The sequence below is a fragment of the Lacinutrix salivirga genome, assembly GCF_053604675.1.
Map to the genome: position 1 here is coordinate 1 of NZ_JBSHNP010000077.1, position 57,671 is coordinate 57,671.

A 57,671-nucleotide genomic window follows, 5' to 3' on the forward strand; every position below is an offset into this window, starting at 1 on the left:
TTAGATTATTGTAAAAAACAAAAAGGGTTAGAGATTTACGCCTATTGCATAATGTCAAGTCATATACATATATTATGTAAAGCAAAAGAAGGTTATTTATTGTCTAATATCATGCGTGATTTTAAAAAGCACACCTCAAAACAAATAATAAAAACCTTATTAATCTATCCAGAAAGTAGAAGAGAATGGATATTAGAATATTTTAAGAAAGCTTGTAAACATTTAAAACGAGAACAAAACTATAAAGTTTGGCAAGATGGTTATCATACAGAAGCATGTAGCTCCAATACATTTATAAAACAAAAGTTAGATTATATTCATAACAATCCTGTAAAAGACAAAATTGTAGCAAATCCAGAAGATTATGTGTTTAGTTCAGCAAGAAATTATGCTAGTTTAGATTATGAATTAGAGGTGCTGATTTTAAATATGTTTTAGTTTGTGCTCACGGATTTATAATCCGTGAGCATAAGTAAGAAATAAAAGAGCATCAAAATGGTGCTCTTTTTCATTTCTCTTACCTAAAACAAATTACAAAATTTAACATATTTAATTTGTAAAATGTTTGCAACACAATTGTAATATGTTTATATTTGTATTCGCTTTTCTAACAACGTTTACCGTTAGTTAATTATTAATTCGTGTTAAGTAGAAACTCTAAAAACCTAGGTTAATCCTATTCTGGTTAAGAAAACAAATACACTAAAGTAACCTTTGGTTAAGAGTTTGGTCTGCTTAAAATTAACACTCAAACATATTTATGAATATTATAAATAAAGCGCTATCAGAGTATGGCGTTAAGGAGATTATAGGCTCTAAAGATAACCATCGTATTTTAAAATACTTTAACGACATTGGTTTTGATGGCTCAAAACTAAAAGATGAAACCGCTTGGTGTAGTGCCTTTGTTAATTGGGTAGCCAAAACAACAGGTTATGAGTATTCTGGGAAACTAAATGCTAGAAGCTGGCTAAAAATTGGCCATTCTACAAAAACACCTCAAGTTGGAGATATTGTAGTACTGTGGCGAGAAAAACAAAACAGCTGGAAAGGCCATGTAGGTTTTTTTATTAAACAATCTAAAAACTTTGTTTATGTATTGGGAGGAAACCAACGCAACATGGTTTGTATTAAAGCCTATCCTAAAAGTCGTGTGTTAGACTATAAAAAACTCAATAAAATAAGTTAAACATAAAAACAAGAACACATGGATAAAGTAATCAAACTTTTATTTTGGTTACTCACACTCCTGTCTCCTGTAAATGGAGTTATGATTACCATAATTTTTTTAATAATAGTAGATTTTATTACAGGATCCTATGCATCCTTTAAAAAGAAAAATCCAATTAGAGCCTCTAAAATAGGACATACTATTTCTAAATTCTTTATTTATAATTTGGTAATATTAGCCGCATTTTTTTTAGAAAAACACATTGTAAACGAAGTGCCTTTTTTAAAAGTAATCGCTGGTTTTATAGCCATTGCTGAAATAAAATCCATTTTAGAAAACTATAACGAAATCTATGGTATTAATCCTTTTAAAGCCTTGGTTAATTTAATTAAGCAAACGCCTTTAAAAGACACCTTAGATAGCCTTACAGAAGACAAAAACACTTCCGAAGAAGTAAAGGAGAAGAGTTAACCTTTTTTTAAAAAACTAAAGCTTTCTGTTTAAAAACAGGAAGCAGGTTTTTAAATAACAACAAATTCATTTCTAACGATGATTAGGCATAATAGATACTATCTAAAAGTCATTAAAAACAAACAATTAAACTATAACAACAATGATTCAATTTTCAATAAAAACCGAAAAACTACTCCTCTTAACACTAATAGGACTCGTAGTATTTAATCTCTTTACAAAACGATGTAGTGGGTTAAAACCAACTAATCCTGAAGCAAAAATAACCACAACAAAAGATACAGTTTGGCAAGCAAAAAAAGACACATTTAAAGTGCAAACCGTACACTATAAAACAGTGTATGTAAACAGCGACGATATTTCAAAAATAATAGAAAGTAAAGACGAAGTTAATATGCCTTCAGAATATAACGAAGCCAAAGTGTACCAAGACACTTTAAGTAATAACGATATAGATATTTATAGCTACAATTTACTTCAAGGTAATTTGCTAGACAGCCAATTATCTTACAAATTAAAAGTGCCACGAGAAATTACAGTAACCAAAACCATTGAGCATCCTAAAACCTTTAGAAGCGGTTTATACCTATTCTCAGAAGTTGGCGGAAACACACAAACTTTAAACAACATTAGCTTAGGCCTACAATACAACCGTAAAGGCAATTGGTTTGCTAGCTATAGGTTTAATATTAACGATTTTAAACAACCAACACACAACATTGGTGTTGGTGTACGATTGTTTAAATAACACTAAAAATTATAATAATGAACGATATAAATATACTAATAGACTATTTAAACCCAAAAAAACATAGTGTTAGATTAATAGGAGAAAACGACTATCATTTAATAAAATAGATGCTACATTTTTAAATGAAAATCAAAACGAAAATTCCGATAACATAATTAAAATTATACGAAACGAATTACCAAAACCCAACACGTTTAACGATAGCTTTGTAAAACTAACAACTAACTATCCACTTTATACACATAAAGTTGAAGACCAAGTTAATTATTACTTTCAAAAAAATAATAATGGACTTATACAATACGTGTCGTTACAAGATTTGTTGTTGGATAATACAGACAGTACACATTTTCAAACATTAAATGATCAAAATTTTATACTCATTACACATGATAATCAATATTATTATCACAAAAACCAAGAGAGTATTTATTTTGCTGTATCAGGATTAGGGAGTTTCGATATTGTTAGTAAAGAGTTTTTGGATTACAACCCAAACCATTTAGGAGGTTTAAAAAGTGGTCATTACGAGGTTAATTATAAAGATGCTAAAGGCTATACAGACGATTTTTTTGATCACATGTTTACCTCCTATTTCGACCAAATAAAACGAAATATAAAACTAACTTTAAGTCCTCAAAAAGGAAAAGTACACTGGTATCCAGAAGCACAACTGCAAGGCAATAAAGTAGTCTTGTTTTATTATCATTCCATTAGAGGCAACCATAATTTTAGACCTTTAGACCACGAATATGCAATAAAAATAGAGTTTGAAAATGTTGAAGGGTTTTTAGGTTTTCTAGTAGTTACTTATTTTTTAAAAGGTATTTCCCCCTTGCAAGTTGTAGGAGAAATAGACACCAGAAAAGATAAATTTTTCGAAAGATATGTTATAATAATTAACCTTCTTTTAAAAAAATTTAAGACAGACATAGACCAAGCGCTAACCTATTTGCATTATATCCCAGCCGATTTTTTTATAAAAGAGCAAAACTTGTTTTTAAAAATGAAAGATCCAGACAATATTTTAGGCGCACAGTTTATTTGGGATATTATTGGTATTGCTCTAGAAGATCAATTAACAAATTTTGGAACAAATAAAGAAGACATTGTACTGCGCCTACTTAAAATATTAAAATACATACAGCAAGATGAAAACGCTACAATAGTCGAAAAAAACGATTTTTTATTAAACCAACTACTAACCAAAAAAACAACAGATGGAATTAGCTATTTACAAGCACTATATAGCAAGATGAATACCAATAATTTTGTAGATTATAACACGTATATATATAAATTATGGAAACAAAGTAGCTTTATAAATCCAGAAAACCCAATATATAGCGAAACATCTCCTTTGCCAAATAATGATGAAACAGAAAATAATAAAAACAAACCAAGATTAATATTCCCATATAAAACCAATAAACTGTTAGGCTTTTATAGTAGTAATATAAATACTGAAGATTTTAACAAAAAAGGAAACATTGTAATCACACCAGACGAGAAATGGGTAGATAATTTGGTTAAAGGTTTGGCAAATGTAGGATTGGGAGAAATTATTGAAAAATTTACAGAAGAAGACTGGAAAGCAGAGTACCATCCACTACAACCCATCTATCTAGCAGACCCAACAAACGATAAGGCAATGGAGTTACAACGCCTGTCACCAATGTTATTATTAAAAGCGAATGAAGATAAAAGCTTTTGGAGTAATGTTATTACAACAGCAGAGTATGGTTTGGATGCATTAAGTATAATGACAGGTATTCCAAACATCGCAAAGTTTAGGCATTTAGCACGCGCAGTACAAGTAGCCAAAAGCATTAAAAAAGGTAAAAAAGTAATTTGGTATTACAAAGCTAGTAAAGTCATAAAAGGGACAGCTGCAGCAGTAGAGATTACAAGTGGTACAGTTAATGCATTGTTAAAAATAACAGGTATAAAAGATAGTAAGTTTGGTGCTGCACTTAGCGAGTATTTATTTTGGCTAGAATTGTTATCTTTATCTGGAGAGTTAACCATGGCTATTAGAAAAGGGCTTAAAAAGTCTTCTAAAGAGATATTACAACACGAAGATAAATTAGATGATTTATTTCTTACTAGAGAAGAGCTTTTAGAGTTTCAAGAATATAGAAGATTAATAAAAACACTCCAAGAAATAAGTGAAACTTATATTGAAAAACAAAGTAAATTACTCTTTAGAGTGCAAGGAGGTAATACAAAACCTAATTTTAGCAAATTTAGATTTTTTTTAAATGAAGCAAACTAATTAAGTGTTGTAGGTAGCGATATTCTTCACGTAACATTTAATGATATTGAAAGAACAATTGAGTTTTTTATTAAACGAGGTAACAAAGCCGAGGTTTTTGTTGCAGAAGTCAACCCTAAGTTTGTTGAAAAAATAAGGAAAGAAGCTGTGCCTCAAATTAGAGTAAAAGAATTTCCAAATAAACCACAAATAGATGACCCATCAAAAACAAAAGGTTCTTTTGGTTTGCCAAAAGAATACTTTAATGAGTTATTACAAAATATAGCAAATCCACAAATAATTAAAAACAAATAAAATGAGTTATAACGATTATTCACAAGGCAAAGAAGTTAAAAGAATTAATGACTACAATAAGGATGAATACCCAACAGGACCAAAAATTATTATGATGGCTCACAATGTTGAAAACCCAGAACAAGTGTTAGCTAAAACAAAAGAAGTAATGCTGGCGGTTTCTCAATTTGCATATACAGATGATTGGCCATCTGACGAAGAATGGAAAACTATTTTACCAGAATGGTTTGTATCAAGTATGACCAACAAAACAAGTAAAGACAGAGATAAAGACCCAAATCAATGGCATTATGAATCTTGGGTGCATAACATAAAAATGCGGTCTTGGGTTTGGTGGAGTAGTAAAATTGGCGAAGATTACGTAAAAGTTACTTTGGAAGCTTTAGATATGCCTTACCTGCATGATAGCTTCAAATACATTTTCTATTCTCAAGGCATACCCATGAAAAATATTACGGATGATGATGATATTTATAATAAAACCTCTTGATTAATAAAAAAGCTACTTTCTCCGATCGCGCGGATTTGTAATCAGTGCCCAAAAGAGTAAGAGTAAGAGTAAGAGCAAGAGCAAGAGTAAGATAGGATAAGAAAAAAAGAGCATCTAATTTAGATGCTCTTTTTACATTTACAAAAAAGCTTAAATTGTAGAAAAAACAAGATATGTCTACAAAATATAAAGCAACAATGAGCGACACAGGTTATTTTGTAACCATAACAACAGTTGGTTGGGTAGATATCTTTACAAGACTAAAGCAACGTTACGTAATTATAAATGCTTTAGAATATTGTCAAAAACAAAAAGGATTAGAGATTTATGCGTATTGTATAATGTCAAGCCACATCCATATGCTATGTAAAGCAAAAGAGGGTTATTTGTTATCAAACATTATGCGTGATTTTAAAAAACATACCTCAAAACAAATAATAGAAACCATAAAAAATCATCCAGAAAGTAGAAGAGAATGGCTTTTAGATTATTTTCATAAAGCTTGTCAACATTTAAAAAGAGAACAGCAATATAAAGTTTGGCAAGATGGTTATCATGCAGAAATTTGCTTAACAAATAAGTTTATCCAGCAAAAGTTACATTACATTCATAATAACCCAGTAAAAGATAAAATAGTTGCAAACCCAGAAGATTATGTGTTTAGCTCAGCTAGAAATTATGCAGATTTAGATAATGAGTTAGAGGTTTTGGTTTTAAATGTGTTTTAGAAAGAAGCACGGATTACAAATCCGCGCGATCGGGTAACATTTTAACATTATAGAAGTTTTTAACTAAAAAAGATAAGAAATGAATTTTACAGATAAAGTACAACAGCAGTTTGAAAAATCAGGCTGGAAATCAGAAAGAAACGTATTAGATGAATACAATACAGATTTTATAAATAAAGCACCAGAATTTTTAGTAGAATTTTTAAAAGAGTATGGAGGTTTAGAAGTAGCAGACGCAAAAGATTATAAATCAGATGTTATAAATAAGCTACAATTAAATTACAGACATACTCTCTTAATTTCTGAAGATAAAGATGAATTAGATTATTTATTACCATTAATAAATAAAGAAGTATACTTGTTTGCCTACTTTGACCCAGATGGTTATTATATAGGTGTTGATGAAGAAGGTAAAGTATATATGATAGGCGATTATGTGTTTCACATTGCTAATTCTTTAGAAGAAGGAATTGAAATTTTAATTAAAGACGATTGGAGTAAAGGTTATATTCAGTTAAATGAAAATGATGGAACTTGGAATCCTTCAGAACATTATTCTGGATGGAATACATAATAAGTTTTCTAATAAATAAAAAGCTACTTTAGGGTAGCTTTTTTCATTTAAAGTAATTACTATCTTTATCAGGAGAGTTTACTCTTGCTAGCGCTCGTCTGTGACGAGTGACGATAAAGATTAGCAACCAACAAAAAGCCTCATCTTTTTAAGATGAGGCTTTTTGTTCTACACTAATAAAGCTAAAATTATTACAGCTTATTATTGTCTCTATTTACATCTGCCATCATTGCTTTAGGATCTATAGTAATAGACTTTATAGCACTTTTTGGTTTACTAATGCTAAAACTATAGGTTGGATAAGCCCAAGCCCAATCGTTTAAAGTTTTAGTTCCAACTGCAACAGGTTTTTCGCCACGCATCATTTGTAAAGGAATATAAAACTGCTCTGTCGTACCATCTGTATATTCTACTTCTAAATCTAAAGGCATTGGCATTAAACCAATACGCTCTAAATTAACAGTTGTAATGTTATTGTTTTCTTCTGTAGAAGTTATAGCGTAATCAATAGTATTCGTGGTTTGTGTCCAATCTGTTAAATACCAATCCAATTGTAAACCAGAAACTTTTTCGGCAACACGCATAAAATCGTTTGGTGTTGGATGTTTAAATGCCCAATCTTTATAATACTGTTTCAAGGTTTTATCTAAATTGTCCTTACCGATAACGTAACCTAACTGCGATAAAAACACAGAGCCTTTATTATAAGCAGCAATGCCATAGGCTAAATTAGTTTCAAAACGGTCTGCATGAGTAGTTTGTGGCTTTTCTTTACCAGATTTCACTAAATAATAATAGCCATTATAAGCAGCTGCAGCAGGATTAGCCTTACCAGAGTTATTTATTGCATTCATAGCATGATCACTAATGTAACTTGTAAAACCTTCGTCCATCCACTCGTGCTTAGCTTCATTTGTAGCTAATAAAAACTGAAACCAAGTATGTGCCAACTCATGTGCAGTAACACCAACTAAACTCCCAAACTTTCTTTTTCCAGTAATTAGAGTACACATAGCATACTCCATTCCTCCATCTCCTCCTTGTATTACAGAGTATTGCTCATAAGGATATTTCCCTAAGTTTTCTGAAAAATATTGCATTAAAGCCACTGTTTTAGGCTGTAAATCTTTCCAGTATTGTAAATTCTCTGCAGGCAAATCTTTTTTATAGTAAAAATGAAGCATTGGTCCATTAGGAACTTGTATAGTATCATGAATATAATCAGGATCTGCAGCCCAAGTAAAATCGTGAACATTTGGTGCTAAATAATGCAACGTTTTTTTATTCCCTTTTACTTTTGGATTGCCTTGTAAATACCCAGTTCCTCCAACAACATAATCTTTATCTATAGTTAATTTTAAGTCAAAATCGCCCCAAACGCCATGAAATTCTCTTCCAATGTAAGGGTCTGCATGCCAACCTTCAAAATCGTACTCTGCTAATTTTGGGTACCATTGCGTCATAGATAACGCTACACCTTCAGCACTATTTCTACCAGAACGACGAATTTGATTAGGCACTTGTGCATTAAAAACCATATCTAAAGTTACACTTTGTCCTGGTTTTATTGGACTTGCCAAATCAACCTCTAAAACTGTACCAACAGTGTCGTAACTTACTGCTGTTCCGTCTTGTTTTAACGAGGTGACTTTAATATATCCAATTTCGTTTGGTTTTAATTTGCTTATTCTGTCTCCAACACGTCTGTCTGGATCTTCAATAGTACGCGAACGCACATCCATTTCGCTTCCTGGCTGAAAAGCATTAAAGTATAAGTGATAAAACACTTTATCTAAAACATCTGGAGAGTTATTTGTGTAAACTAAGGTCTGTTTACCTTGATATTGAAAGGTATTAACATCCATGTCTATTTCCATTTTATAATCTACATGCTGTTGCCAGTAAGTCTCTTTTTTAGACGTTGTGTTTTGCGATTGTGACACAACATTTTTGGACGAGTTACATGCCATTAAAAATGCAAACGACAGGCTTAAAAGAAAGATTTTTTTCATAATTATAAATACTAAAAAAAGCCTCAATAATTAGCATTGAGGCCTTAAAAATTAAAACTATTTAGACAATTGCTTTGCCATAACTAAAGCGTTGTAAGCGTTTACAATTTTGCCAGATTTACTAATATCACCTAACGTTCTCACATCGTTAGCATTACCACCAACAACAACTTTTGCAGGAACAGGTAAACCAGAATCTAAAATGATTTGTTTTACTTGCGCAGCAGTTAGTTTTGGAAATTGAGAGCGAATTAAAGCAGCAACTCCAGCAACTCCAGGAGCAGCCATAGAAGTTCCACTATTTGGCTCATATTCGTTTTCTGGTACAGTAGAATAAATGTCTGATCCTGGAGCAAATACATCGACATTCTTTTTTCCATAATTAGAAAAACTAGAAATCATATTTGTTCCGTATTTGTTTGTTAACGAGCCTACTCTTATGTAAGTATTCGATACTTCTGGTCCTCCATTATTATCGTCTGGAAAATTAGGATTTGTATCTACATCTTTACTATCGTTACCAGCTGCGTGTACAAAAATCACATCGTTATCGCTAGCATATTTTATAGCATCTCTTACCCATTCTGCATGTGGAGAAAAGCTTTTTCCAAAACTTCCATTAATTACTTTTGCGCCATTATCTACTGCATAACGTATTGCTTTTGCTACATCTTTATCGTACTCATCTCCATTTGGTACAGTACGTATGCTCATTATTTTTACATTGTTTGCTACTCCATTTGCGCCTAATCCGTTATTGCGCTCTGCAGCTATTATACCTGCAACGTGAGTGCCATGGCTTTCCGATTTTTTTACAGGCATTACATTACCGTTTCCGTAACCTGGTTTGTCGTTAAAATCGTCTGGATTATCTCCTGTTTTACGTCCTTTAAGATCTTTATTAAGATTGTAATTTAAACGCTCTGCATACGCAGTAGCATATTTTTTTACGTCTTCTAAAGTTAAATCTCTTGAGTATAAAAATTTCTGAATACTAATTGCTTGAGATAAGGCTTCATCTTCAGTTTTAATAGCAGCAACATCTTTAGCTGTATAGTCTTTTTTATTCAAATGTTTTCTTATTGCTTCTTGTGCAGGTTCTATTTGTTGTAATAAACCGTCTATATTTTGTTTAGTCGCTACGGTTTCAGCATACATCTTATCGTATTCTGCTTTTACTTCAGCATAACGAGGTGCATTAGTGTTTCCGCTAGCGAGTATGCGAACAAATTCTAATTGCTCGTCGTAACCATCTCCAAGAAAATTCCAGCCATGGATATCATCTACATACCCATTTTTATCATCGTCTTTTCCATTGTTTGGTATTTCTTTGGTATTAGTCCAAAGCACTCCATCTAAGTCTTCGTGTTCAATATCAATTCCAGAATCTATAACAGCAACGATAACAGTTTGTCCTCTTTTTCCTTTTATAATTTCAGCATAAGCCTTATCTACACTCATTCCAGGAATGGTGTCTTTTACTAAATCTAAATGGCCCCAATTTTTTTCTTCAGCATCAGTTAAACTTGCTTCTTTAATTGGTGTATTATCAATGTTTTCAATAGGTGTAGTTAAAATTGGCGCTCCACTACCACCACAACTTGATAAAATAATAGCAGCAAAAGCTGATAAAATAATAGGTTTATTAATAAATTTCATAGTTAAATTGTGTTACTGTTATGTGTTTGAGTTAAAAATATCGTTGCACGTATATGTGTCTTTTAAACGCACACCTTTTTCTGTGTGTTGCACAGTAATAATTTCGTTATGTGCATCGTGTTCCAAAAATAAGTAATAATTATTATCTGCGGCTAAATTCAAGAATTTTTCTTTTTCGTTTAGAGTCAATAAAGGCCTAGTATCATAACCCATTACAAAAGGTAAAGGCAAGTGTCCAACAGTAGGCAATAAATCTGCCATAAAGCAAATAGTTTTTCCTTTGTAATTAATCATTGGGATCATTTGTTTTTCGGTGTGACCATTAGCAAAAAACACATCAAATCCTAAAGCAGAATTTTTTAGAATATCTTGTTCTGGGAGTTTTGTGAACTTTAATTGTCCAGAGCTTTCCATTGGTAAAATATTTTCTTTTAAAAAAGAAGCCACTTCTCGTCTATTAGGTTGTGTTGCCCAATCCCAATGGTTTTGATTACTCCATAAATTAGCGTTTTTAAAAGCGGGCTCCAATAGTGTTCTATCTTTGTTATATTGTATGGTGCCACCACAATGATCAAAGTGAAGATGCGTCATAAACACATCTGTAATGTCATCTCTATTAAATCCATGGCTTGCTAGTGATTTATCAATACTATCGTCTCCCCAAAGGTGATAATAACCATAAAATTTATCGCTTTGTTTATTGCCCATTCCTGTATCGATTAAAGTTAATCGATTTCCATCTTCAATTAACAAACAACGCGCAGCAATATCAATCATGTTATTACTGTCTGCAGGATTAGTTCTTGTCCATAAAGATTTGGGAACAACGCCAAACATTGCGCCTCCATCTAGTTTAAAATTTCCTGCTTGTATTGGATATAAATTCATGATTGCAAATTAAGAAATATGCTAGTATTTGTAGAATATATTAGCTTTTTATTAAGAAACACTATTTTTTAAACGCTTCTCTATGTTTTATAGCGCTTTAATTTTTTTTATAATTGAAAAACGTTTGTCGTATAAGATAAACATAGTGTATTTTAAGAGAACAGATTTTAAACTTTAAAATTTTAATCTAAATTTGAATTAAGTTATAATTGAAGAATTTGTAATTTCACAAAAAAAGTATAGATGTTAGAATTAGCAGGAATAATTATTTTAGGAATATTAGCGCAATGGGTAGCTTGGAAATTTAAAATTCCAGCCATTTTGCCTTTAATACTTATTGGCTTATTAGTTGGACCAATTGCAGCAGAGTTTTTAAGCGAAGATGGAACCAAGTGGATAGAACCTATTTGGAATGGAGAAAAAGGCCTGTTTCCTGGAGATAGTTTGTATTATTTTGTATCTCTGGCCATAAGTATTATTTTATTTGAAGGCGGTTTAACATTAAAACGCTCCGAAATAAAAAATGTAGGACCTGTAATTACTAAATTAATTACTGTTGGTTCTGCAATTACCTTTTTTGGAGCTGGTATTGTCGCACATTTTGTTTTTGAGTTAAGTTGGGATTTATCCTTTTTATTTGCTGGACTTATAATTGTTACAGGACCAACAGTAATTACGCCAATCTTACGTAATATTCCGCTTAAAAAAGACGTTTCTACTGTGTTAAAATGGGAAGGTATTTTAATCGACCCTATTGGTGCATTGGTAGCCGTTTTAGTATTTGAGTTTATTAGTGTTGGTGGAGATAGTGGGTTTACAAAAACGGCATTAATGGAGTTTGGTAAAATTGTACTTTTTGGTACTACTTTTGGATTTACTTTTGCTCATGCCTTAGCTTTTGCGATTAACAAAAATTTTATTCCTCACTATTTATTAAATGTAGTATCACTTTCTACTGTATTATTAGTGTTTGTTGAATCCGAATTATTTGCGCACGAGTCTGGTTTATTAGCAGTTGTAGTTATGGGAATGGTTTTAGGGAACAGTAAGCTAGATAACCTAAAAGAATTACTTTACTTTAAAGAATCCCTTAGCGTATTATTAATTTCAATATTGTTTATTTTATTAGCAGCAAATATAGATATCGAAGATTTATTATTGCTTTACACTTGGAAAACCGCTGTACTATTTGCAATCGTTGTATTTTTAATAAGGCCTTTGGCTGTTTTTGTGAGTACGCAAGGCTCTAAGCTTAATTTAAACGAAAAACTATTTATTAGTTGGGTTGGACCTCGAGGTATTGTTGCTGCTGGTATCGCGTCTCTTTTTGGAAGTAAATTAATGAAACAAGGCGTTGAAGGTGCAGAATATATTACACCTTTAGTCTTTATGATTGTTTTAGGAACCGTTTTATTAAACGCTACTACAGCACGATTATTTGCAAAATTAGTTGGTGTATTTTTAACAAAATCTAATGGTATTTTAATTGTTGGAGCCTCTAAATTACCACGTTTATTAGGTCATTATTTAGTAAATAATGGACGACATGTAGTGTTAATAGATAGTAACCAAAACAATATTGATAAGGCGGAAGAATTAGGCTTAGATGCATTTATCGCTAATATTTATTCCGACTCTCTTTCGGACAATATAGAATTAAATGATGTAGGTTATATAATGGCAATGACAGGAAACTCTGAAATTAATGCCTACGTTATCGAAAAATACAGTAAAGAATTTGGTGAAAATGGATCGTATAGATTAGTAACTTCAGACGAGATTAAAAACGCAGAATCAAGTCCAGAAGAAGGTTTGTTCTCTTCAACAGATGATTATATTAACTTAGAAAAAGTAACAAGGAATTATCCTGCCATACACGAAATAGAATTAGAGGATAAAGCGCATTACGAGAGCCTTATTGATATTGCAAGTAATGAGAAATACACCATTCCGTTATTTATAAAAGACGACGAAGGCGAGTTACACATTATTTCGTCTCAAAAATCTAAAGAAGAAGATATTGTAAAAGGCTACAAATTAGTGTATTTAGGAAAAGCTTTTGATGTGGAAATTGTGGAGACAAATTAGAGAAACTTAGTATTTTTTAAATGAAATTTTTTATAAGATCTTTAAACTATAAAAAGTTCATAGTTTTTAGTTTTGCTTTTAGTTTAGCTGTAGCAATTTTAACTTCACTTTTAACCCTTTTTTCTACAGAAAATTTTCAAACGGAAAGTACCTTATTCCATCAAAACATTTTTATTATATTTTGCATGGTTGTTTTTATTGGACCAATCATAGAGACTTTTATTTTTCAATTTCTTGTTATAGAAATAAGTATTAAACTAACAAAAAGTATATTATTAGTTGTTTTATTTTCTGGTTTAGTCTTTGCTGCATCTCATTTTTCAAATGAAAAAATATTAGTTGATAAAATAATAATACTTGTATCAACCTTTTGTTCTGGTATTGTTTGGGCACTAATTTATATTGAAGCAAAAAAAAGAAAAAACCTAAGTCCTTTTTTATTAATTTTAGGGATACATATTTTTGAGAATTTAATAGGTTTTATAATCAACTTTAACAACTTTAAAGGATGAAAAAATTATTGAATCTTGTTTTTATTTTATTAGGAGTAACCTATTTAATAGACGGAATTAAATTATTAAAGAATTAAAGCACTATTAAAACTTATCACATTTTTGATTTAGAAGTTAATATGATTTAAATTGCTGCCTTAAAGTTAATTATTGGTTTATTATTAATTGGAACAAGTATTAATAAAAACCTGTTAAAGCGAATATACAATGAAAACCTACACTAAAGTATTTCTCACAATTATTGCGATTTCAGTTCTTTATAATTTAGCACTATGCATAGCTTTTGCATCAGGTTATATTACTAACGTATGTAATTAGCGATTTTTATATTAAAAATCTAAAAGGTCATTTAATTTAAAATACCTAAATTAATCTTAGTCATATTTAGAAAGAAATTTCATAAAATCCCTTTTTCCAAAGCAACAGATTAATCATTCAACTTCAATACAGCCATAAACGCTTGTTGAGGAATTTCCACATTACCAACCTGTCGCATACGCTTCTTCCCTTTTTTCTGCTTTTCAAGTAATTTACGTTTACGCGATATATCTCCACCATAACATTTTGCAGTTACATCTTTACGCAATGCTTTTACAGTTTCTCTGGCAATAATTTTTGCTCCAATTGCTGCTTGTATAGGAATATCAAATTGCTGACGCGGAATTAACTCCTTTAACTTTTCACACATTTTTTTACCTATATGGTGTGCGTTATCTGCATGAATTAATGCAGAAAGCGCATCTACTGGTTGTGCATTTAATAATACGTCTAATCGTACTAATTTAGACACCTTCATCCCAATTGGATGATAATCGAAAGAAGCATATCCTTTAGAAACCGTTTTTAATCTATCGTAAAAATCGAATACAATTTCTGCTAAAGGCATTTCAAAAATTAACTCTACTCGAACTGGTGTTAAATAGGTTTGATTAATAATCATACCACGCTTTTCAATGCAAAGCGACATTACATTTCCAACAAAATCAGATTTTGTAATTATTGTAGCTTTAATAAAAGGCTCCTCAACACGATTTACTGTAGAAGGGTCTGGCAAATCACTTGGATTATTAACTATTAAAGGAACGTCTGGTTCTTTATTTGTAAAGGCATTGTACGATACATTGGGAACTGTGGTTATTACAGTCATATCAAACTCACGCTCTAATCGCTCTTGTATAATTTCCATGTGTAACATTCCAAGAAATCCACAACGGAAACCAAAACCTAAAGCGGCAGAACTCTCTGGAGCAAACACTAAAGAGGCATCGTTTAATTGCAATTTCTCCATAGAGTTTCTAAGCTCCTCATAATCTTCTGTATCTACAGGGTAAATACCAGCAAAAACCATTGGTTTTACATCCTCAAACCCTTCAACAATATTGGTAGTTGGCTTTGCAAAGTCAGTAATTGTATCACCAACTTTTACTTCTTTAGCCGTTTTAATACCAGTAATTAAATACCCAACATCACCAGCTTTTACGCTTTTTTTAGCAACCTGATTTAATTTTAGCGTACCAACTTCATCTGCAAAATAATCTTTACCTGTTGCTACAAATTTTATATGTTGTCCTTTTTTAATTTCGCCATTAAACACTCTAAAATAGGTTTCAATACCTCTAAATGTATTGTAAACCGAATCAAAAATTAATGCTTGTAATGGAGCTTCAGGATCTCCCTCAGGAGCAGGAATACGCTCAATAATTGCTTTTAAAATATTTTCTACACCAAAACCAGTTTTTCCACTTGCGTGTATAACTTCTTCTGGATCACAACCCAAAAGATCCACGATATCATCTGTTACTTCTTCTGGATTTGCGCTTGGTAAATCCACTTTATTAAGTACAGGTATAATTTCCAAATCATTCTCTAAAGCCAAATACAGATTAGAAATGGTTTGTGCTTGTATGCTTTGTGCAGCATCTACAATTAACAAAGCGCCTTCGCAGGCAGCAATGGAACGCGACACCTCATAAGAGAAATCGACGTGACCAGGTGTATCAATTAAATTTAAAACATACTCTTGTCCTTCAAAAGTATAGTCCATTTGTATGGCATGCGACTTTATGGTTATACCACGTTCGCGTTCTAAATCCATACTGTCTAAAAGTTGTGCTTGCTGTTCTCGAGCAGTTACAGAGCCTGTAACGTCTAACAAACGGTCTGCAAGTGTACTTTTTCCGTGGTCAATGTGTGCAATAATGCAAAAATTTCTAATGTGCTTCATAGTCAATAATCTTCTCTAAAAAGAAGTTACAAATATAGTGGATTTATTATGCATTAACACACTTTTATTTTTAACCAAAATGACACAAAATTTACGGGAAATCCGCAACAAAAAAGAAAAAACAAATAGTATATTGCATATTAAATTAATAGCGTTTTTTTGAAGGTTTTTACATACATAATTTTATTCACACTTTGCTCTTTACTTAGTGTTAATGCGCAAGAACACTCTATTTCCGGTACTTTAATAGATCAAAATAACGAGCCAGTAATTTATGCTAATGTGTTGCTATTAAAAGCTTCAGAAGAAGGATTTACACAACACAAAGGCGTGTCGTCTAACGAAAGTGGTTTTTTTGAATTTGAAACTATTAAAGCAGGCAAATATAGAATTTCAGCAAGTTTTTTAGGTTATAAAACGATAATTAAGGATTTTAATTTAAGTAAAAACGAAACATTTCAATTAGTTTTAGAAACAGATAATGAAGCTTTAGAGGAAGTTACAATAACTGTAAATAGACCAACCTTAAAAAAAGAAGTCGATCGGTTAGTGTTTAATGTCGCAAATACCTCTTTAAGTGAAGGTTCTATGTTAGAAGTGTTAAGAAGCACTCCTGGTGTTTTGGTTTTAGGCGAAGAAATTTCGATTAAAAACACAACTCCAACAGTTTTTATTAACGATAGAAAAGTACATTTATCTGCAAGCGAACTCACACAGCTTTTAGAAAACTCTCCAGCAAACGCCATTAAAAAAATTGAAGTAATTACAAATCCACCAGCAAAATATGATGCCGAAAGTGGAGCAGTGTTACATATTGTAATGAGTAAAAACCTAATTACAGGTTACAGAGGTACTGTATTTACAAACTACACTCAAGGTGTTTTTCCAAGATATACAGCAGGAATAAACCAGTTTTACAAAAGAAAAAAGGTTAATATTAATCTTAATTATAACTACTCACATAGTAAAATTAATAGAGAGAATGATGAGGTAATAAATTACACAAATAATGGTATTATAGATCAAATTTGGAATACAAATTTAAACCGAAACACAACGTCTAAAACGCATAATGCCAATCTAAATTTCGATTATTTTATAGACGAAAATAACACGCTAAGCATAACATCTAATGCCTTAGTGTTGCCTTATTTTAACTATTTAACCAAAGGAAACACAGTAGTTAACGATGTGGAATCTACTAACGATGACTATAGTTTTAATTCCAATAATTTGTCTAACGATAACAAGTATAATTTAGGTATTGATGTAGATTTTAAACACAATTTAAAAAACGGCTCTCGTTTGTTATTAAATACTCACGTTACAAAATATGACTATGACAGAAACCAACATGTAAATAGCGATTATTTAACTGCCAATTCTACGTTTGATTTTGATACAGCCTTTAAAACAAGAAACGACCAAAGAACCGAAATCTTTACGTCTCAATTAGATTACGAATTACCAATTAATGACAGCTCTAATTTTTTAGCTGGTATAAAGTCATCTAAAGTAAATACCGAAAGTAAAATTGTACAATACGATATTAATACTACCACTGGAGAATTATCTCTAAATACTGCTAATACTAATGCTTTTGATTACGACGAAGCTGTTTTTGCAGCTTACGTTAGCTATGATAAAAGTTGGGACAAATGGAGTTTTTCTGGAGGTTTAAGAGCAGAACAAACCAAAACAGAAGGGTTTTCTCCAACAACAAACAGCACAAACAAACAAGAGTATTTAGAGTGGTTTCCAACGTTAAATTTAAGTTATCAGGCTTTTGAAAACGCTAATTTGTACACCAATTTTAAACGCAGTATTAGCAGACCAAATTACCAGAGTTTAAATCCGTTTAACTATTTTTTAAACGATAATATTATTGTTACAGGAAACCCAAACCTCCAACCTGCAATTACAAATCACATTGTATTAGGTACAGAAATTAACAGTATATATACTATTGAAGCCTACTACAAAAAAACCAAAGGAGATATTCACGAATTACCATTACAGGATAATGTGAATAATGTTCAAATATACTCTCCAACAAATATTGATATTATTAAAGAATTAGGATTTGACTTTATAACTTATTTTGATGTTGTTGATAATTGGTCTGTTTACTTTGTGACTTCGTTTTATAACATTCAAAACGAAGCTAGTTTTAATATTGATAACGGAATAAGCTCTAATATTGAATTTTTAAAAACTAATCAATGGTCTAATTACTCGGTTTTAAGTAATGATTTTTCGTTTTTAAAGGATAGAAGTTTATCTGCAAATTTCACATTAACATACGTTGGAAAAAACCAGCAAGGCTTTATGGAAGTCGGTTCTCGTTTAGTTTCCGACCTTTCGTTTAGCAAAAAAGTGCTAAAAAATAAAGGTACACTATCCTTAGCTTTTGCCGATTTATTTAACCAGCAAGACTTTACTGTTCGCTCTAAATATGCTGATCAAAACAGTACAAATTTCACCAATTTGGACAATAGATATGTAAAACTTGGCTTTAGTTATAAGTTTGGTAATACGACGCTTGAAACTAACGAACGTACAAAAGAGCGTAAGGAACGCGATCGATTGAATAAATAATAGATTCCTACTTAGGCTGGAATATGTTAATAATGAAGAAATCTTTAATTAACTTTTAAACAACAATACGTTACAAGAAATTAAAATTTATAGTGCTCATGGAGAAAACCATAGAGTAAATTATAAGTATGGGTTACTGAATTGACAATTTGAAAGCACTCAATATTCACACGAAAAACGTATAATATAAGTATTGTAGATTGGAAAAACTAGACTAAACATTTAAGAGATCCCATTTTTCAAAGGGATTTTATTAATCCTGCCACTCTGCAATAAACAAGTTTGTATCGCGTCCTCCACCATTATTTCTATTAGAAGAGAAGGCTAAATATTTTCCATCGTTAGAAAACACCGGAAACGCATCAAATGTTTCGCTATGTGTTACACGCTCTAAATTTTTACCATCAATATCTATTAAGTAGAGATTAAACGGGAAACCACGTTCAGCTTCAAAATTAGAAGAGAATAATATTTTTTTTCCACTAGGATGAAAAAACGGACTCCAATTCGCGTTTCCTAAATCGGTTAATTGGCGTAAGTCACTACCATCTGCACTACAAATATAAAGTTCCATATCTGTTGGTTCTACTAAGCCTTCAGCTAATAAATCCTTATACTCTTTAATTTCTTTTTCGGTTTTTGGACGTGAGGAGCGAAATATAATTTTTGTACCATCTGGAGAGAAAAAGGCACCTCCATCGTAACCCAATTCGTCTGTAATTTGTTTTACATTGCTACCATCTAAATTCATAGTATATAACTCTAAATCACCACTTCTGGTTGAAGTAAATACTATTTTATCGCCTTTTGGAGAGACTGTTGGCTCTGCATCGTAACCTTTTTCGTGTGTTAATTGCTTTACAATATTACCTTCTAAATCTGCTACAAAAATATCGAAGGTGTCGTAAACAGGCCAAATGTATTTTCCGTTTTTACGTAAAGGTGTATCTGGACACTTTTCGTCTCCTAAATGTGTAGAAGCGTAAATTATATGCTTATTGTCTGGCATAAAATAAGAACAGGTTGTACGTCCTTTTCCTGTACTTACCATTGGAGGCGCAATACTGTCAAAGGTTTGGTTTGCATTCATTAAAAACATTTGGTCACAGCTTACGTTCCATTTTTTGTAGTTGGATTGAAATACCAATTGCTTATCGTCAAAACTCCAATAGGCTTCCGCATTATCTCCACCATGAGTTACCTGTCTTAAAGATTTAAAATGAGTTTCTTCAGGATAAATTAAATCGTTTTTAGTTTCAGTAGATTCAACAGTTTTTGTGGTTTCTGTTTTTACTTCATTTTTACAGCTAAAAAAAGCAAAGACGAAAAAAAGAATGTATATACGATTCATTGATAATAATTTAAGAGTATTGATTAAATTTGTGTAAAATTAATACTTCTGAATAATGAAATATAATATTATCCTTGTTTTTTTACTACTACTTTCTGCTTGTAAAACCGAAAAACCGAAACTGGTAACTATAGAAGAAGATGTCGCTTTCCTATCGAGCGATAGTTTAGAAGGCAGACAAACAGGAAGCGAAGGCGAACAAAAAGCAGCGCAATATATAGCAGATCGTTTTACAGCAATAGGACTTCAATCAAAAGGAACTGATGGTTTTTTTCAGACGTTTTCTTTTAAACCGAAAACAAATCCACATCAAAAAGTAAATTACACAGTAAAAGAAGGCGATAGTACCATTACAGCAACTAATGTAATTGGTTTTATAGATAATAAAGCCGAAAACACTATTATTATTGGAGCACATTACGACCACTTAGGTTATGGCGCAGAAGGCTCTTTACATAGAGGAGAAAAAGCCATTCACAATGGAGCAGATGATAATGCAAGTGGTGTTGCAGTGTTATTAAATTTAGCTAAAAAATTAATGGCCGGAAATAGTAATAATAACTATTTATTTATGGCGTTTTCTGGTGAAGAAATGGGATTATTAGGCTCTAATTATTTCGTAAAAAACCCAACTATAGACACAAAAAAAGTAAACTATATGATTAATATGGATATGGTTGGACGTTTAAAAGCAGACAGTACCTTGGCAGTTTATGGCGTTGGAACCTCTCCAATTTTAAAGCAAACACTAACTTCTAATAACGAGAAGTTTAAGTTAATACAAAAAGAATCTGGTGTTGGACCAAGCGATCACACGTCGTTTTATAATGCAGATATTCCTGTATTGCATTTTTTTACTGGTCAGCACGAAGACTACCATAAACCAACAGATGATGCCGAAAAACTGAATTATGAAGGCATGAAAACCATCTCAAATTATATTTATGAAATTATTTCAGACTTAGATAATAATGGAAGATTACCATTTAGAAAAACTAAAAATGAAAGTGACGACGTACCTCGTTTTAAAGTCGGTTTAGGTGTAACACCAGATTATTTATTTGATGGAAAAGGCATGCGAATAGATGGCACAAGAGAAGATACTCCAGCATTTAAAGCAGGTTTGCAACGAGGAGATATTGTAACTAAACTTGGCGATAGTACAATAACAGACATGATGAGTTATATGCGCGCTTTATCTGCTTTTGAAAAAGGCGATAAAACAAAAGTAATTGTAAAACGTGGCGAAGAATTAGTTGAAACTGAGGTTACATTTTAAACTCAAAAATCTGGAAGATTTAGCGATGTCATTCAGAGCAAAGCGAAGAATCTTTTTGCATTTTTTTTTTTATGAGATTCTTCGCTATCGCTCTGAATGACAAAACAGTATAGGATGATAAACACCAAACAAGACTTTATTAGTAAAATTCATCTATTAATATCTGTAGTAATAGTCGTTCCTGTTGCGATAATTTATGGTTTTAAACCAGAATTAAGTTTCGATATGTATTTGGAAACTATAGACGAGCATAACTTTTACAAAGCCATTATGGGATTGTATCTTGGATTCTCAACCTTATGGATTTTAGGACTATTTAAAACCAATTATTTAAAACTAGCACTAATTACTAACATGATTTTTATGTTAGGCTTAGGTTTTGGTAGAGTGCTAAGCATTGTACAGGATGGCGTACCAACGTTTGGCTATGTTTTTGGAAAAGTAGCAGAGTTGTTTTTAGGATTTTATGGTTTGTGGTTAATAACCAGACATAATGGCTCCACAAACACCAAGGCTAATAATGGTATAAACCACAGCTAAAATAAATAATACTTTAGATGTTTTTTTATGCTTTTTAATTATAGCCAATCCCACTATTGCTAATATTATTGCAGGACCTAACATTATAAGCAATAACATAACAACTAAACCATCTAAATTTCCTACTTCTAAAAACATATCAACTTATATTAACCCATTACAATATCCCAAACTTATTAATGCATAAACGACTATTACAATACCTAAAATTTTAGCAATTTTAGGTTTCTTTTTTCGTAAAGCTAATGCAAATATTCCAATAATTAAAGGCACACCAAATACTAACAATACTCCTAATAGAATTATAAAGCCATAATCTGTAGAGTCAATTAAAAGCATAGGCATTACGAAATCTCATTTCTAAGTTCCTCCAAACGTGCTTTTTTATCGTCGCGATAAAATAAATTCATAGTTTCAAAAGGAATAATTTTATTGTCTTTATCCACAATATGCACACACGATTTTTTTATCGCTCTCACATCAAAATTATAAGCATCAATAAATTGCATAATTATAACTCTAAATAAATTATCGTAACCCAATTCTGGCGCATCAATATTAGGCAGACAGCACATAATAGATTTTAAATTTTCTTCAGCCACTTCAACAGAGTTTCCTGTACTAAACAACTCTATCATTTTGCCTTGTAAGGCTTCATCTTGCTCGTAAATTATAGTATTCTTGCTATTATCTAGCAAATCATTTGGATTAATATATCGTGTTAACGGAAACACCTCATCTCCTAATTTAAGAGCATAACCCATAACCAAAGCATCAGGATTACAAGGTACAGGCAGCAAATCGTCCGAATTAAAAATAGACGTCTGCTCCATAATTTTACGTCGCACTTCTGTAATGGTCATCCTATCGGTTTCAGGATTAAAATTATCTAATCGTCCAGCAATTTGAGTAGGCTGTAACGTCACACCACGAACACATTTTTGTTGTAATGCATAATCAATTATTTTACCTATTTCGCCATCATTTAATCCTTTTTGTAGCGTAACCACTAAAGTCGTCGATAAGTTTAATCTATTGAGATTTTTAAGCGCTTGTTTACGTATTTCATTTAAATCTGCACCACGCAATTCGCGCAGTACGCTATTTTCAAACGAATCAAATTGCAAATAAATTTCAAAATCTGGTGCGTACGTTTTTAATCGTTCCGCGAAAGCGACATCTTTAGCAATTTTAATCCCGTTAGTATTTAGCATTAAATGCCTAATAGGCAACGACTTTGCATAATCCATAATTTCCCAAAACTGCGGATGTATTGTTGGCTCACCTCCAGAAATCTGTACCACATCTGGCTCCTTTTCATTCCTCACAATAGTATCTAACATTGCCTTAACTTCGTCTAAAGTACGATGCCTTCCGTAGGTTGGCGACGAGCCAGCATAACACGTTGGACAGGTTAAATTACAACGATCTGTAACCTCAACAACAGTCAAGCAAGAATGTTGCTCATGATCTGGACACAAACCACAATCGTAAGGACAACCATAATCCGTTTTGGTATTAAAGGTATAAGGCGTTTCGCTAGGTTTGTTATAATTACGTATGTTTTTGTAATACTCAATATCGTCTGCAATTAACACCTTACTATTACCATGTTCCTTACAGCGTTTTAGCATATAAACATTACCATCTTCAAACACAATTTTAGCATCCACACGCTTTAAACATTCCGGACAAAGGCTTAGCGTAAAATCGTAATAGGTATAGTTTCTAACTGGCATTTGTTTGTTTTTAAAATTATTTTGGCGTTACCACAAGGGTCAGGCTTTACGTTACAATCTTTTTGCTCGTGCCTCACAAAAAGGATTTCCACTGCAATCCTTAACGCGCTTTATTGCTAATAACAGTATTAGCAATAAATTTACTGTAATACAACCAACAAATTACACATAAAAGTTGAATAGTACTTAATCCAAATACATAAAACACATTGGGTTTTAAAAACTCGATAAAAAACCGAAACCCAAAGTAACTGAGCATGAATAGTTTAAATAAATCTCCATTATTTAAAGTAATATGTGATTTAATATATTTTAAAATTAAAAACAACACAACTAAAAACACCAATTCGTAAAAAGAGGTTGGGTGCCTAAGTAAACCATCGCCTAAATCCATTCCAAAAATAGAATCTGTTACACGTCCATAAGTAAACTCTTTTACACCTATTAAAAAACAGCCAATTCTACCAATAAAAATGCCAACAATAATAGGAAACACAAACAAATCTCCAGAAGAACTTTTTTCGCCAATAAGTTTTTTCGCCAATTCTACACCAAGTAAGCCACCAAATAGTCCTCCCATTATGGTTTTTGTGTTTAATAGTGCAATAAGGTTTTGTTGCGAAAATTCAACTAGAGGATTCTCTAAGAGTCCAACTAAACGCGAACCAATTAACGCTCCAAGAGCTGCACCTAAAATTATAGACAGCCTGTTATTGGAGGAAATAACATCAGACTGTTGTCGTCTTAAAATAACATAATATCTAAAGGCAATAAAAAAGGCTAAATACTCTAAAATAAGATGAATATTTATTTGGTAGCCAAAAATTGTGGGTTCGAAAGGGATTTGCAAGATTATTTTTTTTATAAATATAAATTATTTTCACTCAGACCTCACAGGTTTTTAAAACCTGTGAGGTCTTTTATTCACAATTACCTAAAAAACCTTAATTTTGCTCCAAAATTAAATACACTTGGTAAAAATAGGCAACATAGAACTTCCGGATTTCCCATTACTTCTAGCTCCAATGGAAGATGTAAGCGATCCACCATTTCGTGCATTGTGTAAAGAACAAGGTGCAGATGTGGTTTACACAGAGTTTGTAAGTAGCGAAGGCTTAATTCGTAATGCTGCAAAAAGCGTTATGAAGTTGGATATTTACGAAAAAGAACGACCTGTTGGCATTCAAATTTTTGGAGCCAATATGGAAAGCATGTTGCAAACTATAGATATTGTCGAAAAATCCAATCCGGATATTATTGATATTAACTTTGGTTGTCCTGTTAAAAAAGTAGTAAGCAAAGGTGCTGGAGCAGGTATTTTAAAAGACATTTGTTTAATGGAACAATTGACTGCCGAAATGGTAAAACGCACCAATTTACCTGTTACTGTAAAAACGCGTTTAGGTTGGGATCACGACTCTATTAAAATTGTTGAGGTTGCAGAACGCTTACAAGATGTGGGTTGTGCTGCAATTTCTATTCATGGTAGAACCAGAGCACAAATGTATAAAGGGGAAGCCGATTGGAAACCTATTGCTGCAGTAAAAAACAATCCAAGAATGCACATTCCTGTATTTGGAAATGGCGACGTGGATTCTCCAGAAAAGGCAATGCTTATGCGAGATGAGTTTGGATTAGATGGCTGTATGATTGGTCGTGCAACAATTGGTAATCCTTGGTTTTTTAAACAAGTAAAACACTTTTTTGAAACTGGAGAACATTACAGGCCAATTACAATGCAAGAGCGTGTAGAAGCTGCTCGCAGACACTTACAAATGTCCATAGATTGGAAAGGCGAAATTTTAGGTGTTTTTGAAACCAGACGTCACTATACCAACTACTTTAAAGGCATTCCACATTTTAAAGAACATAGAATGAAAATGGTAACTAGCGATGCTTCGGCAGATGTTTTTGCTGCTTTTGATGAGGTGTTGGAGAAGTTTGGAGACTTTCTGTTTGCGGAGTAGCTTGTAATCACTCTATAAAACAAAACCATAGCAGGTAAGTGCAAGAAGGATTGAGCAATTTGTTTGAGCTCCTTGCAAAGAGCGAGTTGTGAAAGCCTGTTTGCCTTTTTAGGCAACTTGCCCAAATTAAAACTAACCTGTTTTCACCAACTTTTCAGAAATACGCGAAGCTGCTAATTTAGACGCTAAAACGCCTAATATAGAAATGGTTACAAACACTAAAACTAAGTTTTCTACATGCACACTCATTGGATATGGTAACGAAGGCGTTATCATTACCCACTCAAAAGTTTGTTGTGCTAATACTATTATATAGCCTAAAAACAAACCGATTGCTGTTCCAACAATAGTCATTATTGAGCCTTGTAAGAAAAAAATATTCCGAATTGTTTTTACAGTTGCTCCAATATTAAATAACGTATTTAATGTTTTCTTTTTGTCTAAAATCATCATAATTAAAGAGCCAATAACATTAAAAATTAATATAACTGAAACTAAAGTAAGTAATAGATACACAAACAAATACTCGGAGTTTAGCATTTTGTACAACGCATCGTTAAGCTGTAATCTGTTTTTTATTTTAATATCATTTCCTAAAAGGCTAGAAAGCTGTGAAACTACAGAAGCTTCGTCTGCGTTTTTGTTTAATTTAAACTCAATACTCGAAATTTGATTGGGTTGGTAGCCTAATAATTCTTGTGCTGTTTCAATGGAAGTGTAAATGTATTTATTGTTGAGTTCTTCGTTAATATCATAAATACCAATATTTACTGTTTTTACAGAAGAAAAGGCTTGTTTAACCGAAGAGATTTGTCCTGTTCCTGGATTAGGAACATATAAATTAACAAACTTATTATAGTCTAAAACACCAAAAGATAATTGCCTGGATATTTCCCAACCTACAACTATTTGGTTGGTTTTTGGCGCCAACCAACTGCCTTGCACAATAACCGAATCTACTGCATTCACAACAGGGAAATTAGCATCTACTCCTTTAATGTAAGCTGGATGTTTTAAACCATCGAACGAAGCAATAACACGTTCTTCAATAACTTTAGAATACGATGCAATACCTTCTATGTTTGCAATCTCTTGTTCTTGTGTTTCGGTAAGTATAAAGCTTTTTCCAACTGTGGTTTCGGCTTTTAAATCAGGATCTACAATGCTTGTAAACTCTAAAGTAAAATCTTTTAAACCAGCAAAGCCAGAAAGTACTACAAATAAGGATGCAGCACCTAAAATAATGCCAATTATGGCTAAAATTGTAATAAAATTAATAGCATTATTACTGCTTTTAGAGCGCAAATAACGTTTAGCTATGTATAAGGAAATATTCAATCTACGACTGCTTACGGTTTCCTAATAAGTCTGGATTTTTAATAGGGTTTTCTTCGCCTTTTAGAGATTTTTCAATCTGGTCTATATACTCTAAAGAATCATCCACAAAAAACTCTAAATTAGGCATACGACGTAACTGGTTTCTAGTACGTTGCGCTAATTCGTGTCTTATAAAAGGTGTGTTAGAGCGAATCCCAACAATAAGCTCTTTGGCTTTATCATTTGGGAAAATACTTAAGTAAACCTTTGCTACAGAGAGATCTACAGTCACCTTAACTTTAGATACAGAGATGAGTACACCTCGCATTCCGCCTTGCGTTGCAGCAGTTTGTAGTACATCTACTAAATCGCGTTGTAATACAGATCCTATTTTTTTTTGTCTTTGACTTTCTTCCAATATAATGTGTTTTATTAAAAGCCTATTTGTGCTTCTAAACTGCAAAAATAGGCGATATTTAAATATTATCTTACTTTTATGGTCAAAATTCGTGACTTAAAAGCAACAGAGTTAAGTATATAATATAGTATTTTTTTAAAAAAGAAACATATTTTGATGAATAAAATTGAACATATAGGTATTGCTGTAAAAGACATAAAAGAGTCTAACGCATTATTTGCGAAACTATTTGGCGAGCCTCATTATAAGATGGAAGACGTTAAAAGCGAAGGCGTAAACACCTCGTTTTTTAAAGTTGGCGAGAATAAAATAGAATTGCTAGAGGCTACAAAAAAAGACAGTCCAATAGCAAAGTTTATTGAAAAAAAGGGAGAAGGCATCCATCACATTGCTTTTGATGTTGATGATATTAAAGCTGAAATTAAACGCTTAAAAAAGGAAGGTTTTATCGTTTTAAACGAAACACCAAAGAAAGGAGCAGATAATAAATTAGTCGCTTTTTTACACCCAAAATCGTCTAATGGTGTATTAATTGAGCTTTGTCAGGAAATAAAAGAAGAAATAAAGAAATAAAATCTTGTAGCGTTTTAAAAATAATATTAGATTTGCAGACCAATTTTGGTCCCATAGCTCAGTTGGTTAGAGCACCTGACTCATAATCAGGTGGTCCTTGGTTCGAGCCCAAGTGGGACCACTTTTAAAATCAAGCACTTACAATTTTATTGTAGGTGCTTTTTTATTTTACCTGCAACATATCGGCAACATTTAGTAGATTTGAAGTATGAACACATTTCAACCTACAGCAATTGTAAACCTTCAAAACTTTATACACCCAACAAATGTTGAGCGTTTGATAAATAAGTTCATTAAAAAGTATATTAATGAAGAAGAGCAGCCTTTAAATATTGATTACTCTAAAGGGATAATAAGTTATTATAGTGCCATTAATAATGAGGTTTTGGAAACAAAATTTGAAACTGAATTAAAAGAGTTGCTTTGGAAAATTACTAATGATATTAAATCTGAAATTGACCTATCAAATGTTAAGCTGAACAATAAAGAGAAGTTCAAATACTGGAATACTATTCTAAATTCATTTGAATACATTGAAGATGATAATTTTGAAGTTATATCTACTTTTCCCATTTGCTTAAAACCTTCAGAAGAAATTAAAGACTACTTAAAAAAGAAATACCAATTTCCATTAGAATTGGAAAATAATGAAGTTTCGTACTTCACTTTAAAGCCAAAATATTCAAGAAAAGATTTACAAAAAATCTATGATTTCATGGATGATAATTTATTTATAGATGCTGATGAATATAGTTTTGAAGACTTTTATTCTGTTTTGAATTATATTGAAATTAAAGAAACAGTTAGATTTAATACCAGTACAGAAAACATAGTTTGCCTGCTCAATGAAATGTCTAATCTATTTATAGATTTGACTAGAAAAAGAATAGAAGAATCTGAAAGGTTTAAAACCAAATCAGGAGCTATTTTATCTGTAAGCAACTATGAAAGTACTATAAATAGAATAAAAAATAAAAGTAATTCAGACCTCGATAAAATTAGAGCTTTCTTTTCTGAAAACTTCCCAAAATAACCTCACACATTACCTCACACGATTCTCACAGATACTGACTTTCAGTTATAATATCCTCTAATATTGCATCAGAATCAGATGCCTAAATTTTATGCTAGCAAGGTGTCATAAAATTATGAAAGATGGAAAATACAGAGAATGTAGAAAATCTTCAAAGAGCACAAATGATTGCTTATAAGGAGATATTGAGTTTTAAAGAAGCACTAATTTATTTAGATGTAAGTGAATCCTTTTTATACAAATTAACACATAAAAAAGCTATTGAGTTTACTAAACCAAACGGAGGCAAAATCTATTTCAGAAAGTCAGATTTGGATAATTGGATGTTACAAAGTATATCAGAAAGCAAAAGAGTTTTAGAGGAAGATATTTTTAATCATTTAAAAAGAAATGGTAATGGAAAGAAGATTAATTGAAAAGCATATTTACAAAAGGCTTCCAGAAGAACTAATCAGGCTGACAGAGCCTTTTGAAAGTAGAGAAAAGGATATTGTATTGTTGTCAAGTTTAGGAGTCTTAAGTAGCTGTTTGCCTAATGTTAATGGGATTTATGATGGAGATTTTGTTTACCCTCACCTATATCTAATGGTAATTGCACCAGCAGCATCTGGAAAAGGAGTTATGAACTATTCAAGATTGTTAATAGAACCAATTCACGATAAAATTTTTAATGAAAGTAAAAGCCAATTTTTAATTTGTGAAGAAAGTAATAAAAACAAGAAAAGTGAGTCTGATAAATGTCCTGATATAAAAGTGAAAATTTTGCCAGCTAATATAAGTAGCGCAGAAATGCATTCATTTTTAGATTCAAGTAAGCATGGATTACTTATAATGGAATCAGAGGCAGATACCTTGAGTAATATGCTTAAAAACGACTGGAGTAATTTTTCTGATGTTTTAAGAAAGGCGTTTCACCATGAGCCAGTATCTGTTAGTAGAAAAACAGATAAAGTGTTTGTTGATATTAAGGAGCCAAAACTATCTATGGTTATTAGTGGTACACCAGACCAATTGAAACCCTTGATAAAATCCAGAGAAAATGGTTTGTTTTCGAGGTTTATGATTTACAATTTTGATGAAATCACAGATTTTAAAGATGTGTTTGCAGCAAAAACAAAAAACAATAAAGTAGTATTTGACGAAGTAGGTAAAGATATATTCAATTTGTATGGAGAATTAGTAAAACTTAAAAATCCAATTGAGTTCAGTTTCACAGACCAACAAAAGGAGAAATTTTTAAGCATTATTAGACCCATAAGAACAGATATTGTTAATAACCATTCACAATCGTTCATATCAAATTTACACAGACATGGTTTAATTCTCTTTAGAATTGCAATGATATTAACAGTTTTAAGGAATAAATCAAATATCAAAAAAGAAAGTAAGTTGTTTTGCTCAAATAATGACTTTTTAGTTGCTTCACAATTAATGAAAACCTTGTTAAGGCATTGTCAGTTTACCTTCAACTCTATTGAAACAGGAGATTTATCGTTACAAGATGAAAACATCTTGGATGACTTAAAATCAATTTTCACGAGGCAAGAGGCAATTGATGTTGGGGTGAAATTTGGCATACCTACAAGGACTATAGATGATAAGTTAGTCCAGTGGAAAAAGAGAAAATACATTTTTAAGCAAAGTAGAGGTAAGTACAAAAAACGAATGTAAGTATGTAATTACTGCAACTACTGTAATGACTGCCTCTATTCTGAGGCAGTTTATTTCAAAATTTAAAACAAAAAATATGATAAGAGCAACAATCAAATTGATGCTTGATGGGAAACCTATGGCTAATGGCAAGTATGCTGTTTACTTAAGAATACTAAAAGACAGAAAACGTAAGAAAATAAGTTTAGGACTGTACTGTAAAAAGGAACATTTTATAAACGAATCATTTACAAAACACCATCCAAGCTATCAAACAGAAAATGAAATGCTATTAAAGTTAAAAGCTAGAGCATTAGAGATTATAAGGTCATTTAAACTGAACCAACAGGATTTTAATTTGGAAGAATTTGAAGAAGAATTCAGAACAACCAAAAGGGATAAAGAAGTTAATGTCATGGATTTCTTTAATGAAATTATTGACGAAACAACTAGAGCAGGAAACATAGGTACAGCTCAAGCTTATAAGGACACCAGAGATTCAATAATCAAATATAAAGGAAAAGGGGTTAAATTTAGTAGTGTTACACCCATATTCTTGGAGAAATATGAAGTCTTTTTAAGAGAAAGAGGTAGTAAAGGTGGTGGAGTAGCATTTAAAATGAGAATGTTTAGAGCGTTATATAATAAAGCAAGGAAAAGAAAAACCATCCCAAAAGAACCCTATCCTTTTGAAGATTATAAAGTATCTAAACTTAAATCTGAATCTAGAAAAATTGCTTTGTCAGTTGAAGAGTACAAATTAATCAAAAATCTGAATGTTTCAGAACATCCACTTTTATTAGAAGCGCACAATTATTTTATGTTTTCCATTTATTGTAGAGGTATGAACTTTCATGATATGGTTTACTTAAAATGGTCAGATATACAGAATAACCGAATCTATTATGTAAGGTCAAAAACAAAAGGGAAATTAAATTTAGAAATTATCCCACCAGTAAAAGACATTCTAGATTATTATAAGAAACAAAATCGACCAACAGACTATGTGTTCCCAATTCTATTAAGTAATGATTTAACACCACAACAGATAGCAAACAGGAAACATAAGGTGCTTCGAAGATATAATTCAAAACTAAAGGAGATTGCCTCATTAGTAGGTATTAATAAGAAACCTACCTCTTATGTGGCTAGACATAGTTTCGCAACTATTTTGAAGATGGTTGGGACACCCATTGAGAAAATTACGGAAATGATGGGTCATGGTGATGTTTCTATTACTATAGCTTATCTAAAAGAGTTTTCAAATGAAGATTTAGATATAGAAAACAGGAAATTTATAGACCTATAACTTATTACAAAAATTCATTTTACAACAGGCTAATTTCATTTGGGATTAGCCTGTTTTCATATAAATATTAATCTTTAAATAATTTTATTATGCAATTAAGAAAATCAGAAAGACAACAAGCAAAAATTAAAATGGCTCTGCAAGGTTCATCAGGTTCAGGCAAGAGTTTAAGTTCTCTTTTATTGGCTAAAGGACTAACTAATGACCAACTGGATAAAGTGGCTGTAATTGATACAGAAAATGGTTCAGCTGACCTATATGCTCATTTGGGTAACTACAATGTATTACCATTGCAACCACCTTATACACCAGAGAAATTTATAGAAGCTATCACTATTTGTGAAGAAGCAGGTATGGAAGTGATTATATTAGATTCCATATCTCAAGTATGGGATGAGCTTTTAGATTATCATTCTAAACTACCTGGTAATTCTTTTGCTAATTGGAGTAAGGTTACACCAAGACAAAAAGCATTTATAAATAAGATTTTACAATGTGACGCTCATGTTATAGCAACTATGAGGACAAAACAAGATTATGTGCTACAACAAAAAGATGGAAAATATGTTCCTGAAAAAGTTGGACTTAAAGCTGTACAACGAGATGATGTTTCTTATGAATTTACTATAGTATTTGATATAGATATTAAACACTTTGCTATAGCGAGTAAAGACAGAACTAATCTGTTTTCTGGAAAGCCAGAATTTATGATTAACACAGCTACAGGTAAACGAATTTTGGAATGGTGTACTTCTCCTATTAAAGAGGAAGATGTAAAACAGCAAATAGAAGAGTGCTTAACTGTTAGTCAGTTAATGGAACTATATAAAGAGTATCCTAGTTTTCAGTTGCCGTTAAAAGCTTTGTATCAAGCTAAAAAAGACCAGTTAGAACAATTAGTTAAACCAGAAAATTTTAGTCAAAATGGAAATAGTATCAGTAACAGAGCTTAACAAGCAACGTAATGGAGTATTTAATAATCCTGAAGGTATTCCTGAAATTGTGCATCCTTTGCAAATACCTTCAGAAAATAAAGTATATCCACATAACCCATTTATAGAGGCTAACACAAAGGAGGTTAGCCTTTCTACTTTAAAACATGATTGTATTATTCCTGTATTTAGTAAAGATAATGAGAAAACATTAGCACATCAAGAGTTTATAGAGATAGCTCAAGACTGTGTTGGAAAGGTGTTTTCTCATCATACAATAGAAGTTCCAGAGGTTAGAGTTTCTCATCAAATTAAGGGTAGAACTGCTGATGCCATTTACAAGCCTGTAAAAGAGCTTTTAGAACATGAAAAAACTCAGTATTTTGAGAGGATGGCGTTCATCATTAGAATTCCATCTATTACAGAAAACATAAATGGTCATGATGTTTCATTAACTGTTGGAGGTGTAAGAGCTTACAATCAAGAAAACCTATATAACAGAAAAACGTATGAAAAGTTTAAGTTCTTTATTGGTTTTCAAAATATGGTGTGTTGTAATCTATGTATTTCTACAGATGGGTATCAAGATGAAATGCGAGTAGGGAACTATTCTGAATTACAGTCTAAAATTATGGACTTAATTGAGAATTACAATGCACAATCTCATTTACAGGAAATGAAGCAATTATCTCGGCATAATTTAACTGAACAGCAATTTGCTCAGCTTATAGGTAGAGCAAGATTATATAACTTTTTACCAAAACAAGAGAAATCTCTAATTCCAGAATTAATGCTTAATGATGGACAGGTTTCTACAGTAGCTAAAGACTATTATTTAGATGATAGCTTTTGTAGAAACAAGAATGGAGATATTAACCTTTGGAATGTATATAATCTCTTCACAGGAGCTAATAAGAGCTCTTATATAGACTCTTTTCTATCAAGAAATGTCAATGCCTTTGATTTTACTCAAGGTTTGGCAAATGCTATCAATGGTGATTCTAAACATCGTTGGTTTTTGAGTTGAGTAGAACCCAATCTCTATTAATTTAGAGGTTGGGTTATTTTTTTGATGGTTGTTCTTTAATTAATGTTTCTATCCTGAGCAAAAACTCTTTTTCTTTTTTATTAATATCAGACATACTCATCTTTTTATTAATATGAATTCCATCTACTATAAATTTAGTGTTGAGTTCTTGATTGTCAAACAAGTTTTTAGAGTAAGTTGTTGTTGTATTAATTTCTTTAGACAAGGGATAAATTAAACCACCTGCAATCACATTAGGTTGATAATATTGGATGTAAGAGTGGATTTGATAAAAATCACTTCTATCTAAATCCGAGTAACTACTTTGTGTTGTAAGAAGTCTCATTTTTTTAAACTTAGCATCAAAAACGATTATTTTATTTGTTTTTTTATGTTTCATTACTAAATCTGGAAACATTTTACGGCTATAGAACATTTTTTTATAAACCTTCAATTCTTCTTGACCAGTAACATGCCAATCTTTAAAGTAACGACTTAAAAGCTTTTCTAAATAGACCTCAAATAGTTGTGAAATATCAAATAAATAACCATTTGTAGAAAGTTTATTGTCCTCTTTGGATATTAATAAATTTTGTTCCTTAAGTATGATTTCAGCATATCCAATGGTTTTTTTAAAATTAGAAAACATTGGGTTTTGCAATACCACATGATGCTTTGCTTTTTCTATTACAGCAGCTTGAGGAAAGACACCTGAATAGTTTTGTTTCAGTAATTGATAGATACCTAATATTTTTGTGTGTATTTCTTTACCAAACTTCTTTTCAAGAGTTTTACACGCTAAGTAAAGAATATCTATAATTTCTTGAACATATATTTGTTCTCGATAGGTTGAAGTTAACTTTCCTGTAAAAGGAATATCTTGTTTTAAGTAAGCGTTTAAGTCTATTTTACCACGAACTTTATTACTTCTTTCTGTAATTGATTGATAGGTTTTAGGTAGCCCTAAAACTGCTGCTTTTTCTAAAGATTGGATAAAGAGAAAAGCAATGATGTTTTGGAATTCATTAGTTTCTTCTGTTTTATCTGCCTTAGTGGGCTGATTGTCAACATAAATATCATTGACAAAGTTTAACATACGTTTTAAAAAAGTATCTCCATAAGGTGTTCCTATGTTGAACTGTACATCTTTATGGTAGATTGTTCCAGCAAATAAACCAGTTTGAACTATATATTTTTTCTCTTCAATATTACTTTCTTTTGCATATAGTTTTAATACAAGTTGTTCCTCATCTTCTAGTTTATTTCTTTGTTCTTTAAAACCAAAGATTTTGATTTGTTCTAGACTTTCTTTTTTACTTGTAAAATGGAAGGTTGAAGAAAAAAGATGTTCCCTAATGTGCTTCGTTTCTTTTTTGTTTTTTGCTCCAAACCCTTCCATTAATTGGCTTTCAACTATTGGCTTTTCTTCATAAAAATTATGATTTGTTGGTACACTTATTTTCATCTATTATTTACTAATAGGATTTATAAGAACAGATAAAGCTTCTTCTAATTTGTTGTCTAATTGACCTTCAGCAAACATAGACCTTAAGTATTCTTTAAGGGTAGGTTTTAAATGTAAATTAAATAGCACTTTTAAATTTTTAGAAGAAATAGTTTTACTGCTTGCTATATCAGTAATTTTCATAAAAAAAGAATGTCCAAATTCATAGGATTTCCCCATGCCTAGTTCTTCGCTTATAAAGTCATTGAGGTTTTTACAGGATTTAGTATATTTTTCAATATTATAAAAACCTTCCCCATTTCTAAATTTTACTTCATTCTCAATGACATCATAATCGCAATCTTTTCTTATCCATTTAAAACGTCTTCTTAGAGCCAAATCAAAAGCATCAATACTTTTATCAACATCATTCATCATACCTATAAAAAACACGTTTTTAGGTACGCCAAAATAAGCATCACCATCAATAAAATGATAAGCCAAGCCTTTATTTTTTTTATCCTCTTTAATCATATCTTCAATTAAAGGGGAATATTGCGTTTTTATAAGGTTTTGGTCATTTTTGCCATCATGCCTATACTCTTTTTCAATACATAATAATGTTTCACCAAAAACTGATGATAAATTGGCTCTATTTATTTCATCTACAACAAAATAGTAGTCTTTGTCCAAGTTTTCTTTAGCTCTTTTACAAAAACGTTTAAAAACACCATCAACCAATTCAAACTTAATATTTCCATTTTCTGTTACACCTTTAGGTTTAATACCTTCAATAAAATCTTCGTAAGTAAAAGAAGGGTGAAACTGAACAAATTCATACCTACTTCTGTCTCCTTGACATAAGAAGTCTAAACTGTTTTTTACGGCATAGGTTTTACCTGTTCCTGGAGGACCATATAAAATCACATTTGGAGTATTTACATCTGCTAAACCCTGTGTATTTCCATACTTCCATAAAAATCTAGAAAGTAAAACATTTTCAATTGGATTATCTTGTATGTTAAGTATATCATTTAATACTTTTCTAATTTCGTAGTTTTTACCCAAATTACCTGATGTCTCAGAGTTTAACAATTCATTGTGTAAAGTATCTATAATAGGGTCCGAATAGATATAAATAAAATCATATAGGTTATCTAAAACAGCTAATTTTCTTAAAATTTGTTTTGCTCTGTAATTGCTGTTTTCTACCTCATGTACCTTGACTGTAATGTCTTTGGTGGTTGTGATTTCTTTTATTAATCCTTTGATTTCATTAGCATAAAACTCTTCTGCATTTTCTTTTGATGTTTCCAAGTTGTCATTACCAATGGCATAAGTATTATTTTCATTTAGCTTGACTCCAAAATTGTTAGCTGTTCCTGGCTTAGAAGAGCCAAAAACTGTTTTTGTTGTACGTTCTAAAAAGTTACATAAATAGCCTCCAGGCAAGGTTGCTTCTATATTATTTATTCTATTAGTATAATCTTCTAGCTCTAAGGTATTTGATTCAATTTTATCACGGTATAGCTTCCACTCATCAAGCAGTTTCTTTACTTCAAATTCTATGTGGTTTTTATCAGCATCTGAAACTTCACTTTTATATTTATTCCAAAGTGTTTTAATCTCTTCTTGTCTAGTTTCAGAAACTTTGATGTTTTCCATAATATTTGTTTTTACAATAGTACTATACCAATTAAGAATGAAATTGTATGTTTTTGTTTTTGTGTCTGTTAAAGGGGAAAACGTGTTTGAAAAACCTATCTTGTTTTCACCAATTGCATGATAAGGAAAGCTATCAGAGTCTTTAAAGTAACTTAAAACTTTAACCTTATAATCTACTCCAAATGAAGTTCCTGTAATTTCTGTATTGTTGGAAATTTTATAGAGTATTTCAACTAAAGCTTCTGCTGCATTACCCTTGTGCACTAAAACAATATCACCTTTTTCTAAACCATTAAATGTTTCTCCAGAATATTCAAGATTAGATGTAATTCTATTGTCTGCTAATACTTCATCAACTCTATTGATATTTCTAGTATCATCCTTTATTTGTAGTTTAAAAAAGCTTGCTTTATTCATTATAGTTTTCAAGTATTACTTAATCTACATAAAGCCTTTTAGCATGTAGTAATAGATTATATTTTCTCATTAGTTTCACATCAAAATATTCTTCACTGTTAGGGTTGACCACAGAACCTAAATATGCTTTATATATCTCGTTAAAATCTGATTTTATTATTGGAAACTCAACAAGAATTTGATTGATAAATTCTACTTTGTTTTTGGCAAAAACTAAAGCCAAATAACTTTCAACAGTTTCATGATATTTTGTGCAGAATTCATCATCATTTAGAAAGTTGAAATGGTATTTTCTAGCATTTAGATAGTCATCATTCCAAGCATAAACACTTGCGAAAATATGACTGATAGCTTTTTTTGTGGCAAACTCAATATCTGGATTATCTACAATTTCAGTAATACCATTTGTGATTGACAAAGCTTTATCCTTTTGTTTTCCTTCTTGAAGCATTTTAAATACAACCTCAATAGGGTCATGAATATATGAATCATCTGTATCTGTCATAGTATTTTAAATCATTTGTGTGTTCTGCTTTCATTATTCCTATTGCTCCAAAACATATCAAACATCATATCCACATATTTCTGTTTAAAATCTGCATTATCTGCAAAGGTTTTATAGATTTCTGTATCGACTACCAAATCTCCTTTTGAAGAGAAGATTAGCTCTTTCATAACATCTGTAACTATTTTATTCATATAGTCTTTAGCGTTAGATTTATCAGAATTGTTGAATACAGCCATTTGTGCTTCATTCTCTCTAATTCTTCTTGGAATTTCAATACTTAACCTTTGATTTACTTTGTCATTATCTGTCCATTCAATATCGCCAAATCGTTTATTGAATTCATTTATGATGCTTTCCAAGGTGTCAAACATTTTTTCTGTTCCAAAACCACCTTCACTCACAGGAATAGGCTCAATAGAAGCTGGCTCTGCAACTAAATCTATTTTTCCTTGTTGGTGTCTAGAAACTCTGTAACTATCCATATTAATAGCCTCAATGATGTCTTCATCATCTGGTTCCTCATCAATTTTTAGCAAGGGTGTTAAATACTTTAAATACAGCCATAACATTTCCCATTCTGGGTTTTGAACATCAACAATTTTAGCTAAATAACTGTAGGTTCTAACAAAGGACTTTGCTTGAGATTTAAAGCTGATTTTTTCATCTTTGGTTAATTCACTGTCAAAATAATATGCACCTCTTTTAATCAGTGGTTCTGTTTTGTTTCTATCTACATTATTATAGTATAATGTAAAATGTTCTTCAACAAGTTCAGGAGAATAGACTTGAAATTTTGCTAAATCGTCTTGTAAGTCATTCAGCTTATTTATGTCTGTTTCTTCACTTAAAATGGTAGTTGTGTAGTAGTCTTGAAAAGCTACTTTTATATCATCCAGCTTATTAAAAAAGTCTAGTACAAAAGTGTCTTTTTTATAGGGTTTATGTGCTCTATTTAATCTTGATAATGTTTGTACTGCTGCAACACTAGACAATTGTTTATCTACATACATGGTATGTAATAGAGGTTGGTCAAAACCAGTTTGGTATTTATTAGCAACAATTAAAAAACGGTACTTGTCTTTTCTAAACTTACAAGGAATGTCATTGTCTCCATCAGCAAAATTATTCATACTTGCTTCTGTCATTTCTACACCAGTACTGTAATGTTTATTCTTACCTGAAAAAGCTACAATAGTTTTATAAGGGGATTTTATTTCCTTTAGGTAATCATCTACTGCATCTTTGTATTTCATTGCAGAAGCAATACTTTTACATACTATCATTGCTTTTGCCTTTCCATTAATTAAATGATGTACATCTTGATGGAAATGATTAACCATTATTATGGCTTTTTCTTTAATAGCAAACTTGTGTCCTTCTACATAAGACCTTAATTTTTTATTGGCATCTTTTATTTCAAACTCCTTATGTTCTTTGGCTTGCGATATAAGCTTATAGAAAGAATTGTAAGTGGTATAGTTTGCCAACACATCTAGAATAAACTCTTCCTCAATAGCCTGTTTCATAGAGTAGGTATGGAAAGGCTTAAATTTGGTTTTTTCTAAACCATCATCACCAAAATCTTTATAAGGCACGCCAAAAGTCTCTAAAGTTTTATTTTTTGGGGTAGCAGTAAATGCAAAGTAACTAGCGTTTTTCAGCATTTTTCTACTTTCAATAATATGGTTTACAATGTCATCAGTATCTATGGTGCCATCTTCATTTTTTGGTAAATCATCAAAGCCTTTTCCTGCTAAAGCTGCATTCATTTTAGCAGCAGTATCGCCACTTTGGCTACTGTGGGCTTCATCTATTATAATTCCAAAATTGGATTCCTGTAAATCATCCATTTCCTTGAGTAAAAACGGAAATGTTTGTACAGTACAAATAATAATTTTTTTCTTGTTGGCTAATGCTTCTTTTAATTGTGAGGTTTTAGAACCACCTTTTCCTGTAATAGCTTCTACAGTAGATTTTACTTGAGCAAACCGTTTAATGTTTTCTCTAATTTGCCTATCTAAAACAGTTCTGTCTGTAACTACAATAACAGAATCAAACAAGTGGTTCGTATTGGTTTTATCATACAAACCAACTAATTGATGCGCTAACCACGTTATAGAGTTGGACTTTCCTGAACCAGCAGAATGCTGAATTAAATACCGTTTACCAATACCTTGATGTTTTACATCATACAATAAATCTCTAACGACTTTTAGTTGGTGGTATCTTGGGAAAATAAGTTTAGGACTTCTCTTTTTCTTTGTCCCTAATTTTCTGTTACAAGGGTCATCATCATCTTTTACTATTTGTGCAAACTGTCCTATTATGTTTGTAAAACTTCTTTTCTCTAAAATCTCTTTCCATAAGTAGGATGTTTTTATACCTTCATTAACTTCAGGATTTCCAGCACCAAAAGGTGCTACATAATCACCATCATTTAACCCTTTATTAAATGGTAAGAAAAATGTTTTATCGTAGGCTAATGCTGTAGCCATATATACCAAATCTGTATCTGCTGCAAAATGCACCATACATCTACCAAAGTTGAAAATAAGGTCTTTTGGGTCTCTGGTATTTCTGTATTGTTTTATGGCGTTTTTTACAGCTTGGTGTGTAAAGGCATTTTTAAGCTCCATTGTTACAACTGGAATCCCATTTAAAAAAACCACTAAATCTATTTCGTTTCTGTTAGCCTCTGTGTACATTAACTCTTGGGTTACTGTAAACAGGTTTTTTTCAAATAAATCTTGTGCTTTTTTATTATAAACAGATGGTGGTTGTGGGTAAAATAAATCTATGGTTTTATCATAGTGTTTAACACCTTTTCTTAAGGTATCTACAATACCATCTTGCCTTATTTTTTTATCTAACCGCAATAAAAACTTTCTTTCACCTTTATCTTGAATGAAATCGAATTTTTTAGGTTGTGTGGTTTTTATAAAATGCCATAGCTCTTGGAGGTTAAAACAAAACTCTTTATTAAAGTCTTTTGAAAACGTTTCTGTATATCCTTGCTCACATAGTTCTTTAACTATGAGTTCTTGAAATCCTCTTTCGCTATAGTCTGTGGTCTGCATATTATAATGTCTTGTAGATTGTAATAGGTTCTGCTGCTATGTTAATATAATCATTAAAAGTATTAGGGACTTGGATTTTACCAGTTACAACCTGTTCAATTTGACTTTTTAGTAAATCTTCTGCAAGTTTTATTTCTTCCGATGTTTTTTCTATTGTCCTATCAATATTATTAAGTTTATTTTTAATTTTAAGAACAATTTCTTTTTGGAGCTCTAAATCCTTTGGATAAGAAATTTCTACTCTACCTATTAAATCCCAACTTGCTCTTGGCATTTTAGTTCCATAAGATGAACTATTAACAAAATCAATAAATCTTTGGGAAAGTAGAATGTAATTAAGAAATTCAGGATTAATTTCTTTTCTTGGTCTAAATACTAATATTTCTCCAACACATAAACCATCAACTTGAGCTACTACAGATTTTGTTAGATAAGGTCTTAATTTGCTGAATAGCACATCATTTTCTTTGAACCTTTTAACATTGCTTTCAAAGTACACATCTTCATTTTGATAGGTGTGTTCACCAAAATAACTAACTATGTTTTCAAGAGGTAGGTAATATTCTCCTTTTTTATATTGATTGGTGTTCTCTGAAACATGTTTAACAACATATTTTAAAGGTTTTTTATTCCAATTCTCTGGATGGTATAGCGTATATCCTATATCTGTTTTAACCGTTTTGTAATTAGAATTTAAACCTTTGTGAATGGTTTCATTAATGATGTTTATTTTTTGATTTTTAAGAGAGATAATTAACTGTTTTTTCTTTTTAATAAACTTCTTAATTTGCTTTTCTTTTTCCTCTAAATAAGCAACAATTTGGTTTTGTGTTTCTATAGGTGGCACAAAAGAATACATTCTTTTGAATTGAGGATACCTTAATTTTAATTGGTCATCACAAAGACCATAAGAATGTTGTTTTGAATATTTAGTATAAAAATTAGTCCTAAATAGATAATGGTAGAATTTTGTGTTTAATGTTTTTTTAGCTTTCAGAACAATATACGCTGGACTGACAATACCTTTATAAGGACTTAATCCCAGAGCACCTTGCCACATTCTCATCGGATTGTAGGCAATTTCTCCAATATTTAACAATTTATAATTTGACTTATCTTCATTTGAAGAGTCTTTTTTATCTATTTCTCCTGTTTTAGTGACTCCCTTTTTTATGGATACCGCTAAAAGCTCTTCGTTAGGAAACCCTTTTTGTTTGCTTTCCTCAAATAGAGCAATATTTGGTAAAAACTCCCAATCTTCAGGAATTTGTTTTACATACTCAAAAGTAACAGGTTTGTATTTAGGGTAAGTACTCAATTAGTCGCAGAAATTTATAGGTTCAAAGAATTCAGTTCCTACTCCAAATGGAATCACTTTTTTGTGTTGTAATCGACCAATAATTGTAGCTGGATGTGTGCCAAATTTATTAGCATATCTTACAATATCATCAGTAGTTAATTGTCTGTTACTGCAAATTTCAGCTTCTTCTTTTTCAGACAGAATAATGTTTGAAGCAAATGCATCAGCCTCCGCTTCATAGTCTTCATTTTCTCCTGCATAGGCTACATTTTCAATAGAGATATACTTTTTACCATGTAGTAAAATATGACCTACTTCATGAAAGAATGTAAACCAAAAAATATCATTTCTTCTATACCTACCACTTAATTGTATAAGTGGCACATTGTTAATCCATCTGGTAGAGCCATGAATAGCTGTTTTAGGTAAACAAGGAGTGTGTACTACTTTTACTCCTGCTGTTAAGCATAAGGCTTGTAGTTGCTCAAAGAAATCATCAGGCTGTTGAGCCATTATTTTTTTTATCTCTGGCAATAGTTTCTTAAATGTAGATTTATCAAATTCAGGTGCTTCTAAAAGCTCTGACTGCAATTCTCCTTGTCTTAACCAAGATGCAATAGCAGTAGCGTTTTCGTGGTCTTTTAATGAAATTCTAAAAGCCACTTGAAGCTTTTGGTTGATGTAATAATCTTCCCAAGCTTTTGTACTAGCTACCTCAAAGTAGTTAAATAAATAAACTACCTTTTCTCTAATTTTTAAGGTTTTAGGAAGCCAGCCCATACTTGCCATTTTAGCATAAGGAAATTTTTTAGCCCATTCTATAGCATCATCAATAGCTAACTGAAAGTTAACTCTTGCTTGATACTCGTCAAAATTGCTTTGGGCATTCATCCAAAAATGAGCAGGTATTTTAAGAACTTGTTCAAATAACACTGCCATATCTGGTGTAATAGCACTTTCACCCTTTAGCACTGCTGTAATAGTTTTTTCTGGTTTTCCTGTTCTTACTGCAAATTCCTTTGCTCCTAACTCTCTTTCTTCTAATGCCTCTAATAATATGTCGCCAGGGTGTGTAACACTTTCTGGGTAATACTGATTAATAGTTGCCATATTTGTCCCTTCTTTAGTTTTCTGTTTAATGGTAATCTTCAATGTTAATAATTTCTACTCCTGAAATTTCAACCCAAATATATTTTCCATTTTCATCTGTAGGTATTGGGTTTTCTTGAGGGGTAAAAATGAGTCTGTAAGGATGGTCTAAATCGCAAGCCCATTTTCCTTTTTTGTTCTCTTTTAATTCATGAAATCTTCCTGGGGCATATCTTAAGTCTTCTAAAGTTGTTGCTGCTTGAATTTGGGAGAGTCTTTTTTTGTAGACTCTAAATCTATCTGCACCCAACTTTTTTTGTCCATCCCTGTCACTGTTGGCGTATTTCTTTAACTTCTTGTCCCCAAATGTAATATCCATTGCAAATATAATAAACTTATTAACATTAAGTGTTAATTAAAAAATAAAAATAGTAATTAACTTTTAATAATCTCTTCTAGAATTCCTTCTGTTTCCTTTTCTAAATCAAGGATTTCCTGCTTTATTAGCTCTAAATCTTTAGGGGGAGAATAGTTGTAAAAATATCTTGTAAATGAAATCATGTAACCTTTAGTAATCTTGTCATAGTTTATCCATGCATCAGAAACATAAGGGATAACTTCCCTATTAAAATACACTTCTATATCTTCATTTAAAGAAACAATTTCGGTATCTCTTAAATCAGCATCTGCTTCATAGGTTAAAGTGCCATTCTTTTCTTTCTTCTTAATAACTGGTTTGGCATCTTCATCTTTCCAACTCACAGCAAGTAACACCTTTTTCTTGTTTGTAGCACTTACTTTGTATGAAAACGATTTTAGCACTTTATCAACGTCTTTATTGAATTGGTTGAAGTCATCATAAAGTGTATCTCCAATTTTAGTAAAAATATCTTTAGCAATTAGCATCAACTCCTTTTGAGTTTTCCAAGTAACTGTACTAAACAATTTTTTCCTATTAGCAGTAGATGTTTTTAAATCTTGGTCTTTAATCCAAAACTCTGTTTTTTGTTTAATATCTTTTGTAATACCTTCATATAAAGTATCTCCAAATGCCTTAAACATCCATGTCATTTCCTCTGAAATAGTGTTTACATATCTTAATTTTTCAATTGCTTCTTCGGTAAACTGCGATTTGTATCTTAAAGGTCTTTCTATGGTAACTTCATGATAGCCAAAATCCTCATTGTTGAATACTTTAGATATTTCAGTTTCTTTAAAGTTTAGATATAAGTCCTCTATTTGCTTGATATGGCTTGGTTGCATCTCGCAGTTTTTCTCTCCTAAATTTCTTCTTAAAGGCGTAGATAAGTCTAAAGCATTAATAAGCTGAATTTTGCCTTCTCTTCTTTTTTCTTTTCTATTAGAAAGTAGCCAGATATAAGTTGGAATTCCTGTATTGTAAAATATTTTTTCTGGGAGCGCCACTATACATTCTACCAAATCATTCTCAATTAAGTAGCGTCTAATTTCACTTTCTCCCTGACCTGCATTACCAGTAAATAACGAAGAACCATTATGGACAGATGCAATTCTGCTTCCTAATTCAGTTCCTTTCTTCATTTTATGAACCATATTAGAAAGGAATAGCAATTGACAATCAGAAATTTTTGGCAGTCCTGTTTGGAATCTCGGGTCTTTTATTACTTCATTAGTTTTACCTCTTTCAATAACCACAGCATCTTCATCCTTTTTCCAAGCTTTACCATAAGGCGGATTAGACAACATAAAGTCGAATTCTTTAAACTGAAAACCATCATTAGCTAATGTAGAACCATAAGCAATGTGATAATCCTTTTCGCCTTTAATAAGCATATCAGAATTACAAACAGCCCAAGTTTCAGGGTTTACTTCTTGTCCATACAAGCTAAATGTGGTTTTGTTATCTGTAATTCTTTTAGCATATTTTTCAGCTTCAGTTAACATACCACCACTACCACAAGCAGAATCGTATATAGAGTATTGAGCAACTTTTAACTTATCTTTTATTGGTAAAAAGATAAGATGTGTCATTAACTGTATAATTTCTCTAGGAGTAAAGTGTTCTCCAGCTTCTTCGTTATTTTCTTCGTTGAACTTTCTAATAAGTTCTTCAAAAACATAGCCCATACCTAAATTAGTTAGAGGAGGTAAAACCTCTCCTTTTGGGTTTTTAATTTCTATGGGGCTTAAATTGATTTCTTTAGAAGCTAGTTTTTCAATTAAAAGAGGTGTCAATCCATTCTCTTTTAGTTTTGGGAGTTGCTTTCTTATTTCAAATCGGTCTATGATTTGTTGTATGTTATCAGAAAAACCATCAAGATATTCTTCTAGATTACTATCTATATTAGCTGGGTCGTTAGTTAAAGCAGTATAAGGAAATTCAGATTTTACAGTACTACTATCTGAAAATGTAAATCCTGAAATATTATAAAATGGGAATTTAGATTGGTGTGTTAGTCCAGATAAATCGTCTATCTCATTTTCCATTAAAAATTTATGTCCTTGTAAAACCTCTTCTTTAGTTGGTATTAACAGAGCATCCAATCTTCTTAACACGGTAAAAGGCAAGATTATATCTCTGTATTTACCTCTAACAAAATCATCTCTCAAAACATCATCAGCAATGCTCCAAATGAAACTAACTATTTGATTGTGTACTTTATTATTCATTTATACTTTTTATGTGCCTATAAATGTAAGGCTATTCAAAAGCAAAAAAAATTTTATAAAAAATTTTTATCGATAAACAGTGAGAGCGTCCCATACCTTGTGCAAAACCCCCACCCATTTCTGGGGATAGAGATTCCCCCACCACTTTATATAGTAAAGAAAATTTTCTAGCAGGATAAATAAATTCAAGTTGATAGCTGTAATTTATATTCTATGGAGGATTGGTTTTCTGTGTGGTGTACTACAACTCAAAAATTTTAGAAACATGGTTAGAATCGTAAACTACAAAGAGAGACAAAAAGAGGATGGAACTTCATTCTTTGTTTTGGAACTGCAAGGAGGAATTGAAATGGTATTAAGCAAGGTTACAGGTAACTTTTATGCTACTGCCAAGAAAGCTTATATACCTTCAACATTTGATGAGCAGACTTGTACTGGACTTATTGGTACAGAAATGCCAGGAAGCATCATTAAAGAGGACTGTGAGCCTTTTGAATATGTTGTAAAGGAAACAGGTGAAGAAATAACATTATCTCATAGATGGGTTTATTTTACAGAAGATGCTGTTAAGCCAAAACAAACTGCTGTTAAGTATGAGCAGAATGTTATTGCAAACTCAGATGTGTTTTCAAAGAATGGTATTCTTGAACATGCAGAGTAAAAATATAAGCCTAATCTATGTATATAGATTGGGCTATGTTTTTTGAGTTATAAAACACCCTTACTTTATTATGCTTGATTGCTCATACCTTCAAAACAATAAGAGAATCAAATTGTTGCTTGGTCATACAAACTAGTTAGAATGTAAGGTAGAGGTCACGTATTAAATCTAAAAAAAGAAATCAACAATGGAAATAGCAGAAGTAAGTGTATCGTATTCCAATAATAATAGGGAGAAGTTGAAAATCAAAAACAGCAAAGACTCGTTTAATGTTTTAATAGCATGCTGGAATCGGCATACTATAGAGCTCCAAGAAGAGTTTAAAGTATTATTATTAAATCGGAACAATCAGGTAATTGGAATTTATCCCTTATCTAGAGGTGGTGTAGCAGGAACAATTGTCGACCCAAAATTAGTATTTAGTGTTGCTTTAAAGTGTAACGCTTCGAGTATAATTATAGCCCACAATCATCCTAGTGGAAATTTAACACCAAGTGAAGCAGATAAGCGCATAACAAAAAAGCTCAAAAAGGCTGGAGAATATCTAGATATTACGCTTTTGGACCATTTAATAGTGACCAAAGAAGACTTTTTTAGTTTTAATGATAATGCGTTGTTAGTATAAATTTTGAAACTATTGTGTTTGTATGCAAAGCTGAATGCCTGCTTTTTTGACCAGATTTTAAGATTTCTTATCTATAGAGATTAGTATTAATAGCTAAAAATTGATTTTATCAGGGAGAATTTGGATTGGTAATTTTCTTCATTTTTAAGTTTGCTGTAATATTAATTTTAAAATTTAAAGTAATGGAGTATTTAGTATTAAGAGATATTCATTTAGATGCATTAGTTATAACAGTAAATGAGTACATTAAAAAAGGATGGAAACCTTTAGGAGGCATTAACTCCTGTAGAGATAAATTCATGGGAGGAAATCATGAAGTTGCTTATTTGCAAGCTCTAGTTAAATAGATTCTTTATTTTTAACACCTAATTTTACTAGGTGCTAAATAAGATATTTAAAAAAGTAAGCTCTCTTCCAAAAAGAAAAGCAAGTGTGTTATATGATAATATACTTGTTTTTTTATTAGGTGATGGGGACAGAGAAAAAGCAGTAATTAAGTTTAGAACTTTAAGAGTTGAAAGTGATTCTGAAGAAGCATTTCATGAAGCTTTTAAAAAGGAAGTTAATTATGAATTTTTTAATGAACTGTTTGCGCTTTTAGACTTTAGCACTATTTCAGTGTTAATAAGAAGTATTAAATCAATAAAAGAACAAGCACCAGAATTAAAAAAACTAGTGACCAACCAAAAAGGATTGGATAAACTGTTAGATGATAAGAATGGATTAAGGTCTGTTTTGGTTAAAACTATTTTCTCTAAAAAGAAAGGTGCTTTAAATGAAGAGCAGTTAATGACTTTGATTTTCAAAGAATTCTCTATCTCTAAAGAGAAAATCGCAAAAGAGGAGTTTGGTGTTGACAAAAAAACATTTAATAACTGGTTGGAGAAAACAGGGCTTTTTGAAGAGAGTTTTTATTTACCACTTTCTAAAAGAGGTAAGCAAGGTGTTTTTTTAAATGAGTACGTCTTAATATTTGAAACATTGTTTTTGGCTAGAGAAGAAGGGAAGTTAGATTTTAATAACAATATAGATACTTATATAAACAGATTAAATCATAAGATGTCTTACCTAAAAGATGATATTGCTGATATTTGTAATTCAGATACTAAAACTCAAAAAGGAGTTTTAAGAAAAGTAGCTTATTATAACTTTATAGATAAGTTTCCCTACAGCCTAACAAGAGAGTTTGTTGAGAAAATGGGCTCAGAGCTTAATTACTAATTCTTCAAGGGAAACCCCTAGATTATCCGCAATCTTTTTCAGAGTATATAAAGTAGGATTAGTTCCTCCAGCTTCTAATCGACTTAAATTAGATTTTTCAATATTACATTTAGCAGCAAGGTCTTGTTGAGGCATGTTAATTTCCTCTCTCAACAATTTAACTCGCTTACCAATTGCTAACTGAAGTTTCTCCTTGTCATTCAACCTAAAACACGTTTTATCTAGTTGTCAAAAATGATAATTAAGTGTGCTGTTTTGGTTATCATAAATGATAAAATAAGTATGTTTGTTAATTATAGATTGATACAATATGAAACTAAATATTTCAAGAATTACAGAGAATAAAGACTCTTTGAAGTCTAAAGAAAATGTTGTTTTAGAGCTTTATGAGGATAAAGATAATTTTATCGACTATGAGTTTAAAACCTCTAAAAACAATGATAATAGGCTGGTTTTTGTGAATACAAACCATAGAAATATGCTACATAAACATTTGATGTTTGAGCATTTTTATGTTGTATTATTGGTGCTTTTAGTTGTAAGTGGATTAGCACTATTTAGTGATAGTATTTTAATGATATTACTTTCATTCATAGGACTTATTTATGTTCCTTTTAGGTTGGTGTCATCTAGTGAAGTGCCTTATAAATTAGTTTTTGATGGTCTTAATGTTTATGAATTGAATCATACAGGTAAGAGAGTACTAGAGTTCAGTCCAACTAATATAGAAAGTTCAGATTCTGATAAGTTTGAAAATGACTTTATCTTTTTCAGTACTTCAAGGAGTGATAAAGGAAGGAAATCAATGATGATATTTGAAGGGTATACTTCTGAAGAAAGATACTTGTTTTTAGAGTTTTATAGAAAATTCAATTTTAAAAATTCCATAAAAATAGTAAGTTAATATGAGGTTTAAAGAGATAATAGAAGAACTAGAAGCTCTATTAACTTCTGAAGGTTTTTGTAGTAGAGATGAAGTTGCTTGGTGGTTGCTTAAACATGAAGAAAGATATATTGGTTTAAGTAAAATTAAAGATACTTTAGAAGCTGAATTTACTGACAGAAACTTAAGAGAGCATAAATCTTTTATAATAGAATTATTATTTACAGAGCTATACGAAGGTATAGATAAGAGTTTTGAAAACACAAAACCATTTAGTAAAGAAGAGGTATATCTAAATGATATTCTAAATAAAATTAAAACGTCAACAAATGGACTTAATAGGAAAGATAAAAATTTTAAATGGGACTCAAATCCTAGGTGATAATGGCTTTAGAAAAAGAGAGGTTGTTATTACTACAGAAGAACAGTATCCACAACATATTTTAGTAGAATTTATCCAAGATAAATGTGACTTACTGGATAGATTTGTTGTAGGTCAAGAAGTAAAAATAGACCTTAATTTAAGAGGTAGAGAATGGGTTAATCCTGAAGGTGAAACTAAATACTTTAATGCTATTCAAGGATGGAGAATAGAGCTTATAAAAAGTCAAGAAGTAATACCAAACCCAGTTCCTGAATCAGAACAAGCAAGTTTTATAGATGACCCAGATAATGACTTGCCATTTTAAAAAAAAAACAATTAACCAATAAATAATAAATTATGAAGAATACATTTTTAGCATTAATAGCCATTTTTGCATTTACAGCTTGTTCAAGCGATGATGACAACCAAGAACAAGAACAGCAACAAATTAGTCAGTCTCATATAATAGAGTTTACAACAGGTACTCTTGAGAGTTGGGTGTCAGTAGGGTTAACAACTATATTAACTTTAGAAGATGGTACTCAATCAACAATTAATTCAGATTTCGATTATACTCAAAATATAGTAAGCGTAGAGGTTCCAGAGAATACAGCAAGTTTTGAGTTAGATTTTTATATAGAAGATTCATCAGAAGCTGAAATGCGCTTTTATGGTTCTGAAAATAATACTACTGTACATCAAGAAATAATAAATCAACAAACTTTTGAATTTCAATACACTTTTAATTAAATTTACTCGTTACAGAAGTTGCAGTAATTACAGTGTTACATAATAAAGTTATTGTTTGAAATCTGCCTGCAACATTTCGGCAACATTTTATCAGAATAATGCAATAATTTGAAATTAAATGAAAAGGAGTTTGTAGCCAATAGCTGAAAATCAGACAAATGAAGCTAAATGAAAAACATTGATAAGTAACTTAATGTGTCTCATAATCAGGTGGTCCTTGGTTCGAGCCCAAGTGGGACCACACTTAAAACCCTTCGATTTTCGGAGGGTTTTTTGTTTTTAAAAGTTTTAAATTAATGATTAGTTTCTTATTTTTAGAAATCTAGTAATAAAAAATCGAAATGAATCCTCTGGAAAACAGTAATACAGAATATAAAAGTTTAAAAAAAGTTTTAGGAAAAACAGCGGACTTTAAAAGTTTAGCAGAAACATGTGTTGGCTTAGCAAACGCTCAAGGAGGAGAAATAATTGTTGGCATAGAAGATGAAAATTCCTTTCCAAATAAAAATCAAAGAGTAAAAAATGATTTGGTAAATAAAACAGTTTCGAGATTAAGAGATTTAACTGATGCAGTAGGTATTGCCAATCCTGAAATATTAACTCATGATAATGGTGGAGAGTATTTTAAAATAACAATTTTACCAACCACAAGAACTATAGCTACAACTTCAACAGGTAAGGTTTTTATTCGTATTACAGATAATTGTGTGCCAGTTTCCGGAGAGGAACTAACCAACCTTGCAGCAGAAAAAAACGCTTTTCAATGGGAGTTAGTTTCGGTTGGAAAACTTACCTTAAATGATGCAGATATTAAGGAAGTAGTATACTTTATGGAACAAGTTCAAAAATCAAAATTTGTTTCCGATTTTATTAAAGAAAAATCTAGCGAAGAAATTTTAGAATATTATCAGCTAATTAATCCTGATGGATTTTTAACAAATCTAGGTATTGTTTGGTTAGGAAAATCAAGTCAAAGAGCAAGATTAAGCTATCCAATAACTGTTCAGTATATCGTGTATAATGAGCTTGAAGAAAAAATCAGAAAGAAAGATTGGCATTTTCATCTTTTTAATCCAAAAAAATTATTACTAGAAATTGAGAAAGAAGCTATTGAGTTAAATTATTCAACAGAAGTTTCCAGCGGATTATTTAGAAAACAATTACGTAATTATCCAAAAGAAGTAATTAGAGAGTTACTAATAAACTCAATTGCGCATAAAAGATTTACTATTTCTGGAGATATATTTATTGAGGTTTATCCAGATAGAATGGTAATAACTAATCCAGGTGGATTACCATTGGGAATTACATCAGAAAACATTCTTCATGAAAGACATAGGCGAAATCCACATTTTATTCAAACGCTCAGCGACTTTGGATTGATGGAAGGTGAGGGTTCCGGATATGATTTAATCTATGAAAAATTGGTCAGAGAAATTAAACCCTTACCAGAAATAGAAAGCTCTCTTAATAAAACCTCTGTAACTGTTTACTCTGGAGTAGTTAATAAGGAGGCTCTCGAAATTTTAGAATTTGTATCGCAACATTTTGAATTGTCACAAAAAGAATATATTGTTTTAGGTATAGTTGCATCAGAAAAGAAAATTTTATCTACTCAGTTATCTCATAAGTTACAACTAAGTAGCGAAGATAGATTAAGAAGTTGGTTAGGCACACTGCTAGAGAAATCTATTTTGACCACTCGAGGCATAAAAAAAGGAACAGAGTACTTGCTTAATCCTGCTTTATTCTCTCAATCAAAATTAAATATAGCGCCTACTTTAAAAACTATTGATAAAGAACAATTAAAACAATTAATTATTGAATATCTTAAATACAATGGTGATAAATCTAAACAAGAAATATACAAACATATTCAAGACGTTGAACTAAAAGATGTACAAAAAGCCTTATATGCAATGGTTAAGTCAGATTCCTTACTTCCAATCGGAGCTCTTAAAGATAGAAAGTACAGATTGGTTAAAAAAAAATAAACGAAAAACAAATATGAAAACAAATGCTCAAAAACTCTTTGTTTATAAGGGTTTCCTTTTTTTTCAAACATAAACAAACATAAACAAACATAAACACCACAAAACACCAAATACCTACGAATTCTAGTTTCTTGCTTACGAATACTAAAACCACCTAAATTTTACTGTAGTGTCAACATACCTTTGGAGTATAATAACAGTATAACTCTAAAAACAAAACATTATGAAAAATTTAAAAAACAGTATCGCAACAGCAGTATTATGCTTAGGAACATTCTTTTTTACAAACGCACAAGAAATTGTATTCGACACCTATGCAGACGCATCTGCCTCTAAAGCAACAAAATATCTTTTAGCAGACGATGTTGCACTAAGAGATTGTCCATCGTCATTTTGCCAAAAATTAACCACAGTAACTATTGGAACCAAAGTAAGATTGCTTGCAAAAAGTGATGAACCACAAACCTTAAACGGAATTACTAGCAGCTGGTACAAAATAAAATTAGGACCAGACACAGGTTGGGTTTGGGGAGGATTAATTGCTCAAAAAACAATGAGCAGTAAAGTTGATAACGAAGTAAAATTTGTTTTTGGCGAAGAAAGTGTAAAAAACACCTTTGGAGAAAGCCAGAAAAAACGCTACCAAATAAGAGCCATTAAAAACGGACAAGAAATAGATAAAATAGTAATTAAATTAGATAGTATTAATGCTACAGAAGTCGCAAACATTGGAAACAAAGGTGTAGATGATATTATTATATTAAACAATCCAGAGCGCGAAAGCTGCGAAGTAGATACAACAACAGATTATGTTGTATTTAAAAACAACAAACTACAATATACCAGAAATCTAGTAAGCGTTGCGAGCCAAATGGAAGACATAGACTGCTGCTACGTAGATGTGGACGACTTTTAAACTAAAAATTTAAGTTAGTTAGTGTTTGTTTTAAGCGCTGTATCTTTATCAAAAAGAGCAGCGCTTTTACAAGTTACTAAAATACTAACCCTATATTTATCGTTATACAATTAGAAACAAAAGGCTTAAATTTCCATAGCTTTGAAAATAATTAAAACCAATTTTTTGCAAAAGTATATTACATATCTTTTTATCGCACTTTTTTGCTTAGTAACGCATGTTTTATGCGCTCAGAATACGCAATTAAGAACTTACACCATAGAAGACGGTTTGCCACAATCTCAAGTTTACGATTTGGTGCAAGACCACAATGGCTATTTATGGTTAGGTACACAAGGAGGAGGTTTAGCACGTTTTGATGGCAAAATATTTAAAGTTTGGAACGAGTCTGATGGATTGTTATCCAATTACATAAAAGCATTATACAGCAAAAAAGACACCCTTTTTATAGGCACAAAAAGAGGGCTCTCTATTAAAATTAAAGAGGCGTTTTTTTCTTCGGAAACACCTCAAATACATCAAATTTTAGAACATAACAACACCATATTTTTAGCAACACAACAAGGCGTTTATAGTTTAAATGAAGCCTTAGCGACTGAAAAAATAAATCTTCACCCAGAAATAGATCAAAGCTTAGTAAATCAAATACTCTACACTAATGGTTTTTTTTGGATAGCGACAAACACAGCACTTTGGAGACTTAGTGATTTAAATAAAAACGCTGAGGTTTTACAAAAGCTAGAAACCAATAATTTTTCAGCAATAACTGCTTATAACGAAAAAATTATAGCTTCAACCTTTAACGATGGCACCTTTGTTTTTGATGCTAATAATTTTGAAGACAATTTACTAATGCGCGAGCCACTTCGTATAAATAGTCTTTCTATTCAAAACAACAACGAGCTTTGGGTAGCAACAGATAACGACGGAATTTCGGTTGTTAACCTCGAAACGCTTTCAGAAATAAAAAAAATAAACACGCAAACTGGTTTACCTGTTCAGCACATTAGAAAAGTAATTACAGACCAACAAGGCAATATTTGGATTGCAACATCTGGTGGAGGATTTTTAAAATATTTTCAGAATAATTTTTCGCATTACGATGTCAATTCAGGTTTAAAAGGCAATCGTATTTATGCGGTACACCACAAAAACAATAGTATTTGGGTGTCGAGTTCCGAGGCTGGATTAACAAAAATAGACTCTCTAGGCATACATCATTATAAATCGCCTAATGGATTTAAAGATGTTAAAATAAAAACCATAACGAGCGATAACAAACAGAATATTTGGTCAGGCTCGGAAGGCAGAGGGATTTTACTACACCAAAGCGTGGTAAGAGATAGTATAGTTTTAGATACTATAGACGCTAACCAATACATCACCAAAATAACACCTTATAAAACGTATAAAAATCACGTGTTTAATTCAGATACTGGTTTTCCTTACGATTGGATTAGAAAGATAAAAGTAAAACAGGATACTGTTTACGCAGCAACCTATTCTAGTGGTATTGTAAAATTTACGTTTAATCCTAAAAACGAAACACTTAAAATTCACAAAAAATATGGTTTAAACGAGGGTATTAAGGATTTACTAATAAAGGATATTATTTTTAAACAAGACACGTTGTGGTATGCCACTCAAAAAGGACATTTAGGATATATTGCCAATAATAAAGTTACTCATTTAAATGCTGTTTTAAATGTTAAAACAGAAATAGGCACATTGCTTTTTAAAAACAACACCTTATTTATTGGTACAGCAGGTAAAGGCATTTGGTTTGCTAATAGCGGTAATTATACAAATTTTAAAAAGCTAAAAGGCGATAAAAAATTACTTTCAGAAAACATATATCAGCTTATTTTTGATGCTGAAGGCTATCTGTGGTCAGGAACAGAACGTGGCGTAGATAAAATAGAACTCACACAAGATAATACGATAAACGATGTGTTTCATTTTAAAAGAAACGATGGGTTTTTAGGTATTGAAACCTGTTTAAATGCAGTAGATATTGACCAAAAAGGACATTTGTGGTTTGGTACTATTTATGGTTTAACCGAATATATTCCGTCAAAAACTAAAGCAGTTAGGTTAAAACCAGAGCTTCATTTTAGCAGTATTAAAATAGATTACAAATCCATAGACTCACTATTAAATAAAACGGAAACTCTTCAGTTAAACCCTAAGCAACGTCAGTTGAGTTTCACCTATAAAACAGTGGATTTAGACCATCCAAACGACATTCAATATCGCACCAAACTAGATGCAGCAAATTGGAGTCCTTGGACTGCAGATAATACACAAAATTTATCTGGTTTAGCCTATGGAAATCATACTTTTAAAGCACAATCCAGAAATAACAGATGGCAAGAAAGTGAAGTTATTAATTTTAGTTTTTACATAACCAGTCCAATATATAAACAGCCTTGGTTTTTAGTGTTGCTGTTTACTTTAACAGCAGTAATAATAGGATTGGCAATTTGGTATTACATAAAAAGACTAAAACGCAAAAACAAAGAAGAGCAAGCACAATTAAAGCTAAAAAACCACCTCCTAACTTTAGAGCAAAAGGCGTTGCGTTTACAAATGAATCCTCATTTTATATTTAATGTACTTAATGGCATTAAAGCAATGGCAATTAGTAAACCAGATAAAATGAATACTACAATTAATAGTTTTGCCACGCTTTTGCGAGAAACACTTATAAACTCCAGAAAAGATAGTGTAACACTAAACCAAGAATTAAAAACACTTAAACATTATATAGAGGTGGAGCAATTAATGGCTACAAAACCCTTTAATTATAAAATTAATGTTGATACCGTTTATGATCCAGAAGAAATTTTAATTCCACCAATGCTTATTCAACCTTTTGTGGAAAATGCGATACGTCATGGGATTTTAAAAGGACAAAAAGAAGGCGAGTTGGTTGTAAGTTTTAAAACCTCGGAAGAGTTTCTACACATAAAAATAACAGATAATGGTATTGGTATTTATAGCTCGCAACAATCCAAAACAAAAACCGACCATCAATCTATGGCATTAACCGTTACTAAAGCACGTTTAGAGTCCATCTCCAAAGGAGAAACTTTAAATATTACAGAATTAAAAAATAATGATGGCACCATTAAAGGCACAGAAATTGCTTTTAAAATACCATTAGAAACAGAATTTTAAATTATGCTCACAGCAATTATAGTCGAAGATTTACAAGATGCTATGCAACTTTTAAAAAGTGATTTGGAAACTAAACATCCAGACATTAAAGTTATTGATACTGCAACAAGTGTTGTAGAAGCAGCAAAAGCCTTAAGAAAACAGCAACCAGATATTTTGTTTTTAGATATTATGCTTGGCGATGGAACAGGTTTTGATGTGCTTGAAATTTTCCCTAACCTAAAATCTAAAATCATTTTTGTTACTGCAAGCGATGAGTTTGCTATAAAAGCATTCAAATTTGCAGCTATCGATTATGTACTAAAACCTTATGCACACGAGGAATTAGATCAAGCCATTACAAGAGCAAAACAACAAATTAAACCAACGGAAGAACGATTAAATATTTTAAAACAAACGTTAACAGCGCCAGATAAAAAACCAGATAAAATTTCGTTGCACACATTAGATAAAATTATAATTGTGAATTTAGACGATATTGTGCGTTGCGAATCCGATAGCAACAACACTATTTTTCATTTAAAAGACCAACGAAAAATATTTGTAACAAAAACACTCAAGTATTTTTCAGATATGCTTAAGCCTTATCAGTTTTTAAGAATTCATCAAAGCCATTTAGTGAATTTACAATGCATAAGTGCATTTATAAAAACAGATGGAGGCTATTTAATGCTTAAAAATGGAGAACACGTTCCTGTTTCGGTTAGAAAAAAAGCAGAAATTATTGAAATTTTAGACACCATGCATCGTTAATAATTAAAAAACCAAACACTGTTTTTAATCGTAAATAGAAGAAATTACCCTCGAACGAATTTAAATTTAACCTAAAAAGTAAAAAAAGTGTAGTTATTTTAAAGGATTTGATATTTTTGTCAAAAATTTAAAAACCCTGAAAATAGCCTAAAAATGGCTCTTTGTCGAATATTTATGCTTTTAATAGATGTTTTTTGTCTAAAAACCAGTAGAATTTTTTTGATAAGACGCTTTTTTTCATACATTTACAGCCGTTATGATACAAAAGAAAATTTTTGCCTCAATCTTATTTGTATTAACAAGTA

General features: G+C 31.3%; 54 protein-coding genes and 1 tRNA gene (1 of these 55 running past the window's edge). 36 read left to right on the forward strand and 19 right to left on the reverse strand.

Going from position 1 to position 57,671, the window contains the following annotated elements:
* From ACVC5O_RS02825 to ACVC5O_RS02865, 9 genes are all read left to right on the forward strand, one after another.
* The coding region (locus tag ACVC5O_RS02825) for an REP-associated tyrosine transposase (RefSeq protein WP_452219946.1) at nt 1-438 on the forward strand (438 nt) is incomplete at its 5' end.
* Nucleotides 439-760: 322 nt separating this feature from the next.
* Nucleotides 761-1,189 carry a TIGR02594 family protein gene (locus tag ACVC5O_RS02830; protein WP_452219947.1) on the forward strand — a complete coding sequence of 143 codons (429 nt, stop codon included), beginning with the start codon at nt 761-763 and terminating at the stop codon, nt 1,187-1,189.
* An 18-nt stretch (nt 1,190-1,207) separates the two neighbouring features.
* Nucleotides 1,208-1,642 (forward strand): phage holin family protein, encoded by a 435-nt coding sequence (locus ACVC5O_RS02835; RefSeq protein ID WP_452219948.1) that lies wholly within the window; start codon nt 1,208-1,210, stop codon nt 1,640-1,642.
* Between the two features lie 142 nt (nt 1,643-1,784).
* Nucleotides 1,785-2,390, forward strand: coding sequence for a hypothetical protein (locus tag ACVC5O_RS02840; protein WP_452219949.1), 606 nt, complete (start codon nt 1,785-1,787; stop codon nt 2,388-2,390).
* A 307-nt stretch (nt 2,391-2,697) separates the two neighbouring features.
* Nucleotides 2,698-4,668 (forward strand): hypothetical protein, encoded by a 1,971-nt coding sequence (locus tag ACVC5O_RS02845; protein ID WP_452219950.1) that lies wholly within the window; start codon nt 2,698-2,700, stop codon nt 4,666-4,668.
* Nucleotides 4,669-4,815: 147 nt separating this feature from the next.
* Entirely contained in the window at nt 4,816-4,962 is a 147-nt protein-coding gene (locus tag ACVC5O_RS02850) for a hypothetical protein (RefSeq protein WP_452219951.1), read from the forward strand.
* 1 nt (nt 4,963) lies between these two features.
* On the forward strand, nt 4,964-5,452 hold the full coding sequence (locus tag ACVC5O_RS02855) for a hypothetical protein (protein ID WP_452219952.1): 489 nt from the start codon (nt 4,964-4,966) through the stop codon (nt 5,450-5,452).
* A 173-nt stretch (nt 5,453-5,625) separates the two neighbouring features.
* Nucleotides 5,626-6,180: an REP-associated tyrosine transposase gene (locus tag ACVC5O_RS02860; RefSeq protein ID WP_028607242.1), complete on the forward strand. Its 555-nt coding sequence runs from the start codon at nt 5,626-5,628 to the stop codon at nt 6,178-6,180.
* 79 nt (nt 6,181-6,259) lie between these two features.
* On the forward strand, nt 6,260-6,754 hold the full coding sequence (locus ACVC5O_RS02865; RefSeq protein ID WP_452219953.1) for an SUKH-3 domain-containing protein: 495 nt from the start codon (nt 6,260-6,262) through the stop codon (nt 6,752-6,754).
* 191 nt (nt 6,755-6,945) lie between these two features.
* Here the strand turns inward: ACVC5O_RS02865 and ACVC5O_RS02870 are convergent, their stop codons facing one another.
* From ACVC5O_RS02870 to ACVC5O_RS02880, 3 genes are read right to left on the reverse strand one after another with little or no spacing between them, the layout of a single operon-like run.
* A complete protein-coding gene (locus tag ACVC5O_RS02870) occupies nt 6,946-8,766 on the reverse strand; it encodes a M1 family metallopeptidase (RefSeq protein ID WP_452219954.1) in 1,821 nt (606 codons plus the stop codon).
* 57 nt (nt 8,767-8,823) lie between these two features.
* Nucleotides 8,824-10,425 carry a S8 family peptidase gene (locus tag ACVC5O_RS02875; RefSeq protein ID WP_452219955.1) on the reverse strand — a complete coding sequence of 534 codons (1,602 nt, stop codon included), beginning with the start codon at nt 10,423-10,425 and terminating at the stop codon, nt 8,824-8,826.
* 18 nt (nt 10,426-10,443) lie between these two features.
* Nucleotides 10,444-11,313 (reverse strand): MBL fold metallo-hydrolase, encoded by an 870-nt coding sequence (locus ACVC5O_RS02880; protein ID WP_452219956.1) that lies wholly within the window; start codon nt 11,311-11,313, stop codon nt 10,444-10,446.
* Nucleotides 11,314-11,556: 243 nt separating this feature from the next.
* Between ACVC5O_RS02880 and ACVC5O_RS02885 the strand changes: the two genes are divergently transcribed.
* Nucleotides 11,557-13,401, forward strand: coding sequence for a cation:proton antiporter (locus tag ACVC5O_RS02885; protein ID WP_452219957.1), 1,845 nt, complete (start codon nt 11,557-11,559; stop codon nt 13,399-13,401).
* A gap of 20 nt (nt 13,402-13,421) precedes the next feature.
* Nucleotides 13,422-13,913, forward strand: coding sequence for a CPBP family glutamic-type intramembrane protease (locus ACVC5O_RS02890; RefSeq protein ID WP_452219958.1), 492 nt, complete (start codon nt 13,422-13,424; stop codon nt 13,911-13,913).
* A gap of 427 nt (nt 13,914-14,340) precedes the next feature.
* On the opposite strand, the gene lepA is transcribed toward ACVC5O_RS02890, so the two are convergent.
* On the reverse strand, nt 14,341-16,137 hold the full coding sequence (gene lepA / locus ACVC5O_RS02895) for a translation elongation factor 4 (RefSeq protein ID WP_452219959.1): 1,797 nt from the start codon (nt 16,135-16,137) through the stop codon (nt 14,341-14,343).
* Nucleotides 16,138-16,296: 159 nt separating this feature from the next.
* On the opposite strand from lepA, the gene ACVC5O_RS02900 reads away from it, so the two are divergent.
* Nucleotides 16,297-18,735, forward strand: coding sequence for a TonB-dependent receptor domain-containing protein (locus ACVC5O_RS02900; protein WP_452219960.1), 2,439 nt, complete (start codon nt 16,297-16,299; stop codon nt 18,733-18,735).
* A gap of 253 nt (nt 18,736-18,988) precedes the next feature.
* Here the strand turns inward: ACVC5O_RS02900 and ACVC5O_RS02905 are convergent, their stop codons facing one another.
* Nucleotides 18,989-20,086: a TolB family protein gene (locus ACVC5O_RS02905; RefSeq protein WP_452219961.1), complete on the reverse strand. Its 1,098-nt coding sequence runs from the start codon at nt 20,084-20,086 to the stop codon at nt 18,989-18,991.
* A 55-nt stretch (nt 20,087-20,141) separates the two neighbouring features.
* On the opposite strand from ACVC5O_RS02905, the gene ACVC5O_RS02910 reads away from it, so the two are divergent.
* Both ACVC5O_RS02910 and ACVC5O_RS02915 read left to right on the forward strand, forming a co-directional pair.
* On the forward strand, nt 20,142-21,365 hold the full coding sequence (locus tag ACVC5O_RS02910; RefSeq protein WP_452219962.1) for a M28 family peptidase: 1,224 nt from the start codon (nt 20,142-20,144) through the stop codon (nt 21,363-21,365).
* A gap of 114 nt (nt 21,366-21,479) precedes the next feature.
* The gene (locus ACVC5O_RS02915) at nt 21,480-21,905 is read left to right on the forward strand and encodes a DUF4345 domain-containing protein (RefSeq protein ID WP_452219963.1); all 426 of its coding nucleotides are present in this window, start codon (nt 21,480-21,482) and stop codon (nt 21,903-21,905) included.
* 144 nt (nt 21,906-22,049) lie between these two features.
* Here ACVC5O_RS02915 and ACVC5O_RS02920 read toward each other — a convergent pair whose 3' ends face one another.
* From ACVC5O_RS02920 to ACVC5O_RS02930, 3 genes are all read right to left on the reverse strand, one after another.
* The gene (locus tag ACVC5O_RS02920) at nt 22,050-22,250 is read right to left on the reverse strand and encodes a hypothetical protein (protein WP_452219964.1); all 201 of its coding nucleotides are present in this window, start codon (nt 22,248-22,250) and stop codon (nt 22,050-22,052) included.
* Complete coding sequence (locus ACVC5O_RS02925; RefSeq protein WP_452219965.1) at nt 22,250-23,644, reverse strand: radical SAM protein; 1,395 nt, start codon at nt 23,642-23,644, stop codon at nt 22,250-22,252. The genes ACVC5O_RS02920 and ACVC5O_RS02925 overlap by 1 nt, the downstream gene beginning before the upstream one ends.
* Nucleotides 23,645-23,744: 100 nt before the next feature.
* Nucleotides 23,745-24,494 carry a prolipoprotein diacylglyceryl transferase gene (locus tag ACVC5O_RS02930; RefSeq protein WP_452219966.1) on the reverse strand — a complete coding sequence of 250 codons (750 nt, stop codon included), beginning with the start codon at nt 24,492-24,494 and terminating at the stop codon, nt 23,745-23,747.
* Nucleotides 24,495-24,615: 121 nt separating this feature from the next.
* On the opposite strand from ACVC5O_RS02930, the gene dusB reads away from it, so the two are divergent.
* Entirely contained in the window at nt 24,616-25,611 is a 996-nt protein-coding gene (dusB, locus tag ACVC5O_RS02935; protein ID WP_452219967.1) for a tRNA dihydrouridine synthase DusB, read from the forward strand.
* Between the two features lie 132 nt (nt 25,612-25,743).
* On the opposite strand, the gene ACVC5O_RS02940 is transcribed toward dusB, so the two are convergent.
* Nucleotides 25,744-26,949 (reverse strand): ABC transporter permease, encoded by a 1,206-nt coding sequence (locus ACVC5O_RS02940; RefSeq protein ID WP_452219968.1) that lies wholly within the window; start codon nt 26,947-26,949, stop codon nt 25,744-25,746.
* 1 nt (nt 26,950) lies between these two features.
* Nucleotides 26,951-27,346 carry a 30S ribosome-binding factor RbfA gene (rbfA, locus tag ACVC5O_RS02945; RefSeq protein ID WP_452219969.1) on the reverse strand — a complete coding sequence of 132 codons (396 nt, stop codon included), beginning with the start codon at nt 27,344-27,346 and terminating at the stop codon, nt 26,951-26,953.
* Nucleotides 27,347-27,502: 156 nt separating this feature from the next.
* Between rbfA and mce the strand changes: the two genes are divergently transcribed.
* The 8 genes from mce (at nt 27,503) to ACVC5O_RS02985 (ending at nt 33,870) form a co-directional block, all read left to right on the forward strand.
* The gene (mce, locus tag ACVC5O_RS02950; protein ID WP_452219970.1) at nt 27,503-27,919 is read left to right on the forward strand and encodes a methylmalonyl-CoA epimerase; all 417 of its coding nucleotides are present in this window, start codon (nt 27,503-27,505) and stop codon (nt 27,917-27,919) included.
* Nucleotides 27,920-27,966: 47 nt separating this feature from the next.
* Nucleotides 27,967-28,040 (forward strand) — tRNA-Ile (locus ACVC5O_RS02955).
* A gap of 87 nt (nt 28,041-28,127) precedes the next feature.
* Nucleotides 28,128-28,952, forward strand: coding sequence for a hypothetical protein (locus ACVC5O_RS02960; protein ID WP_452219971.1), 825 nt, complete (start codon nt 28,128-28,130; stop codon nt 28,950-28,952).
* 122 nt (nt 28,953-29,074) lie between these two features.
* Entirely contained in the window at nt 29,075-29,368 is a 294-nt protein-coding gene (locus ACVC5O_RS02965) for a helix-turn-helix domain-containing protein (protein ID WP_452219972.1), read from the forward strand.
* Entirely contained in the window at nt 29,349-30,623 is a 1,275-nt protein-coding gene (locus ACVC5O_RS02970; RefSeq protein WP_452219973.1) for a DUF3987 domain-containing protein, read from the forward strand. Before ACVC5O_RS02965 ends, ACVC5O_RS02970 begins: the two co-directional genes overlap by 20 nt.
* Before the next feature lie 100 nt (nt 30,624-30,723).
* Nucleotides 30,724-31,911: a phage integrase SAM-like domain-containing protein gene (locus ACVC5O_RS02975; protein WP_452219974.1), complete on the forward strand. Its 1,188-nt coding sequence runs from the start codon at nt 30,724-30,726 to the stop codon at nt 31,909-31,911.
* Between the two features lie 89 nt (nt 31,912-32,000).
* Nucleotides 32,001-32,864 carry an AAA family ATPase gene (locus ACVC5O_RS02980; RefSeq protein WP_452219975.1) on the forward strand — a complete coding sequence of 288 codons (864 nt, stop codon included), beginning with the start codon at nt 32,001-32,003 and terminating at the stop codon, nt 32,862-32,864.
* Nucleotides 32,836-33,870 (forward strand): DUF3871 family protein, encoded by a 1,035-nt coding sequence (locus tag ACVC5O_RS02985; RefSeq protein ID WP_452219976.1) that lies wholly within the window; start codon nt 32,836-32,838, stop codon nt 33,868-33,870. Before ACVC5O_RS02980 ends, ACVC5O_RS02985 begins: the two co-directional genes overlap by 29 nt.
* A gap of 34 nt (nt 33,871-33,904) precedes the next feature.
* Here the strand turns inward: ACVC5O_RS02985 and ACVC5O_RS02990 are convergent, their stop codons facing one another.
* The 8 genes from ACVC5O_RS02990 to ACVC5O_RS03025 all read right to left on the reverse strand — a co-directional run bounded on the left by ACVC5O_RS02990 (nt 33,905) and on the right by ACVC5O_RS03025 (nt 46,019).
* Nucleotides 33,905-35,269, reverse strand: a complete 1,365-nt coding sequence (locus ACVC5O_RS02990; RefSeq protein WP_452219977.1) for an McrC family protein — start codon at nt 35,267-35,269, stop codon at nt 33,905-33,907.
* 69 nt (nt 35,270-35,338) lie between these two features.
* On the reverse strand, nt 35,339-37,396 hold the full coding sequence (locus ACVC5O_RS02995; RefSeq protein ID WP_452219978.1) for an McrB family protein: 2,058 nt from the start codon (nt 37,394-37,396) through the stop codon (nt 35,339-35,341).
* Nucleotides 37,397-37,415: 19 nt separating this feature from the next.
* Nucleotides 37,416-37,901, reverse strand: coding sequence for a hypothetical protein (locus tag ACVC5O_RS03000; protein WP_452219979.1), 486 nt, complete (start codon nt 37,899-37,901; stop codon nt 37,416-37,418).
* An 11-nt stretch (nt 37,902-37,912) separates the two neighbouring features.
* A complete protein-coding gene (locus tag ACVC5O_RS03005) occupies nt 37,913-40,981 on the reverse strand; it encodes a type I restriction endonuclease subunit R (RefSeq protein WP_452219980.1) in 3,069 nt (1,022 codons plus the stop codon).
* Nucleotide 40,982: 1 nt separating this feature from the next.
* On the reverse strand, nt 40,983-42,299 hold the full coding sequence (locus tag ACVC5O_RS03010; RefSeq protein ID WP_452219981.1) for a hypothetical protein: 1,317 nt from the start codon (nt 42,297-42,299) through the stop codon (nt 40,983-40,985).
* Nucleotides 42,300-43,433, reverse strand: a complete 1,134-nt coding sequence (locus ACVC5O_RS03015) for an ImmA/IrrE family metallo-endopeptidase (RefSeq protein ID WP_452219982.1) — start codon at nt 43,431-43,433, stop codon at nt 42,300-42,302. It lies immediately after the preceding gene.
* The gene (locus ACVC5O_RS03020; RefSeq protein WP_452219983.1) at nt 43,417-43,749 is read right to left on the reverse strand and encodes a type II toxin-antitoxin system RelE/ParE family toxin; all 333 of its coding nucleotides are present in this window, start codon (nt 43,747-43,749) and stop codon (nt 43,417-43,419) included. The genes ACVC5O_RS03015 and ACVC5O_RS03020 overlap by 17 nt, the downstream gene beginning before the upstream one ends.
* Nucleotides 43,750-43,805: 56 nt before the next feature.
* The gene (locus ACVC5O_RS03025; RefSeq protein WP_452219984.1) at nt 43,806-46,019 is read right to left on the reverse strand and encodes a type I restriction-modification system subunit M; all 2,214 of its coding nucleotides are present in this window, start codon (nt 46,017-46,019) and stop codon (nt 43,806-43,808) included.
* A gap of 265 nt (nt 46,020-46,284) precedes the next feature.
* On the opposite strand from ACVC5O_RS03025, the gene ACVC5O_RS03030 reads away from it, so the two are divergent.
* From ACVC5O_RS03030 to ACVC5O_RS03045, 4 genes are all read left to right on the forward strand, one after another.
* Nucleotides 46,285-46,680, forward strand: coding sequence for a hypothetical protein (locus ACVC5O_RS03030; RefSeq protein ID WP_452219985.1), 396 nt, complete (start codon nt 46,285-46,287; stop codon nt 46,678-46,680).
* 187 nt (nt 46,681-46,867) lie between these two features.
* Entirely contained in the window at nt 46,868-47,305 is a 438-nt protein-coding gene (locus tag ACVC5O_RS03035; RefSeq protein WP_452219986.1) for a JAB domain-containing protein, read from the forward strand.
* 182 nt (nt 47,306-47,487) lie between these two features.
* Nucleotides 47,488-47,652: a hypothetical protein gene (locus ACVC5O_RS03040; protein WP_452219987.1), complete on the forward strand. Its 165-nt coding sequence runs from the start codon at nt 47,488-47,490 to the stop codon at nt 47,650-47,652.
* A gap of 31 nt (nt 47,653-47,683) precedes the next feature.
* Nucleotides 47,684-48,526 carry a hypothetical protein gene (locus ACVC5O_RS03045; protein WP_195870354.1) on the forward strand — a complete coding sequence of 281 codons (843 nt, stop codon included), beginning with the start codon at nt 47,684-47,686 and terminating at the stop codon, nt 48,524-48,526.
* On the opposite strand, the gene ACVC5O_RS03050 is transcribed toward ACVC5O_RS03045, so the two are convergent.
* Nucleotides 48,509-48,730: a helix-turn-helix domain-containing protein gene (locus tag ACVC5O_RS03050; RefSeq protein WP_195870355.1), complete on the reverse strand. Its 222-nt coding sequence runs from the start codon at nt 48,728-48,730 to the stop codon at nt 48,509-48,511. The two genes, ACVC5O_RS03045 and ACVC5O_RS03050, sit on opposite strands and share 18 nt — an antisense overlap.
* Before the next feature lie 106 nt (nt 48,731-48,836).
* Between ACVC5O_RS03050 and ACVC5O_RS03055 the strand changes: the two genes are divergently transcribed.
* From ACVC5O_RS03055 to ACVC5O_RS03095, 9 genes are all read left to right on the forward strand, one after another.
* The gene (locus tag ACVC5O_RS03055; RefSeq protein WP_452219988.1) at nt 48,837-49,430 is read left to right on the forward strand and encodes a hypothetical protein; all 594 of its coding nucleotides are present in this window, start codon (nt 48,837-48,839) and stop codon (nt 49,428-49,430) included.
* A 1-nt stretch (nt 49,431) separates the two neighbouring features.
* Nucleotides 49,432-49,791, forward strand: coding sequence for a hypothetical protein (locus ACVC5O_RS03060; protein ID WP_452219989.1), 360 nt, complete (start codon nt 49,432-49,434; stop codon nt 49,789-49,791).
* A complete protein-coding gene (locus ACVC5O_RS03065) occupies nt 49,739-50,098 on the forward strand; it encodes a DUF3127 domain-containing protein (RefSeq protein ID WP_452219990.1) in 360 nt (119 codons plus the stop codon). The genes ACVC5O_RS03060 and ACVC5O_RS03065 overlap by 53 nt, the downstream gene beginning before the upstream one ends.
* Nucleotides 50,099-50,130: 32 nt before the next feature.
* Nucleotides 50,131-50,523 carry a hypothetical protein gene (locus ACVC5O_RS03070; RefSeq protein WP_452219991.1) on the forward strand — a complete coding sequence of 131 codons (393 nt, stop codon included), beginning with the start codon at nt 50,131-50,133 and terminating at the stop codon, nt 50,521-50,523.
* 341 nt (nt 50,524-50,864) lie between these two features.
* Entirely contained in the window at nt 50,865-52,517 is a 1,653-nt protein-coding gene (locus ACVC5O_RS03075; protein WP_452219992.1) for an ATP-binding protein, read from the forward strand.
* 223 nt (nt 52,518-52,740) lie between these two features.
* Nucleotides 52,741-53,433, forward strand: a complete 693-nt coding sequence (locus tag ACVC5O_RS03080) for an SH3 domain-containing protein (protein ID WP_452219993.1) — start codon at nt 52,741-52,743, stop codon at nt 53,431-53,433.
* A gap of 165 nt (nt 53,434-53,598) precedes the next feature.
* Nucleotides 53,599-56,613, forward strand: a complete 3,015-nt coding sequence (locus tag ACVC5O_RS03085; RefSeq protein WP_452219994.1) for a two-component regulator propeller domain-containing protein — start codon at nt 53,599-53,601, stop codon at nt 56,611-56,613.
* 3 nt (nt 56,614-56,616) lie between these two features.
* Nucleotides 56,617-57,366 (forward strand): LytR/AlgR family response regulator transcription factor, encoded by a 750-nt coding sequence (locus ACVC5O_RS03090; protein ID WP_452219995.1) that lies wholly within the window; start codon nt 56,617-56,619, stop codon nt 57,364-57,366.
* Nucleotides 57,367-57,622: 256 nt separating this feature from the next.
* Nucleotides 57,623-57,671, forward strand: partial view of a PID-CTERM protein-sorting domain-containing protein gene (locus ACVC5O_RS03095; RefSeq protein WP_452219996.1) — the 5' portion only. 152 nt of this gene lie beyond the right edge of the window; the window shows 49 of its 201 coding nt (coding positions 1-49); the start codon lies at nt 57,623-57,625; its stop codon lies off the right edge, out of view.

Excerpts from the sequence above, each read along its gene's own strand:
- ACVC5O_RS02885 (WP_452219957.1), top strand. The coding sequence starts at position 11,557 with ATGTTAGAATTAGCAGGAATAATTATTTTAGGAATATTAGCGCAATGG.
- ACVC5O_RS02855 (WP_452219952.1), top strand. The coding sequence starts at position 4,964 with ATGAGTTATAACGATTATTCACAAGGCAAAGAAGTTAAAAGAATTAAT.
- ACVC5O_RS03030 (WP_452219985.1), top strand. The coding sequence starts at position 46,285 with ATGGTTAGAATCGTAAACTACAAAGAGAGACAAAAAGAGGATGGAACT.
- ACVC5O_RS03020 (WP_452219983.1), bottom strand. The coding sequence starts at position 43,749 with ATGGATATTACATTTGGGGACAAGAAGTTAAAGAAATACGCCAACAGT.
- ACVC5O_RS02860 (WP_028607242.1), top strand. The coding sequence starts at position 5,626 with ATGTCTACAAAATATAAAGCAACAATGAGCGACACAGGTTATTTTGTA.
- ACVC5O_RS02965 (WP_452219972.1), top strand. The coding sequence starts at position 29,075 with ATGGAAAATACAGAGAATGTAGAAAATCTTCAAAGAGCACAAATGATT.
- lepA (WP_452219959.1), bottom strand. The coding sequence starts at position 16,137 with ATGAAGCACATTAGAAATTTTTGCATTATTGCACACATTGACCACGGA.
- ACVC5O_RS02875 (WP_452219955.1), bottom strand. The coding sequence starts at position 10,425 with ATGAAATTTATTAATAAACCTATTATTTTATCAGCTTTTGCTGCTATT.
- ACVC5O_RS02980 (WP_452219975.1), top strand. The coding sequence starts at position 32,001 with ATGCAATTAAGAAAATCAGAAAGACAACAAGCAAAAATTAAAATGGCT.
- ACVC5O_RS03090 (WP_452219995.1), top strand. The coding sequence starts at position 56,617 with ATGCTCACAGCAATTATAGTCGAAGATTTACAAGATGCTATGCAACTT.
- ACVC5O_RS02840 (WP_452219949.1), top strand. The coding sequence starts at position 1,785 with ATGATTCAATTTTCAATAAAAACCGAAAAACTACTCCTCTTAACACTA.
- ACVC5O_RS02995 (WP_452219978.1), bottom strand. The coding sequence starts at position 37,396 with ATGAATAAAGCAAGCTTTTTTAAACTACAAATAAAGGATGATACTAGA.
- ACVC5O_RS03060 (WP_452219989.1), top strand. The coding sequence starts at position 49,432 with ATGAGGTTTAAAGAGATAATAGAAGAACTAGAAGCTCTATTAACTTCT.
- ACVC5O_RS02975 (WP_452219974.1), top strand. The coding sequence starts at position 30,724 with ATGCTTGATGGGAAACCTATGGCTAATGGCAAGTATGCTGTTTACTTA.
- ACVC5O_RS03040 (WP_452219987.1), top strand. The coding sequence starts at position 47,488 with ATGGAGTATTTAGTATTAAGAGATATTCATTTAGATGCATTAGTTATA.
- ACVC5O_RS02830 (WP_452219947.1), top strand. The coding sequence starts at position 761 with ATGAATATTATAAATAAAGCGCTATCAGAGTATGGCGTTAAGGAGATT.
- ACVC5O_RS02910 (WP_452219962.1), top strand. The coding sequence starts at position 20,142 with ATGAAATATAATATTATCCTTGTTTTTTTACTACTACTTTCTGCTTGT.
- ACVC5O_RS03000 (WP_452219979.1), bottom strand. The coding sequence starts at position 37,901 with ATGACAGATACAGATGATTCATATATTCATGACCCTATTGAGGTTGTA.
- ACVC5O_RS02835 (WP_452219948.1), top strand. The coding sequence starts at position 1,208 with ATGGATAAAGTAATCAAACTTTTATTTTGGTTACTCACACTCCTGTCT.
- ACVC5O_RS02890 (WP_452219958.1), top strand. The coding sequence starts at position 13,422 with ATGAAATTTTTTATAAGATCTTTAAACTATAAAAAGTTCATAGTTTTT.
- ACVC5O_RS03035 (WP_452219986.1), top strand. The coding sequence starts at position 46,868 with ATGGAAATAGCAGAAGTAAGTGTATCGTATTCCAATAATAATAGGGAG.
- ACVC5O_RS02985 (WP_452219976.1), top strand. The coding sequence starts at position 32,836 with ATGGAAATAGTATCAGTAACAGAGCTTAACAAGCAACGTAATGGAGTA.
- ACVC5O_RS02925 (WP_452219965.1), bottom strand. The coding sequence starts at position 23,644 with ATGCCAGTTAGAAACTATACCTATTACGATTTTACGCTAAGCCTTTGT.
- ACVC5O_RS02905 (WP_452219961.1), bottom strand. The coding sequence starts at position 20,086 with ATGAATCGTATATACATTCTTTTTTTCGTCTTTGCTTTTTTTAGCTGT.
- ACVC5O_RS02880 (WP_452219956.1), bottom strand. The coding sequence starts at position 11,313 with ATGAATTTATATCCAATACAAGCAGGAAATTTTAAACTAGATGGAGGC.
- mce (WP_452219970.1), top strand. The coding sequence starts at position 27,503 with ATGAATAAAATTGAACATATAGGTATTGCTGTAAAAGACATAAAAGAG.
- ACVC5O_RS03005 (WP_452219980.1), bottom strand. The coding sequence starts at position 40,981 with ATGCAGACCACAGACTATAGCGAAAGAGGATTTCAAGAACTCATAGTT.
- ACVC5O_RS02870 (WP_452219954.1), bottom strand. The coding sequence starts at position 8,766 with ATGAAAAAAATCTTTCTTTTAAGCCTGTCGTTTGCATTTTTAATGGCA.
- ACVC5O_RS02970 (WP_452219973.1), top strand. The coding sequence starts at position 29,349 with ATGGAAAGAAGATTAATTGAAAAGCATATTTACAAAAGGCTTCCAGAA.
- ACVC5O_RS02990 (WP_452219977.1), bottom strand. The coding sequence starts at position 35,269 with ATGGAAGGGTTTGGAGCAAAAAACAAAAAAGAAACGAAGCACATTAGG.
- ACVC5O_RS02915 (WP_452219963.1), top strand. The coding sequence starts at position 21,480 with ATGATAAACACCAAACAAGACTTTATTAGTAAAATTCATCTATTAATA.
- ACVC5O_RS02865 (WP_452219953.1), top strand. The coding sequence starts at position 6,260 with ATGAATTTTACAGATAAAGTACAACAGCAGTTTGAAAAATCAGGCTGG.
- ACVC5O_RS03055 (WP_452219988.1), top strand. The coding sequence starts at position 48,837 with ATGAAACTAAATATTTCAAGAATTACAGAGAATAAAGACTCTTTGAAG.
- ACVC5O_RS02920 (WP_452219964.1), bottom strand. The coding sequence starts at position 22,250 with ATGCCTATGCTTTTAATTGACTCTACAGATTATGGCTTTATAATTCTA.
- ACVC5O_RS03025 (WP_452219984.1), bottom strand. The coding sequence starts at position 46,019 with ATGAATAATAAAGTACACAATCAAATAGTTAGTTTCATTTGGAGCATT.
- ACVC5O_RS03065 (WP_452219990.1), top strand. The coding sequence starts at position 49,739 with ATGGACTTAATAGGAAAGATAAAAATTTTAAATGGGACTCAAATCCTA.
- ACVC5O_RS03080 (WP_452219993.1), top strand. The coding sequence starts at position 52,741 with ATGAAAAATTTAAAAAACAGTATCGCAACAGCAGTATTATGCTTAGGA.
- ACVC5O_RS03075 (WP_452219992.1), top strand. The coding sequence starts at position 50,865 with ATGAATCCTCTGGAAAACAGTAATACAGAATATAAAAGTTTAAAAAAA.
- ACVC5O_RS02960 (WP_452219971.1), top strand. The coding sequence starts at position 28,128 with ATGAACACATTTCAACCTACAGCAATTGTAAACCTTCAAAACTTTATA.
- ACVC5O_RS03070 (WP_452219991.1), top strand. The coding sequence starts at position 50,131 with ATGAAGAATACATTTTTAGCATTAATAGCCATTTTTGCATTTACAGCT.